Here is a 55,999-nt window from a genome sequence, read left to right as displayed (position 1 = left end):
GGGTGCCAGCCTCGTGCTGGCGCAGCGGATCGAACGCGATGGCGCATTGCTGGTCGAAGCGAAAGTGAAGATCGCCGCGCTGCGCGCATCGAGCTTCCGTCCGCGTCCGCTGCCGGATTCCCTGCTGTCGCAACTCAAGCCCCTGTTGGAGACCCCTTGATGCCCGTTTCGACCATGCTGCAATCGCTGCCGCAGGCGCTGCCCGACACCGCCGCCGCCGGCACCGTGGAACTGGCCGACGCCGGCGCGAAGGCCGCCGCCGTGCACGGCGACCAGGGCATCAACATCCTGCAGCTGGTGCTGCACGCCAGCCTGCCGGTGCAGCTGGTGATGGCGCTGCTGCTGCTGGCCTCGCTGGCCTCGTGGGTGATCATCCTGCGCAAGAAGCGGGTGCTGGACCGCGCCGAGCGCGAGGCCGACCGCTTCGAGGAAAGCTTCTGGTCCGGCACCGAGCTGACCAAGCTCTACGCGTCCGCCACCGAGCGTCACCGCAACGTGGAAGGGCTGGAGGCGATCTTCGAGGCCGGCATGCGCGAGTTCAACCGCATCCGCCAGCGCCGCGGCGTCGATGCGCGCATGCAGCTGGAAGGCGCGCAGCGCGGCATGCGCGCCGCGTCCTCGCGCGAGCTCGACGGGCTGGAGCGCAACCTGGAGTTCCTCGCCAACGTCGGCTCGATCAGCCCCTACGTCGGCCTGTTCGGCACCGTCTGGGGCATCATGATTTCGTTCCAGGGCCTGGCGAGCATGAAGGAAGCGACCATCGCCACCGTTGCGCCGGGCATCTCCGAGGCGCTGGTCGCCACCGCGATGGGCCTGTTCGCGGCGATCCCGGCGGTGTGGGCGTACAACCGCTTCGCCACCCGCGCCGAGCGCATGGCGGTGCGCTACGACACCTTCAGCGAGGAGTTCTCCTCGATCCTGCAGCGCCAGACCCACGGCGACGACTGAGGCGCGCATGGCACTCGCAACCGCAAGCCGCCGGCACCGCAAGCGCAAGCTCAAGGCCGAGATCAACGTCGTTCCCTACATCGACGTGATGCTGGTGCTGCTGATCATTTTCATGGTGACCGCGCCGCTGCTCAACGTCGGCGTGGACGTGAACCTGCCGCAGGCCGACGCCAAGTCGCTGGAGCAAAAGAAGAAGCAGCCGGTGGTGGTGCAGGTCGGCAAGGACGGCGCGCTGGCGCTGACCTACGAAGGCGTGGATCGCCCGCAGGCGGTGGATGCGGAGCAGCTGGTCGCCAAGGTGCGCGCGTTCGTCGAAGCCGATCCGGAGCTGGCGGTGTACGTGGCCGGCGACCGCGACGTCAGCTACCAGTCCGTGTACGAGGTGCTGTCGCTGCTGCAGCGCGACGCCAAGGTGTCGCGCGCCGGGCTGATGGGCGAACCGAAGAAGTGATGGGCCGCGGGTGAAGCAGACGCGCACCGATACGTGGGTGGCCTTGCTGCAGGCGCTGGCCCTGCACGTGCTGCTGTTCGCGCTGATGTTCGCCGGGTTGTTCTGGTCGCAGCGCAACATCGTCGAAGCCGCGCAGGGCGATCCGATCGAGGCCGACCTGGTGGCGGTGTCGGACCTCAGCGCGTCGATGCAGCGCGCGCTGCGGCGCGAGCCCAGGGAACAGCCCGCGCCGCCGCCCGAACCGGCGAAGCCGGAACCGCTTCCCGAGCCGGTGCCTGACGAAGTGCCGCCCCCGCCGCAGCCGAAGGAACTGCCGCCGCCGGTGCCCGAGCCCGCGCCGGTCGAGCAGGAGAAGGTGCAGCGCGACGCGCCGTTGCCGCAGGTCGCCAAGGTGCCGCGCGAGCAGGAGCAGAAGCGCAAACAGCCCGATCAGACTGAGCTGGATGCCAAGAAGCAGGCCGAGCTGGAACGCCAGAAGCAGCAGCAGATCGCCGAACTTCGCAAACTGCGCGAACAGGCCGCGCGCGAACGCACGATGGCCGAGCAGAAGGCGCAGCAACTGGCGGATGCGCGCACGCCCGGCACGTCCACCGCGCCGCCGCCGCCCGGCAACCACGGCACCGATCCGGGCCTGCAGGCCAAGTACGCCGCCGCCCTCCAGCAGGCGATCCTGCGCCAGTGGGTGCGCCCGGAAACGGTGCCGCTGGGCCAGCGCTGCCGCATCTCGATCCGCCAGCTGCCCGGCGGCGAAGTGGTGGACGTGACCATCTCGCCGTCCTGTCCCTACGACACGCTCGGCAAGCAGTCGGTGGAGCGCGCGGTGCTGAAGGCCTCGCCGCTGCCCTACGCGGGGTTCGAGACGGTGTTCAACCGCAACCTCGACCTCAACTTCGTGCCGGAAGACCGCTGATCCTCGCGCGTTCGGCGCCGTTCCTCGCCAGTCCGCTGGCGTTCATCCTGCCGCCATCGGTATCGTCCACCCTGTTCATCTTGATCCCGTTCAGAGAGGCCGCATGAAGCGCATCGTCCGCCGCCTGCTCGTCCCGCTGCTGTTGCTGCCCGCCTGCGCGGCGCTGGCGCAGTCGCGGGGCAGTCTCGAAATCGACATCGTCGGCGGCAACGCCGCGGCCCTGCCGATCGCGGTGGTGCCGTTCGGCGGCAGCTGCGGCGACACCGACGTGGACGGCGTGGTGCGCGCCGACCTGACCCGCTCCGGCCAGTTCCGCAGCCCCGATCCGGCCGGCCTGCCCGAGCGCCCGACCCAGGGCAGCGAGGTCGCCTATCCGACCTGGCGCATGCTCAAGCAGGACTACCTGCTGATCGGCCGCTGCGTGGCCGGCGGCGACGGCTACCGCACCGAGTACGAACTGTTCGACGTCGCCAAGCAGGAGCGCCTGCTCGGCTTCGCCCTGACCGCGCCGGCCGGCGCGATGCGCGACGTGGCGCACCAGATCGCCGACGCGGTGTACGAGAAGATCCTCGGCGTGCCCGGCGCGTTCTGGACCCGCATCGCCTACGTCACTTCCAGCGGCTTGGGCCGCGGCACCCGCTACGCGCTGGTGGTGGCCGATTCCGACGGCTACAACCCGCGCACCGTGGTCAATTCCACCGAGCCGCTGCTGTCGCCGTCGTGGAGCCCGGACGGGCGCAAGCTGGCCTACGTCAGCTTCGAGGGCGGCAACTCCGGCATCTGGATCCAGGACATCGCCAGCGGCGGGCGCGAGAAGCTCACCAGCTTCCGCGGCATCAACGGCGCGCCCAGCTTCTCCCCGGACGGCGGCCGGCTGGCGCTGACCCTGTCCAAGGGCGGCAATCCGGACATCTACGTGATGGATCTGGGCAGCAAGCACCTGACCCAGCTCACCAACCACTTCGGCATCGACACCGAGCCGACCTGGAGCCACGACGGCGCCAGCATCTACTTCACCTCTGATCGCGGCGGCCGGCCGCAGATCTACCAGATGCCGGCCAGCGGCGGCAGCGCCAGCCGGGTCAGCTTCGACGGCAGCTACAACGCCAGCCCGTCGCTGTCGTTCGACGGCAAGAAGCTGGCGACCGCGCAGGGTGCCGGCAACACCTACCGCATCGCGCTGATGGACCGCAGCACCGGCGGCGCGCGCTGGAGCATGCTCTCGCCGGGCTCGCTGGACGAGTCGCCGAGCTTCGCGCCGAACGGGGCGATGCTGCTGTACGCCGCGCGCGAAGGCCGCCGCGGCGTGCTGTACGCCGTTTCCGCCGACGGCCGTGTGCGCCAGCGGCTGGTGCTGGCCGAAGGCGACGTGCGCGAGCCGGCGTGGTCGCCGTACCGCAAGCGCTGATCACAATTCGCTCACGCCGGAACCGGCTAGACTGACCGGCGCGAACTTCCCGCTGTATCGACCCTTCGACGAGGATTCCATGATGACCGTCTCGCTCCCACGCGCCGCCCAATTCCTGACCATCGCCGTGCTGGCCTCCGCCGTGGCGGTGGGCTGCTCCAAGAAGGTGAAGGAAACCCCGCCGGCCGAAACCCCGGTCGACAACAGCGGCGCCACCACCGCGCCGGTCACCAGCACCACGCCGGGCGCCTACACCCCCGCCGATCTCGACAGCGACGCCTGCCTGCGCCAGCGCGTGGTGTACTTCGATCTCGACCAGGACGCGCTGAAGCCGGAGTTCCAGGCCGCGATGTCCTGCCACGCCAAGTACCTGCGCGACCGCCCGAGCGCGCGCCTGCGCCTGGAAGGCAACGCCGACGAGCGCGGCAGCCGCGAATACAACATGGGCTTGGGCGAGCGCCGCGGCAACGCCGTGTCGTCCGCGCTGCAGGCCAACGGCGGCGGCGCCAGCCAGCTGACCGTGATCAGCTACGGCGAGGAGCGCCCGGTCTGCAACGAGTCCGGCGAAGACTGCTGGTCCAAGAACCGCCGCGTCGAACTGGTCTACACCGACAAGTGATGCGCCTGCGCATCTCCCTGCTGGCGGCGGCGATGCTGATGGCATCGCCGCTGGCCATGGCCCAGCGCGCCAGCCTGGCCGACCGCGTGGCCGCGCTCGAAGCGCGGCCCGTCGGCGACCAGAACGGCACCGAGCTGGTCAACCAGATCGGCCAGCTGCGCGCGGAAGTGCAGGAGCTGCGCGGCCAGCTCGAACAGCTGCAGCAGCAGCTCGAGCAGGCGAAGCAGAGCCAGCGCGCGCAGTATCTGGATCTGAGCGGCCGGCTGGACCGGCTGGAAGGCGGCGGCACCGCGGCGCCTGCGCAGGCCGTCGCGCCGGCCACGCCGGACGTGACGCTGCCCGCAGCCCCGTCGTCGTCCGCGCCGTCCTCGGCGATGGCGGGCAAGGACGAGCAGGGCGCCTACGGCTACGCCTTCGAGGCGCTCAAGAGCGGCGACTACGCGGAATCCGCGCGCCGTCTGCGCGACTTCCTCGCCGCCTTCCCCGGCGGCCAGCTCGCGCCCAACGCGCTGTATTGGCTGGGCGAGAGCTACTACGTCACCCAGAACTACGCGCTCGCCGGCGAGCAGTTCCGCGCCCTGCTGGACCGCTATCCGGGCAACGACAAGGCCCCGGGCGCGCTGCTCAAGCTGGGCCTGGCCCAGTACGGCCAGCGCCAGACCGATGCCGCCGCGGAGACGCTGCGGCAGGTGGTCCAGCGTTATCCGGGCACCGACGTCGCCCGCATCGCCGACGACCGGCTGCGCTCGATGCAGATGGCGGCCACCCGGTAAAATGCCCGCATGAACGACGTCGCCGATGCGGCCGCCGCATCGGCGGCCCGCCAGACCGAGCGCCTCAAGCTCACCGAAATCTTCTTCTCGCTGCAGGGCGAAGCCCGCGACGCGGGCTGGCCCACCGTGTTCGTGCGCCTGACAGGCTGCCCGCTGCGCTGCACCTATTGCGACACCACCTATTCCTTCTACGGCGGGCAGTGGTGGGAGATCGACGCGATCCTCACCGAAGTCGCCCGCCATGGCGCGCGCCACGTCTGCGTGACCGGCGGCGAGCCGCTGGCGCAGAAGCGTTGCCTGCAATTGCTGGAAAAGCTGTGCGACGCCGGCTACGCGGTGTCGCTGGAAACCTCCGGCGCGCTCGACATCGCCGGCGTCGACCCGCGCGTCTCGCGCGTGCTGGACGTCAAGACGCCCGGCTCCGGCGAGGAAGCGCGCAACCTCTGGAGCAACCTGCCGCTGCTGACCGCGCACGACCAGGTCAAGTTCGTGATCTGCTCGCGCGAGGACTTCGACTGGGCCAAGCAAATACTGGCGCAGCATCGCCTGCACGAGGTCTGCGACGTGCTGTTCTCGCCCAGCGCCGGCCAGGTGGAGGCGCGCGCGCTGGCGGACTGGATCATCGAAGAAAAACTGCCGGTGCGCTTCCAGATGCAATTGCACAAGATCCTGTGGGGCGAGGAGCCGGGACGATGACCGATACACGCAAACCCGCCGTCGTCCTCGTGTCGGGCGGCATGGATTCCGCCGTCGTGCTCGCCATCGCGCGCGAGCAGGGCTTCGCCGCGCATGCGCTGAGCGTGCGCTACGGCCAGCGCCACACCTCCGAGCTGGACGCGGCCGCGCGGGTGGCGACGGCGCTGGGCGCGGTCGCGCACAAGACCGTGCACGTCGACTTGCGCAGCATCGGCGGTTCGGCGCTGACCGACGACATTGACGTGCCGACCGACACCGACGGCCACGTCATCGGCGAAGGCATCCCGTCCACCTACGTGCCGGCGCGCAACACCATCATGCTGTCGGTGGCGCTGGGCTGGGCCGAGGTGCTGGGCAGCACCGACCTGTTCTGCGGCGTCAACGCGGTGGACTACTCGGGCTATCCCGACTGCCGCCCTGAGTTCATCGCCGGCTTCGAGGCGTTGGCGAACCTCGCCACCAAGGCCGGCGTGGAAGGCAGCCGCTTCCGCGCGCACGCACCACTGATGCGGATGTCCAAGGCCGACATCGCCCGCGAGGGCATGCGCCTGGGCGTGGACTTCGCCCAGACCGTGAGCTGCTACCAGGCCGACGCCGACGGCCGCGCCTGCGGCCGTTGCGACGCTTGTCGTTTGCGAGCGCAGGGCTTCGCCGAAGCCGGCGTGGCCGATCCGACGCGCTACGTCGACGCCCGCATCGGTTAGAATGCGCGCCCCGGCGCAATGCCGGGTGTTTCAGCAACGGGTTGGTAGCTCAGTCGGTAGAGCATCGGACTTTTAATCCGCTGGTCCTGGGTTCGATTCCCAGCCAACCCACCATTTCTTGCGAAGCAGTCGGTTTCCGAATCGGACTCAACCCGCTGGTCCTGGGTTCGATTCCCAGCCAACCCACCATTTCTTGCGAAGCAGCCGGTCTCCGAATCGGGCTCAACCCGCTGGCCCTGGGTTCGATTCCCAGCCCACACGCTATTTCTTGCGAAGCAGTCGGTTTCCGAATCGGACTCAACCCGCTGGCCCTGGGTTCGATTCCCAGCCCACACGCTATTTCTTGCGAAGCAGTCGGTCTCCGAATCGGACTCAACCCGCTGGAACTGGGTTCGATTGCCAGCCAAACACCATTTTCGCGAAGCAACCGGTCTCCGAATCGGACGCGATTCGTTGATGCCGATCGACAACGCCGGCCGCCTCTTCCGAAGCGGCCGGATCGTGGCTATTCGACCACCAGATGCGGCATCGCCAGCGCCGCGCCGGCTTGTTCGGTCGAGCGTGCGGCGAAGCGGCCGGCGAAGCGGACGTGCTCGATGAAGGCGCGCTCCGGACGCTGCGCGAGCGAGGCGGCAAGAGCGCCGTTGAAGGCGTCGCCGGCGCCGGTGGTGTCGATGGCCTGCGCGGGCTCGGCCGCGACGCGGTAGAAAGTGGCGGTGTCGCCTCTCGGCTCGGCGTCGGCATGCGAGACGAAGCAGCCGCTGGCGCCGAGGGTGACGACCACGCTGCCGTGCGGAAGCAGTTCGCGGCAGAGCGCGTGCAGGCGCTGCTGGTCGAGATTGCCCACCGCATCGGCGTCGATGCGCTCGCCGACGTGGCGCAGCAGCAACGCGGCGAATTCGGTTTCGTTCGGGGTCAGCACGTCGGCGCGGACCAGCATGGTCTCGTCGATGGCGACGTTGGCGGGCGCGGGGTTGAGCAGCACGGTCGCGCCGGCCGCGCGGCCGGCGTCCAGCGCGCGCGCCACAGCGTCCAGTGGCGATTCCAGCTGCGCCAGCACCACGTCGCCGGCGGCGACGCCGGCCAGCGCATGCGCGACGAACTCGGCGTCGAGCGCGGCGTTCGCGCCGGGCCCGATCACGATGCAGTTGCGGCCCTGCGCATCGACGTAGATGCCGGCGGTGCCGGTGGGCGCGTCGGCGGTGGCGGCGTGCAGGTCGATGCCGTCGGCATCGCACAGCGCGCGCGCCAGCTGCGCGCCGGCATCAAGGCCCAGCGCGCAGACGAAGCGCGTGTCCGCGCCGGCGCGGCGCGCGGCCACGGCCTGGTTGAAGCCCTTGCCGCCGGGGCCGGTGGCGTAGCTGCCGCTCAGGGTCGCGCCCGGCGACGGCAGCGTGGCTACCCGCCAGACGTGGTCGACGTTGAACGAGCCGGCGACGAAGACGCGCGGCATGCTCAGGGATTGCCCACGTCGGCGGCGCCGTGCGCGGGCACGGCCTTGTGCGGGTCGTGGCGGTGGCGGAACAGCGGCACGAAGGCCACCGCCATCGCCAGCGAGTACAGCGCGAAGGTGGTCCAGATGCCGTGCCAGTCCTTGGCGCCGGCGGCGTCGGTGAACCAGCGGTCGATCATCCAGCCGCTGATCGCGCTGCCCAGCACCGCGCCGATGCCGTTGGTCATCAGCATGAACAGGCCCTGCGCGCTGGCGCGGATGCGCGGGTCGGCCTGCTGTTCGACGAACAGCGAGCCGGAGATGTTGAAGAAGTCGAACGCCATGCCGTACACGATGCAGGACAGCACGATCATCCACAGGCCGGAGCCGGGGTTGCCGTAGGCGAACAGGCCGAAGCGCAGGAACCAGGCCAGCATGCTGATGGTCATCACCGTCTTGATCCCGAAGCGCTTCAGGAAGAACGGGATGGTCAGGATGAACAGCGTTTCGCTGATCTGCGAGATCGACATGATGATGGCGGGGTACTTCACCGCCAGCGTGTCCTTGTAGGCGTCGACGCCGGCGAAGTCGTGCAGGAAGGTGTCGCCGTAGGCGTTGGTGAGCTGCAGCGCCGCGCCCAGCAGCATCGCGAACACGAAGAACACCGCCATGTTGCGGTCGCGGAACAGGCGGAACGAGGACAGCCCCAGCACGTCCACCAGCGAGCGCGCCTGCGCCTTGCCCAGGGTCGGCGGGCAGGGCGGCAGGGTGAAGGCGTACAGGCCCAGCGCCAGCGAGGCGATGGAGGCGATGTAGAACTGGCCGGGCGAGGTCTCCAGCTTCAGCAGGCTGGTCGTCCACAGCGCGGCGATGAAGCCCACCGTGCCCCAGACGCGGATCGGCGGATAGTCGCGCACGACGTCCAGGCCGTCGCGCTTGATCGCGTTGTAGGCTACCGCGATCGCCAGCGAGATGGTCGGCATGTAGCAGATCATCGTCGCCAGCATCACCCAGAACATGGTGTGCGGGTCGTTCACCGTCGGCACGAAGAACAGCATGACCGCGCCGGCCAGGTGCAGCAGGCCGTAGAGCTTCTCGGCGTTGATCCACTTGTCGGCCACCACGCCCATCAGCGCCGGCATGAACAGCGCGCTGATGCCCATGGTCGAGAAGATCGCGCCGAAGCTGGTGCCCGACCACTGCTTGTGCTGGAACCAGTAGGCGCCGATGGTGATCAGCCACGCCCCCCAGATGAAGAACTGGAGGAAGTTCATGATGGTCAGGCGCAGCTTCAGGCTCACGTAGGCTCCCATGCGAGGCGGCACGGCGCGCCTGCTCGGCGCAGGTTAGTCATGGCCGGCACCGCGGGCAAGCGGAACCGCGCGGTTCAGCGCGCCACCACGCGGTTGCGGCCTTCCAGCTTGGCCTGCGACAGGCGCAGGTCGGCGCGCCGCATCAGCTGCGACAGGTCGGCGCCGTCCTGCGGCCAGCTGGCCAACCCGGCGCTGAAGGTGAGCCGCAGCGGCGAGGCGTCCTGGCCGGGCACGAACGGCCGGGTGGCGAGATCGCGGCGCATCGTTTCCAGCCGCTCCCAGGCGCGCCCGGCCGGCAGCGGCATCAGCAGTGCGAATTCCTCGCCGCCCAGCCGCACCAGCAGGTCGCCGCCTTCCAGGCTCTCGCGCAGCACGCCGACGGCGTGGCGCAGCGCATGGTCGCCAATTGCGGGACCGGCTTCGTCGTTGATGCGGCGGAAGTAGTCGAGGTTGACCAAGCCGAGTGTCAGCGAACCGCCGTTCTCGCGCGCGCCGTCGAGCACGCCGGGAAAGTGGTGCACCAGCAGGGTGCGGTTGGGCAGCCCGGTCAGGCCATCGGTGCCGGACAGCTCCACCAGCCGCTGCATGCGGTAGACCACGGTGGCGGTGATCGCGGTCATCACCCCGATCAGCAGCAGTCGCTGCAGCACGGTCGACACCCGCGCGGTGCCGTAGTCCGCCGACGCCAGCTGCTCCGGCGCGCGCGCGAGCGCGAACACCACCGCCGCCAGCGCCGCGTACTGCAGGATCGCCAATGCGCCGGTGTAGAGCGTGAGCCGGCCGTCGTTGCGCAGCGCGGTCATGCAGATCGCGATCAGATAGAACGCCCACACCACCATGCTGTTGAGGCTGGCGGCCAGCGAGCCGGGTGCCAGCAGCGCCAGCACGAAGGTGGTCAGCGAGACGTCGTAGCTGGTGGTCAGCCACGGCAGCCAGCGGAAGCGGCGCTGCTGGTGGGCCAGCACCAGCAGCGCCTGCGAGGCCGCCACCGCCAGGATCACCCCGAACATCCCGGCGATGCCTTCCGACGGCGTGTATTCGCCGGTCGCGATGTTGACCAGCGGCAGCAGCAGCAATGCCAGCGACAGGCCGGCGCGCAGCTTCGCCACCAGCAGTTCGCCGCCGACGCCGATCTCCAGCATCAGCGCGTCCGGCGGCGCGCGCAGCCGCTGCCAGAACTCACGCAGTCCGAGTCCGATGATGTTCACGCCTTCCCCCGTTCCAGGTGCAGGATAGGCCGACGCCGGGAACGGCTCAATGGCGGGCGGTCAGGCGCCGATTCCGGCCAGCGCCGCCCACAGCCCCAGCGCCAGGAACACGCAGGCGGCGGCGATGCGCGCGGCCTTCAGCGGCAGCTTCGCCGCGAAGCGGCTGCCCAGCGCGACCACCGGCACGTTCGCCAGCAGCATGCCGACGGTGGTGCCGGCGACCACCTGCCACAGCGGCGAATATTTCGCGGCCAGCAGGATCGTCGCCACCTGCGTCTTGTCGCCGATCTCGGCGATGAAGAAGGCGATGGTGGTGGCGATGAAGGCGCCGTGCGCGGGCAGTTTCTCGTCCTCGTCGAGCTTGTCCGGCTTCAGCGTCCACAGCGCGATGGCGATGAAGCTGATCGCCACGATCCAGCGCAGCACGTCGGGCGTCAGCCAGTGCGCCACCAGCGTGCCGACCCAGCCGGCCAGCGCGTGGTTGAGCAGGGTGGCGACCAGGATGCCGGCCACGATCGGCCACGGGCGGCGGAAGCGCGCGGCCAGCAGCAGGGCGAGCAGTTGCGTCTTGTCGCCGATCTCGGCCAGCGCCACGGTGCCGGCGGAAACGAGCAGTGCGTCGAACATGGGGAACTCCGGGCCGGGCGCATTCGCGAAGGACGCGAAGGCAAACGCCGCGTCGCCCGGCCGGGTGCGCGTCGTCTGCCTTCGGTCTTGCCCGCGCCGCCTCGGAATCGAAGCGCCGCTGCGCGCCATGGCCTGCCGGCCAAGTGTGTTGACGCGCGGGCCGCGGCATCGCGCCGCGGCGGGCTACTCCCCGGAGGAAGAGGGCGCGTATTCAAGCACGCGGCGATCGCTTGACTAGATAATGAGAATCATTATCATCAATTGCGCCACCACCTTTCGAGTCCCGACCATGTCCGCGACCACGATCTTCGAGCCGTCCTTCCGCCTTGCCCCGCGCGCCATCGCCAAGCCCGCGGCGCCGTTGCACGGCCAGCCGACGCAGCTGGAAAGCCGGCAGCTGCTGCAAGGGCGATGCGAGGTGCTGATCCGCCACGGCGACGAGGTCTACCGCCTGCGCCACACCCGCAACGACAAGCTGATCCTCACCAAGTAAACCGCTCCGCCGGCGCGTGTCGCGCCGGTTTTCCCGCCAGCCAGCGCATGCGAGCGCGAGCCAGCAGACGACCCCGACCCTTTGGAAGTCCCATGCGTTCGCACCCGCTGTCTCTCGCGCTGCTCGCCGCGCTCTCCGTTTCCGCCGTTCCGCTCCACGCCCAGACCCGATCCGGCCCCGCCGCCGTGTCCGCCGATGCCGATGCCGACGTCAAGGTGTTCGACCGCGTGGTCGTCACCGCCACCCGCACCGAGCGCGCGCTGGTCGACGTGCCGAACACGGTGGACGAGATCGACCGCAAGCGCATGGACGAGCTGCTGGTCGGCGACCTGAAGGACCTGTTCCGCTACGAGCCGGGCATCAGCGTCGGCACCAGCTTCGGCCGCTTCGGCATCGGCGACATCCGCATCCGCGGCCTCGGCGGCAACCGCGTGCGCATCCAGACCGACGGCATCGCGGTGCCGGACGCGTTCTCCATCGGCAGCTTCTCCAACGCCAACCGCAATTTCGTCGACCTCGACACGCTCAAGCGGGTCGAAGTCGTGCGCGGCCCGACCAGTTCGCTGTACGGCTCGGACGCGCTGGGCGGCACCGTGTCGTTCGTGACGAAGGATCCTTCGGACTACCTGAAGGCGGGCAGGGATGCCTACTTCGGTTTCAAGCTCGGCTTCGACGGCGAGTGGAGCGGGCTGTCGGCCGGCGCCACTGCGGCGTTCGGCGGCGAGCGCTGGTCCGGCCTGCTGGCGGTGAGCCACCGGCAGGGGCAGGAGACGCGCAACCAGGGCGAGAACGACGGCACGGGTTCCGCGCGCACCAAGCCCAATCCGCAGGATCGCGACGGCCGCAGCGTGCTCGGCAAGCTGGTGTTCGCGCCCAGCGCCGCCCAGCGCTTCACCTTGGCCGTGGAAGGCAACGAGGACAACGCCGACACCGACATGCTCACTTCGCAGGGCGTGCAGGCGCTGACCGGCGCGAACAACACGCGGGTGGCCGCGCGCGACGAGCAACGCCGCACGCGCGTTTCGCTGGGCCATCAGATCCAGTTGGACGGCGGCTTCGCCGACGCCATCGACTGGCAGATATACACGCAAAAAAGCACCACCACCCAGTACACCGTCGAGGAGCGCACGCAGCTGCCGCCGCCGACGTTGCAGGACGTCCGCGAGCGCTGGTTCCATTTCGACCAGCGCGTGGAAGGCGTGCAGGCCAACTTCCGCAAGACGCTGGATAGCGGCGCGGTGAGCCACGATCTGGCCTGGGGCCTGGACGTGGCCCGCACCAGGACCGAGCAGCGCCGCGACGGCCTGCGCAGCTACCCGCTGACCGGCGCGAGCACGCCGAACATGCCGCCCGACAATTTCCCGGTGCGCGACTTCCCGCTCAGCACCACCACCAACGCGGCCGCGTATTTCCAGGACGAGATCGCGCTGGTCGGCGGCGCGCTGCGGCTGGTGCCGGCGGTGCGGGTGGACCGCTACGAACTGAAGCCGCACATGGACGCGATCTTCGCCGGCGACAATCCCGGCGTGACTCTCAGCGGCCTGACCAAGACCAGCGTGTCGCCCAAGCTCGGCGCGGTCTGGCATTTCAACGAGGACTGGTCGCTGTTCGGCGGCTACGCGCGCGGCTTCCGCTCGCCGCCGTATGCCGACGTCAACATCGGCTTCACCAACGTGCAGTTCGGTTACACCGCCATCGCCAACCCCGATCTGAAGCCGGAAACCAGCAACGGCGTCGAGCTGGGCCTGCGCTATTCCGGCCCGGCGGCCTACGCCAGCCTGAGCGGCTACGACAACCGCTACCGCGACTTCATCGAATCGTTCGTGTTCACCGGCTTCAACCAGCAGGGGTTGATGGTCTACCAGTCGCAGAACGTGGCCGACGCGCGCATCCACGGCGTCGAGCTGAAGGCCGGGCTGGAGCTGGGCGCGCTGGCGGATGCGCTGGCGGGCTGGTCGCTGCGCGGCGCGGCGTCGTGGTCGCGCGGCGAGGACCGCAGCGCCGACGAGCCGCTGGAATCGGTCGATCCACGCACCGCCACGCTGGGCCTGGCCTACGACGCCGAAGCCTGGGCGTGGAGCTGGCCGGCCGTTTCGCCGGCCGCCGCGACCGCATGCCGACGCCTCCGCCGGGCGCCACGTATTTCGCCTCGCCCGGCTACGGCGTGCTCGATCTGTTCGCGCACTGGCAGCTGGGCCCGCAGATGAAGTTCAACGTGGGCATCGCCAACCTCGGCGACCGCAAGTACTGGGCGGCGGGCGACGTGCCGCTGGCCGGTTCGACCAGCGCCGTGCTGGATCGCTACACCGCGCCCGGCCGCACGATCTCCGCCTCCGTGCAGGTGGAGTGGTAGCGCGCCATGCCGTCCGTCGCGCCGCCCGGCCTGCCGCGTCTGCCGCATCCGCAGCAACTGGCGGCGCTGGGCGCCGTGTTGTGCCTGTATCGCAGCGGCGCCGGCAGCGAACTGGAAGGCTGGTCGCAGGCGGCGCGGGTGGCCTGCGAGCGCGCGCTGGACAACGACGGCCTGCGCGAGAGCCTGCAGTTCTTCGACGGCGAAGGCCGCTGCTGCTGGCGCCTGCATCTGCTGCCGGACACCGACTTCCTGGCCTGGGAACAGGCGGTGGCCGGCCTGCCGGAAAGCCGCACGACGGAGCCGGAGCTGGGCATCGGCGAACGCCTGTGGCGGCGCGTGGCGCGGCGGCTAAGCGGGCCGGGCTGGCGTGCCAGCGTGCTGCGCCTGCACGCCGTGTCGGGCGGACCGGGCTTCGCCGACCTGCCGCTGCTGGCGGCCAGCTTGCCGAGGCTGTCGGCCTGCGGCCTGGACGTGGCGGGCCGGATCGTCCGCCGCGAAGGCATCGCCGGCGACGCGCTGTTCGACAATCCCCGTGGCCGCGATGCGGCATCCACCATGAAAACCCCCGAAGATATCCACTTGTTCGACACGAGGATGTGCGCATGACCGTCAAGCCGTTCGTTTCCCTGCTGCTGGCGCTGTGCGCCTGCGGGCCCGCCTTCGCGGGCGATCCGCCGGACGCGGACCGCAAGGCGATCCTGGCGATGCAGGGCGGGTACGAAGTCGATTTCGCCTTCGACGAAACCACCCTGCTCAAGCCCGGCTACGAGCGCGCCGCCGCCGAGCGCGCGGCCGGCGACGAAGCGGTGATCGTGGTCGAGGACACGCCGGCGAAGATCGTGCTGCAGCACGTGCTGGTCGATCCCAAGAGCGGCCACGTCACCAAGCACTGGCGGCAGGACTGGACGTTCGAGGCGGCCAAGCGCTTCGAGTTCGACGGCGGCCGCACCTGGGCGGTGCGCGGCATCCCGGCCGACCTTACCCGCGGCGCGTGGACGCAGTGCGTCTTCGAGGTCGACGACGCGCCGCGCTACTGCGGCACCGGCAAGTGGACGCACGAGCGCGGCGTCTCCACCTGGACCAGCGACACCACCTGGCGCCCGCTGCCGCGCCGCGAATACACCCGCCGCAGCGACTACAACGCGCTGGAGGTGATCAACCGCCACACCATCGTCGCCGGCGGCTGGACCCACGAGCAGCTCAACACCAAGGTGCTGCGCAAGGCCGACGGCAGCCGCGAGGACATCGTCCGCGAGTTCGGCTTCAACGACTACCGCAAGGTCGAGGACACCGACTTCAAGCCCGCCTACGCGTACTGGGACGCCACCAAGGACTACTGGGCGAAGGTGCGCGCGCGCTGGTCGGCGCTGCTGGACGTGTCGCCGGGCCTGCACCTGAAGACCAAGATCGACGGCATGCAGCTGATCATGGCGCTGTTCACCCAGGCCGACGACGTGCAGCAGGACAAGGCGGTGGCCGACGCCGACATCGACAAGGCGTTCGCGGATTGGGTCGAGCCGGCGGCGGTGACCGGTGCGGCGGCCAACCGCTGACGGCGCCGTGCATGGAACGCGAGCAATCCGGCGAGGTGCGAATGCCTGCGGACGATGCGGCCCGGCTGGCGGAGATCAACCATAAGATCGTTTCCGAGGGCGAGATGCTGCCGTCCGTGCTGCTCAAGGACGGCAGCCGGGTTCAGACCGGCACCGTCGCCGCCATGCTGCACAACATCGGCCTGTACAACGCCGGCGAGCGCGGCGAGGTGGAGCGGGAGCTCGCGCTATCGATCCCGACCCTGTTCAAGGTCGGTCTGTTCGAGCTGTTCGCGCCCGACGACTGGATCCGGGGCTCCAATCCCGGCCGCCGCTTCGTGCGCGAGCAGGCGAAGGTGCACCTGGCGAACCGGACAGGCGATTGACCCTGCCCGGTGCGATGCGAAACGAAGCCCCGCATGGCGGGGCTTCGTCGTTTCCGGTCAGTCGCCTTGTTCCGCCGGTGGCGCGTCGGCGCCGGCGGCGTCCCTGCGGATGATCTGCACGCGCTTTTCCGCGTGCGGGCCGTCCTTGGGCAGCGCCTGCACCCAGGCCGGCGGCGCGTCGTCCTTGCCGCCTTCCCAGGCCTGGGTCTTGCCGTCCTTGTCGATCACCATGACGCGGCGCACGTTCGTGCCTTCGCCCGCCACCGGCGCGCTTACATGGAACGCCGGGAACGGCAGCGCCTTCGGCACGGCGACCTGCGCGGCGCCGGCCTTGCGGTCGCGCAGGTAGTCCACCGCCACCTTGCCGTCGGCCGGCTGCGCGCGCAGCAGCTCCATCGCCTCGCGCGGGCTGGCGACCGGCTTGCCGGCGATCTTCAGGATCACGTCGCCGCCCTGCAGCGCGTCCAGGTCCTTGCCTGCGCTGAGCACCAGCACGCCGGTGTCGGTGCCGAAGTAGCGGCCCAGCTGCGCATCGACCGCGGCGAGGTTGAGGCCGTTCCAGCGCAGCGCCTCGGCCAGCGCCGGCAGCTTGCAGTCCTTGCCTTCGCAGTCGCTGCCGAGACGGATGATCTCGCGGCGCACGTCGGGCGCGATCGCGAAGGCCAGTTCGCCGGCGCGCCGCGCGCCGCCCGTGGACGACAGCGCCTTCGCCATCGCGATGCGCGCGGGCGCCGCCAATTCGCCGTCCACGCGGTCGGCCTCGATGTCGAATACGCCATCGCCGCCGACGAAGACCTTGGTGTCGCCGTCGAACCGCGCGCCGCGCGGCACCACCAGCACGCGCTCGCCGACCTTCGGCGTCACCGACACCGTGCCGGGCTTGCCCGCGCGCTCGTAGCCCAGCTTCACCGCGGTCTTCGCGTCCAGCGCGGACAGCAGCTCGCGCGCTTGGTCGACCCGCGCGGCGGCACCGGCCGCGTCGACCCGCTTGCCGTCGATGCTGACCAGCCGGTCGCCGCTCTTCAGGCCCACCGCGGCCGCCGCGCTGTCCGGCGTCACCCCGGCGATGCGCACGCCGGCCTGCTCGTCTGCCGCCAGCACCACCCCGATCACCGGCTTGCGCAGTGCGCTGCGTTCGATCCGCACGATCTTGTCCGCGCCGCCGTAGCGGGCGGCGAGGTCGGCATAGCGCTCCGCCGCCTTGTCGAGCGCGCTGCGGGCGGCGTCCAGTTCCTGTTTCTGCTGCGGCGTCGGCGGCGCCTTGGGCGCGTCCTGCGCGGCGGCGGCGGCGCCGGCGGTCAGTCCCAGGGCCAAGGTCAGGGCGTTGCAAAGGGGGGCGAGCTTCATGGGCGTCCTCGTTGTGGTGCTTGGGAAAAGGCGGGCGATCAATCGATGCTGACCAGCGCCGCGTCGTAGGTTTCGCCGCGCGCGGACAGCAGGCGGCGGGTGGTTTCGACGCCGGCCAGCTGGCGCAGCGTGTCCACGCGCTGGCGCCACAGGCCGGCGCGGCGCGGCGCGTCCAGGCCGGGCTGGATCAGGGTCGCGTCGATCGCCGCAAGCTCGGCGTCGAGGCTGTCGGTCAGCGCGGCAGCGCCGCTGCTGGCGATGCGGTCGTCGCGCGCCACGGCGAGCAGCGCTTCCAGCTGCGCGGATTCGGCGTAGAGGGGTTCGAGGTTGGATTCGGGGCGCGCGCGACGGGAAGGGGCGATGCGCCGGGGGCTGGTTGCCGTTGCCGCGATGGCCTCTTCGCGCGGGCGTTCGCGGGCGGCGGCCGTCGATGCCGAGCGCGATGCGCTGTTACCTTGCGATCGGGAGTCCTGCGCCGTTCGCTCCGGTGTGACCAGCGCAATCGGGTTCGCGCCGACGGGCGAGTTCGGGCTTGCGGCCACGGGTGGTACGGCAGCCGAGGTCGCGGGAGTCGCGCTTGTATAAGAGTGGCTGCCGACGTTTCCCGATGGTCCCCACATCGGCATCGACAGCATCCCGACCGCCGCCAGTGAAGCCGCGGCCGCCAGCCACAGCGGCCAGCGCCCGCGAACGCGCACGGGTTTCGCCGGCAGCCGCGCGCGCAACCGCTCCCACGCCTGCGGCGGCGCGGCGTCCAGGGGCAACGCCGCGAACGCGTCGCTCCAGCGCGGCGGCAGGGAATGGCGTTCGTGGCCGCTGGCGTCAGGCATGGGCGTGCTCCTTGTCCGGTGCGGGCGTGTCGACTTGCAGCAGCGTGCGCAGGCGGCGGGTGCCGCGGGCCAGCTGCGATTTCGAAAAACTCACGCTGCGCTGCATCGCCTCGGCGATCTCCTGATGGGTATAGCCCTCGGCGTGGTACAGCCACAGCACGCTGCGGGTGGCGTCGGGCAGCTGCGCCAGCGCGCGCTGCAGCAGGGCGGCATCGGCGGCCGCGGGCGGCGGCGGGACCAGGTCTTCGGCCAGCGCGTCCACCGCGTCGTCGTCCACGTCCAGCCGGCGGCTGCGGCGCAGCCGCATCAGCGCCTCGTTCACCGCCACCTGCCGCAGCCAGCCCCAGAACGGGCTGCCGCCGTCGCCGCGGAAACGGTCGAGCGAGGAGAACACCTTCAGCATGGTGTCCTGCAGCACGTCGTCCGCTTCGCTGCGGTCGCCGCAGATGCGCAGCGCCAGCGTGAACACCGGCCGCTCGAACCAGCGGAACAGCTGCTCCAGCGCCGCCGCCTCGCCGCCGCGCGCGCGGGCGAGCAGGGCGGCGGGGACGTCGATCGCGAAGCTGGAAGTCGGGCCGGTCATTCCTGTCTGTGGATGCGCCGGGGCGCGAAAGGGTCGCAGCCCGCATCGGCGCCCCGGCGCGGGGCGCGCGTCCCTATACTGGACGCATCATCCAGGGAGGACATCCGAATGGCACCCGTACTTGCGCTGATCCTGCTGCTCGCCGGCATCATCCTGCTGTCCAAGACCGTGCGCATGGTGCCGCAGGGCTACGAGTGGACGGTGGAGCGGTTCGGCCGCTACACCCACACGATGGAGCCCGGCCTGCACTTCCTGATGCCGGTGGTCTACGGCGTGGGCCGCAAGATCAACATGATGGAACAGGTGATGGACGTGCCCAGCCAGGATGTCATCACCAAGGACAACGCCGTGGTGAAGGTGGACGGCGTGGTCTATTTCCAGGTGCTGGATGCGGCCAAGGCGGCCTACGAGGTGGCCCAGCTCGAAGTGGCCATCCTCAACCTGGTGATGACCAACATCCGCACCGCGATCGGTTCGATGGACCTGGACGAGTCGCTGTCCAAGCGCGACGAGATCAATACCAAGGTGCTGCACGCCGTCGATGAAGCGACCCATCCCTGGGGCATCAAGGTCAACCGCATCGAGCTGAAGGACATCCAGCCGCCGCGCGATCTGGTCGATTCGATGGCCCGGCAGATGAAGGCCGAGCGCGAGAAGCGCGCCAACATCCTCGAGGCCGAGGGTCTGCGGCAGTCGGCGATCCTCAAGGCCGAGGGCGAGAAGCAGTCGGCCATCCTCTCGGCCGAAGGCGACAAGGAGGCCGCGTTCCGTCAGGCCGAAGCGCGCGAACGCCTGGCCGAGGCCGAGGCCAACGCCACCCGGATGGTGTCGGAGGCGATCGCCGGCGGCAACGTGCAGGCGATCAACTACTTCGTCGCGCAGAAGTACATCGAGGCGTTCCGGGATCTGGCGCAGGCCCCGAACCAGAAGTTCGTGATGATGCCGATGGAGTCGTCCGGGATCATCGGCTCGCTCGGCGGCATCGCCGAGCTGGCGAAGGAAGCCATGGGCAAGGCGTCGGCGAAGGGGAACTGACGATGCGCTGGGACGTGTTTGCATGGGCGGCGTTCGCGCTGCTGCTGTTCGCCGCCGAGGCGATGGCGCCCGGCGCCTTCATGCTGTGGCTGGGCTTCGCCGCGGCGGCGGTGTTCCTGGGCGTGCTGCTGGTGCCGGGCATCCCGCTGCTGGTGCAGGTGGCGGCGTTCGTCGCGCTGAGCTTCGTGTCGATCCAGGTCTACCGGCGCTGGTTCCGCAACCGCGAGCGTCCCAGCGACCAGCCCGCGCTGAACCGGCGCACGGCGGCGCTGGTCGGGCGGGTGGTGCCGCTGGAGCGCGCCATCGTCGAAGGCCGCGGACGCGTGCAGATCGCCGACGCCTACTGGGACGTCGCCGGCCCCGACCTGCCGGCCGGTACGCCGGTGCGGATCGTCGGCGGCGACGCCATGACCCTGCAGGTCGAAGCGGCCGCGCATACCGGCGCGTAGGGGCGCGCCGGTCTGGGATAATGCCGGTCCCCACGCAGGCAGGCTTCCCATGACGCACAAGACCATCCTCAACGACACCCATCGCGCGCTCGGCGCCAAGATGGTCGACTTCGGCGGCTGGGACATGCCGATCCACTACGGCTCGCAGATCGACGAGCACCACCAGGTGCGCCGCGATGCCGGCATGTTCGACGTCAGCCACATGACCGTGGTGGACCTCAACGGCGCGCGCACCCGCGAGTTCCTGCGCCATCTGGTCGCCAACAACGTCGACAAGCTGCAGAAGCCGGGCAAGGCGCTGTACACCGCGATGCTCAATGAGCGCGGTGGCGTGATCGACGACCTGATCGTCTACTTCATGTCCGAGGACTGGTTCCGGCTGGTGGTCAACGCGTCCACCCGCGACAAGGACCTGGCGTGGATCGGCGAGCAGGCCAGGGCGTTCGGCGTCGAGGTGAAGGAGCGTCCCGAGTTCGGCATGGTCGCCGTGCAGGGCCCGACCGCGCGCGACAAGGTGATCGGCCTGCTGCGCGAGGACGACCGCGCGCCGGTGTCGAAGCTGGCGCGCTTCTCCGCCCGCGCCGCGCAGACCACGGACGGCGTGGACGTGTTCGTCGCCCGCACCGGCTACACCGGCGAGGACGGCTTCGAGGTGATCGTGCCGGAAGCGCAGACCGTCGCGTTCTGGAACGCGCTGCTGGCGGCGGGCGTGAAGCCGGCCGGCCTCGGCGCGCGCGACACCCTGCGGCTGGAAGCCGGCATGAATCTGTACGGCCAGGACATGGACGAGGACGTGTCGCCGTTCGAGGCCGCGCTGGCCTGGACCGTTTCGCTCGACGAGGGCCGCGACTTCATCGGCCGCGCCGCGCTGGAAGCCCGGCAGGCATCCGGCAGCGCGCGCCAGATGGTCGGCCTGGTGATGGACGAGAAGGGCGTGCTGCGCCACGGCCAGAAAGTGCTGACCGCGGGTGGCGAGGGTGAAATTCTTTCCGGCACGTTCTCGCCGACCATCGGCAAGGCGATCGCCTTCGCCCGCATCCCCGCCGGCGAGCCCGGCGACGTCCGCGTCGACATCCGCGGCAAGGAAGTCCCGGTGCGCGTGGTGAAGTTCCCCTTCGTCCGCGACAACACCGTCCAGCCCGGCATCTGACCTTTCCGCTTCCGCTTCGCTAGACTTTCCCAACCCCCCACGCACTGCGCGACAGGAGTCATCCCGATGAGCGAGATCCCCGGCGACCTCAAGTTCCTCAAATCCCACGAATGGGTCCGTGCCGAAGGCAACGGCCGCGCCACCGTCGGCATCTCCGACCACGCCCAGGGCCTGCTCGGCGACCTGGTGTACGTGGAGCTGCCGAACGTCGGCGACACGGTCGAGGCCGGCAACGCCTGCGCGGTGGTGGAATCGGTGAAGGCGGCGTCCGACGTGTACGCGCCCGTCAGCGGTAAGGTGATCGAGGTCAACGCCGCGCTGGCCGACAAGCCGGAGACCATCAACGAGGACGCCTACGGCGACGGCTGGCTGTTCGTGGTGGAGATCGCCGACGCCGACCAGCTCAACGAACTGCTCGAGCCCGACGCCTACGCCGAACTGCTGGAAGACGAAGAGCACTGACGCTTCGTTCTTTCGCCGGAACACCCGGAACCCGCGGCGGAAACGCCGCGGGTTTTTTCGTCGTCGACATCGGCGACGACGCGCGCGGACGGCGAGCGCGCGCGGAAAAGTTCGCGCAGTTTTCGCGCAAACGCGCTTGTGCGACGCGAAATCCGGCGGCCTTCGACAAACGAATGCACAACGGCGATGCGCGTCGCGCGCATGCGTTGTCGATGCGGAGTGAAGATCATCGATGCATCGCGCGCGCGCATCGACGGAATGCTGCAAGCCGCGCCAATGCTTGCGCGCAGGCGATGCGCGTCGCGCACGCATGCGCGTGTCGCATGCGTGCGGTGCGTCGATGGATGCCGCGATCGGTACGTCGCGCGCGCGCGTCGGCGGAGCGCCGCAAAAAAACTTCGCGAAAGATTGTTGACACCCGAAAAAAGCGTGATTAGGTTTCGCCCAGCAGACATTCCCTGCAGAAGCAAGTGAGCGAGCAGAGCGCAAGAGCCGACGGCAAGACACGCAATTCCACCCGAGGCAACGAACGGTGGAGGCAGGCAATCCGTCCCTCAGGCGAAAGCGAACTTCCCGGCTTCCGGCGGTGTCCACTGCGAAGCCTGCCGCGTATCGCGCCGCAGGTTTTTTCGTGGGAAGGGAAGGTCCCGGCCGATGCGGCGCCCGTCGCGCGCATCGGTGAAGCATCCGTTCCGGCGCGCCTGGCGCGCCGGCGGTCGATCGCAGGTCCGATACCTGCGGCGTCTTTCGTAACTGGGCTTTACCGATTTACCCATTGACGAGGAGCCATCCCATGGCTGTGAAGAAAGCTGCGAAGAAAGCCGCTGCCAAGAAACCGGCGGCGAAGAAGGCCGCCAAGAAGGCGGTGAAGAAGGTTGCCGCCAAGAAGCCGGCAGCGAAGAAGGTTGCGAAGAAGGCTGTCGCCAAGAAGCCGGCCGCCAAGAAGGCGGTGAAGAAGGTTGCGAAGAAGGCTGTCGCCAAGAAGCCGGCCGCCAAGAAGGCGGTGAAGAAGGTTGCGAAGAAGGCTGTTGCCAAGAAGCCGGCCGCCAAGAAGGCGGTGAAGAAGGCTGCCGCCAAGAAGCCGGCCGCCAAGAAGGCGGTGAAGAAGGCTGCCGCCAAGAAGCCGGCCGCCAAGAAGGCCGCTGCGAAGAAGCCGGCTGCCAAGAAGCCTGCCGCGAAGAAGGCCAAGCCGGCCGCTGCGCCGCAGATGCCTTCGGCACCGGTGTCGTCCCTGTAATACGCGACCGGCGCGGGCGTTGCCCGCTCCGGCGTTTGCAAGACCCTGAAGGCCCTTCCCGTTGCCCAGGCGGGAAGGGTTTCTTTTTGCCGGCGTCAGGTGCCGGCGATCATCGCGATCGAAGCGATCCGATCAGGGTGGTGGCGGCGAGGCCTTGGCGGCCGAGGCGCTGGCGCCGACGGGCAGCGCGTCGCGGCCGGCGTAGAGCAGGTCGTCCGACCCGTCCACGGTGTCGTCGTCCAACCACTGGCCGCCGACCAGGCCCAGCGCGTTGTCGAGGATGGTCGGCAGCAGGCCGCTGGGGAGCGGGCTTTCGCTGTTCCACAGGATCGCCACGCCCAGGTCCTGTTCCGGCAGTAGCGCCATCGCGCCGCGATAGCCCTGCACCGCGCCGCCGTGGAACACCACGTCGTGGCCGGAATAGTTGTAGGCGCGCCAGCCCAGCGCGTAGCCGGCGGTGGTCAGGCGCGTGCGCCGCCACGACGAGCCGCGCGTTTCGGTGGGCGTGTCCACCAGCGGCGCGTGCAGCGTCGCCAGCAGCGGCGCCGGCAGCACGTCGGGCCGGTGGCCGGTGTGCGCGAGCAGCCACTGCGCCATGTCGCTGATGCTGGCGTTGACGCCGGCGGCGGGCGCGACGCGGTAATAGGTCGGCTTCGGCACCAGCGACACCCAGCCGCCGCGGCCGCGCACGTGCGGCCGGGCCCAGCGCGCGCTGGCCTCGATGCCTTCCAGCCCGTAGCTGGCGTCGTTCATGCCCAGCGGCTTGAAGATGCGGCGCGCCACTTCCTCGCTGTAGAACCGGCCGGTGGTGGCGAACACGACGTCGCCGATCAAGCTGAAGGCCACGTTCTGGTAGGCATAGCACTGGCCGGGCGCGCAGGCCATCGGCGCGTTGGCCATCCGCAGGGTCAGGTCGTGGTAGTTCGCGTTGCCTTCTAGGTCGCGGTCGAAGGCGTTGTGGGTCAGGCCGGTGCGGTGGCTGAGGATGTCGGCCACCGTCATCCGCGACGCCGCTTCCGGCATCGACAGCTGGAACGAGGGCACGTAGTCGGTCAGGCGGCTGTCCCAGCGCAGCACGCCGTCGTTGACCAGGATGCCGGTCATCGCGCCGGCGAACGACTTCGACAGCGAGGCGAGGCGGAACACCGTGTGCGCATCCACCGGCAGCGGGGCGCGCACGTCGGTGATGCCGTAGCCGCGCACGCTGAGGATGCGGCCGTCCTTGACGATGGCCATCGCCATGCCGGGAATGCGGCCCTTGGCGACCAGCGCCTCGGCGATCGCCTCGAAGCGCGGGATGTCCAGCGTGGCGGCGTGCGCGGCAGCGATGGCGCCGGCATCGGGCAATGGCTGCGGCAGCGGCGCGGGTTGCAGGCGGGTGACGGTGCCGTTCGACGGCGCGGTGCCCTGGTTGGCGGAACCCGCGGCCAGCGGCAGCAGGGCCGCCACCAGACCGGCCTTCCAGGCGTGCCGGAAAATGCGCTCTTTCATCGGCTATGCCCCCTGCGTATGCTGCAACGACCGGTCGATTCTAGCGCCTGTTTCCACGATTGCATGAACAAGGGGAGGTTGGATGTCTAGTCTTTTGATTTTCATCGTGATTGTGGCGGTGATCGCGTTCTGGGCGATGGGCATCTACAACGGTCTCGTGACCGCGCGCAACGCCTACAAGAACGCGTTCGCGCAGATCGACGTGCAGCTGCAGCGCCGCTTCGACCTGATCCCGAACCTGGTCGAGGTCGCCAAGAAGTACATGGCGCACGAGCGCGAGACGCTGGAAGCGGTGATCGCCGCGCGTTCGGCCGCGCAGTCCGGCCTGGCCGCGGCCAAGGCCAGCCCCGGCGATCCCGAGGCGATGGCGCAGCTCGCCGCCGCGCAGGGCCAGCTCAACGCAGGACTGGGCCGCCTGCTGGCGGTGGCCGAGGCCTACCCGGACCTCAAGGCCAACCAGAACATGATGCAGCTCACCGAGGAGCTGACCAGCACCGAGAACAAGGTCGCCTTCTCGCGGCAGGCCTTCAACGACGCGGTGATGGCTTACAACAACAAGCGCGAAGTGTTCCCGAACAGCGTGTTCGCCGGCATGTTCGGCTTCCAGCCGGCCACCCTGCTGGAAATCCCGGCCGACAAGCAGGCGCAGGTGCGCGAAGCGCCGAAGGTGCAGTTCTGAGGAGTGAGTGAAGAGATTACGAGGAGTGAGCGAAAGCGCTTTCCTCACTTCTCACTTCTCACTCCTCCACGCTCACTTCTCGCTCCTCGCCCCATGAACTTCTTCGAACACCAGGTCAACGCCCGCCGCGCCTCGGCGCGGCTGGTCTTCCTGTTCGTGCTGGCGGTGATCGGCATCGTCGCGGCGGTCGATCTGGCCGCGTGGCTGGTGGCGCCGTCGTGGCGGATGCTGGCCTTCACCACCGGCGTCACTGTGGCGACGATCCTGCTCGGCTCGCTGTACCGCATCGCCAGCCTCGGCGGCGGCGGCGAATCGGTGGCGCAGCAGATGGGCGGCACGCTGGTGCCGGCGGACACCAGCGATCTCTCGCTGCGCCGGCTGCGCAACGTGGTCGAGGAGATCGCCATCGCCTCCGGCGTGCCGGTGCCCAAGCTCTACGTGCTGGAAGAGGAAGCCGGCATCAACGCCTTCGCCGCCGGCTTCAGCCCGTCCGACGCGGTGGTGGCGGTGACCCGCGGCGCGCTGGACAGGCTCAACCGCGACGAGCTGCAGGGCGTGATCGCGCACGAGTTCAGCCACGTCCTCAACGGCGACATGCGGCTCAACGTGCGCCTGATCGGCGTGCTGTTCGGCATCCTGATGATCGGGCTGATCGGCCGCAAGGTGCTGCAGTACGGGCGCTTCGGCGGCGGCCGCAACAAGAACGGCGGCGCGATCCTGATCGCCGCGCTGGTGGCGATGGTGGTCGGCTACATCGGCCTGTTCTTCGGGCGGATGATCAAGGCCGGCGTCAGCCGCTCGCGCGAGCGGCTGGCCGACGCCAGCGCGGTGCAGTTCACCCGCCAGACCGCCGGCCTGGCCGGCGCGTTGAAGAAGATCGCCGGCGTGGAGGAGGGCTCGCGCCTGAACCAGCGCGGTGACGCCGAGGAAGTCAGCCACATGCTGTTCGGCGACGGCATCGGCTTCTCCGGCCTGTTCGCCACCCATCCGCCGCTGCTGGAACGCATTCGCGCGCTGGAGCCGGGCTTCCGCGGCGAACAGCTGGAGCGGCTCAAGGCCGAATGGCTGGCGTCGCCGCCGGACGGCATGCGGGAAGACATGGCGCTGGGTCTGGCCGAAGGCGCCGGCGGTCCGCTGCCGGGCGCGCGCCAGCAGGTGCGGGTATCGCCGCCGCAGGTGGCCGCGCAGGTGGCGACGCCGGCCTCCGACGACTACCGGCGCGCGGACGCCATCTTCGGTTCGCTCCCCGACGCCCTGCGCGATCTGGCGCGCGACCGCGAGGCGGTGATGCCGCTGCTGCTGGCGCTGCTGCTCGCGGAAGACGAGGACATGCTGGACCGGCAGCGGCAGGACATCGCCGCGCGCCTGGGCGAGGCCGTGGCCGACCACGCCGTGCGCATCCACCAGCAGCTCGTCGCCGACCTGCACCCGATGCTGCGCCTGCCGCTGGCGGCGCTGGCCTTCCCGGTGCTTCGGCTGCGCCCGCGCCCGCAGCTGGACGCCTTCCTCGACACCGTGCAGGCGGTGGCGAACGCCGACGGCGAAATCTCGCTGTTCGAATACTGCCTGGCACAGCTGCTGACCGTGCAGGTGCGCGAGTCGCTGGACCCGGCGCGCTACGCCCGCTTCGGCCGCCGCAAGCCCGGCAACGTGCGCGAGGAGTTCGCCACCCTGCTGGCGGTGGTCGCGCGCTACGGCAACGAGGACGAGGCTTCCGCGCGTCGCGCCTACCTCGCCGGTCTGCAACGCGTGCTGCCGCGCGACCACCTGCCGTATGCGCCGCCCGCCACGGGCGTGCAGGCGCTGGATGCGGTGTGGGAACCGCTGGACGCGCTCGACCCGCTGGCCAAGCAGGCGATGGTGGAAGCGGTGACCGACGCGATCAGCAGCGACGGCCGGATCAGCGTCGCCGAAGCGGAGCTGCTGCGCACCATCTGCGGCGTGCTGCATTGCCCGCTGCCGCCGATGCTGGAGCAGGGGTGACGGCTGCTTTTCCTGCGGAAGTCTTATGGAAGACGGAAAGAGGAAGACGCGTGCCTGGCGATCAAGCCGCGCGCAATACCTGCTCGATGACAGGCTCGGGCAGCGTCACGGCGACGAAGAACGAAGCCGGGAACAGATAGTCCTCGCCGGACTCGTCGATGACGCGCAACTGGCCATGCCTGGCCGCATCCGCATCCGGCAGCGACTCGTAGAGTTTGCGCAGTTCCAGCGAAGCCTCGTACCCCTCGTTGGCGACGCAATCCGCCGCTCACCAGGAAGCGCACCCCCGACCCGCCACCCGGTGGTGCCAATGCCCATGGTCCCGCGGCCCCATTTGGCGTTGATGCGGTCCATGACATCCATGTTCCGCTCGCGCTTCACGTCGGGGCCGAAGAACAGATCGGCTTGCCGCTGGTTGGCCCTCACCAGATCCGTCAAACCGACGCCGCCGCGCAACGCAAAGGAACGCTTGGAACGCGCCCTGGGATCCGATGATGGCGCACGGCGCCGTGGTGGCAGTCCCGTAGTTCAGGGTGGCAGTCCAGGCCTGGGAAAGCGGCGGCAGTGCCTCACGTGGCAAACTGACCCCGAGGAGACAGGGGAGCGCGGGGCAGGGGCTAGATGGAGTTTTTGATCTTCATTGGGCTGGTATGGCTCATCGGGACGATTTTCGGCAACAAGAAGCCCAAGATCGCGCCGCCACCTCCGGTCGATCCCGTTCTTGAGGCAGAACGGCGGGCCAACCAGAAGCGGGAAGACGACCGGTTCAAAGGCGCGTTCGACCAATGGGTGGCGCATCTGTCGGCCGTGGTGAGCAGTGGGCGCTGGATTCCCAAGGGAACCGTAAGGCGGTTCCTGGCCCAGCACCCCGCGCCCACGCACCCGCGCAAGACCTGGCAGCAGGCGGTCGGCCAAACGTCGCCCGAAGAGACCTTGCGGCACCAGTTCGATAAGGTCAATGCCACCCACCTGGCACGCCAAAAGGTGGTGCGAAGGGACTTCTTCAACTCGGTGGAGAAGAACCCGCTGACCGACGAGCAGATCCATGCCTGCATCTGCATGGACGACAGCGTCATGGTCGTGGCCGCCGCAGGCTCTGGCAAAACCTCCACCATGGTGGCCAAGACCGGCTACGCCCTGCACGAAAAACTGGCCACGCCCGAACAGATCCTGTTGCTGGCGTTCAACAAGGCTACGGCTGAAGAGGTGGGGCAGCGGATTGCCGAGCGGCTACGCGACGTGCCCCAAGTGGACAAGGTGCGCTCCAACACCTTCCATGCCTTCGGCATCGAAGTAATCGGCAAGGCCACAGGTAAGCGACCGTCGCTTGCGCCTTGGGTGGATCCTTCCAACCCTGGGGCGGACATTCGGGAAGTGTCCGACATCATCAAGACCTTGTCGAACCAGGATGCCACGTTCAAGCGTGACTGGGACCTGTTCCGCACCGTCTATGCGCGCGACGTGGGCAAGTGGGGGCAACCCCAAACGCCTGACGCCTATGCCGATGGCCAGCGGGGGTTCCTTACCGCCCATGGCGAAATCGTCAAGAGCAAGGAAGAGCGAATCATCGCCGACTGGTTGTTCTACAACGGCGTGGACTACGCCTACGAGCGCGCCTACGAACACGACACGGCTGACGAGCACCATCGCCAATACTTCCCCGATTTCTATTACCCGGGTGCCAACCTCTATCACGAACACTTTGCCCTCAACGAAGTCGGCGAGGCACCCTCGCATTTCAAGGACTACCTTGAGGGCGTGGAGTGGAAGCGCCAACTCCACGTGGACAAAGGCACAGTGCTGGTCGAGACCACCTCGCACGGCTTGTTGGTCGGACAGGCCATTCCCGATCTGGAAAAAGCGTTGTTAGCGCGTGGCGTCAAACCAGTGTTCGATCCCACACGGGAAAGCATCGGGTTGCCCCCGGTCGACGAGGCGGATCTGGCCCGGTCGTTCCGTGTATTCCAACAGCACGTCAAGAACAATGGGCTGACCCATGCCCAACTGCAGGCAGCGTTGAAGGAGCAGTCCGAGGACGGCTACGGCGCACGTTTGCGCATGTATCTGGCCATCTACGAACGCATCGCCGCCGAGTGGGAGCGTCGCTTGCGGGCGGGGCAGTTCATCGACTTCGAGGACATGCTGATCCAGGCAGCCACGCACGTGGAATCCAGGGCCTACCAAAGCCCCTATATCCTCATCTTGGCCGACGAGTTCCAGGATAGTTCCCGCGCCCGCATCCGGCTATTGAAAGCCCTGGCCGGCAACCCGGGCGTGCCCACCCACCTGTGCGTGGTCGGCGACGACTGGCAGGGGATCAATCGGTTCGCCGGCTCCGATATCTCTGTCATGACGGAGTTCGAGAAGACCTTCGACTTCGCCACGCGACTGACGCTCAACACGACATTCCGCTGTCCGCAGCACTTGTGCGACGTGTCGAGTACCTTCATCCAGGCAAACCCCGCTCAGATCAAAAAGAAGGTCAAGACCACCAATCCACTAACCAAGACCCCCATGCTGGCCTACGGCTTCTCCCAGGAAGACGCGATCCCCGGCTACATCGAGCAGCAACTGGCCGACATGCACCGCTATGCCGCAGCGGGCAAGCTCCTACCGGCCAAGGGCAAGCACATCACCATCTTGCTGTTGGGCCGCTATCGGCGCGATATCCCGGACGCGTTAGCGCAGTGGCAGAAGCAGTTCGGCGACCGTTTGAAGATCGACTTCAAGACCGCCCACGGCTCCAAGGGGTTGGAGGCCGAGTACGTCTTCGTTCTCAATGTCCTCCAGGGCACCCATGGCTTCCCCAGCCAGATCCAGGACGACCCCGCGCTGCAGTTGGCCATGCCCGCACCCGATCCTTATCCCTTCGCCGAAGAGCGCCGCTTGTTCTACGTGGCCATGACCCGGGCCAGCAAGCAGGTGCGCTTCTACACCACCCTGGCCCAGCCCTCGCAGTTCTTGGTGGAACTCGTCAAGCGCAAGTACCTGACCATTGAACCTCTGGACGGGGAGGGCTTGGAACCCTGCGCCCGTCCAGGATGCGGGGGCGTCATGGTGCCGCGTGGCGATGGCTCATTCCTGGGCTGTTCGCAGTTTCCGTCCTGCAACCAGACACGCAAGGTGGCCGATCCGGCCGCTGTGCGCAGATCCCAGCGCATCACCGTGCCGGTGGTGGCTGGGCAAACCTGTCCGGTGTGCGAACAAGGCGTGATCCAGGAGAAGAAGAGCAAGAATGGCCCTTTTTATGGATGCTCGCGTTTCCGCGACGGCTGCAAGGCCACGGCTAACATCCCAAGGACAAAGGCATGATCCGCGACCACAACCTCACTCCACCCCGCAAGAAGTTGGCCCCCTTAGTCAAGGTCAAGCTAGCGGCGTCCGCGCTTGCCGCGGTCCTGGCCGAACGCATGAGCGAGGAAGAGGTGGGGCGGATGTTGCGCGAAGCCACCGGCACGCAGTGGTCAATCTTGACCTCCATACAGTACCTGCCGGGCAAGGAGGCGTTGGGCGTTATTGCCCAACTACCTGATGACTGGGCCGAAGACGGCATGACCAAGGAGGGCCTGGAAAGCATTACCAAGGCGGCTGCATTTCTCGTGGCCAATGGCCATCCCAAGGGTACGCCCCTGTGCGCCAGTGACATGGCCAAGCAGTACAAGGGCCAGAAGACAGTCTAGCGGCGACTAATCCTGTTCGCCGTCCACCAAGCTGCCGCCGGTTGCAATTTCTGCTAGGTCGCTCGGGATGTACTTCGAGTGGGCGCGTTTCAAATACTCCAGCTCACTGTCGGAGTCCGCTTGATAATCGAGTTGCTGGCTGAAGAAGTTCAGACGTGCCCGAGCATCGCTCAGGATCTCTGACCATGTCTTGGCCCATACCGTGATGTTCAGTTCGTCGCTATCAAAGACGAGTCCGTCGGGGCGGTTCTTCTGGCGGGCCTTGAGCCGAGCGTACTCGTCCATGTCGTTTGCAACGATCATGAAGGTCCACTTAGTGCGGCTCTGATGGAATCTATTGTCCTTTGCGACAGCGATGGCATAGCTCTCAATCTGAGCCAAGAACTCTGGGTTGATCTTTTCGCTGGCTCGCTTCAACTCAACCACCAGGTATTCGCGCGTGTCTTGTGTGGGCTGGATGGAACGGGCGAGCATGAGATCGATGCGGCCCCCTTTGTCTCCTTCTCGCACCATGGAGTATGTGAGCGAGAAGGCGGAACTGAAAATCTGCGGCCTGAAGTAGCGGTTACACGTGATCTGTGATCTGGGCCTTTGGTCTCATGCGACCTGTCGGCTGCGGCTCCGCCCTGGATACATCGTGTCTGTCCACTGCGCGTGGCTAGTAAGCATTTCCTGACCCGACGCCGCGCTGTTCACTGATGGTTTCGGACAGCAGCATCTAAGACACTAGCTGTGCCGCCTGCGAAGCCAGATCGGAACAACCGCTAACCGACGAATAGTCAGGTGCGGCCGTGAAGCTCGCCGTCCAGGATGGACAGGGCGGTTTCCACCGACGCAGTGCTCCAGCCCTGGCGGCGAAAAGTGCGCGCAAGTCGTCCTAGACCATCCCGCCCTGCAGCAGCTTCCAGGTCCGGGAGATGAAGCCTGACGTGTAAGTCGGATCGCTCTTGTTGTTGATGCATACTTGTCCGCAACTAGGGGGGCATGCATGACAACAAAGTCGAAACCGGCCAATCGGAACGTAACGCCCGGCGACATAAAGAGGTACTTGGATGACGCTCTACATACGGTAGATATCTACAAGCGATGGATAGCGAGCGCGCCATATCTACTAGCCGACACCAAGCCATACTTGATGTGCGTTCTTATGCATGCATCGTTGGATTACAGCCGCGCCATGCTGAAGCTCCTCAGAGATGATCCTGTCGGGTTCTGTGCAGTAGGTCCTGCCTTGCTCCGCCCCCAGATTGAGACCTTCATACGTGCTGGATGGATCTACTTCAACGCCGAAGAAGCTCAAGTCACAGAGTTTTTGCGAAACGATAAACTTCGGCGTCGGAAGCACAAGGACGGGCAGAGGGCCTCATCGAGTAATCCCTTCAACGGTGAAAATTTAGATGATTTTCTGGATCGCAAGAACACGATGAGTATTTCTGCCATCGCTCAAGCCTTAGAGGGGAAGCTTAGAGAAAAAGGCCTAGAAATAGACCTCGCAGCTTATGTTGAAAGGGAAGATAAGATGCCCAACGGATTGTGGGCTGGACTCAATGGATTGCTGCACGGTGGGAACATACTACTCAAATTTTACATGGCAGACGATTCACCGCTCCCGACGATTGGGACGGGGCCGCAGTTCACCAATACTGTTGTAACGACGATCATAAGTGTAGACTTGGCATTCAAGTCGGCGGGGTTGGTGGGCCACGCCGTTCGCGATAGCAGCCCCACCCGAAAAGAAGCACTGGTGAATGCAATGATCACTTTCCGAAGTCGCCACGACACATTGATGGCACGACTGACCCAAAATCTGCATTGACCTGACCAGGTCGCATGGAGCCTCTCGGTTCCCCTGGTCGGGGCTAAGAGAGAATTTCCATGACGACATTGAAGAATTGCGGCGATGACGTTCGCCCGCCGAAATCTAATAATAACAAGCAAGGTGCCGCAGATAAGCGCTCGGGCGCCAATCCACTTGGTGCCTTGTATTCTCGCCTAGGCGATCCTGGGTTGGGTAAGGGCTATGCCGCCTTGTCCGATTTCGCCACCGCTGAAGAAGGGGTTGCAAAGGCACAGGCCGAGGCAACGGGCCGCGTCTACTCAGAGTTGGCCGGCAAGGCTGAGACCGAAACTGAGCGCGATAAGCGCCAAGCGGGGTTTGAGGGGGAGTTGCGTCGTCAGCGTCAAGAGCAATGGCGGCGCGGCGAACGGCGGAAAATCCTCTTCAAGAATCTGTCGGCCTCCTGCGGCGCGTTGGCCTTGGCATTCCTCGGCGCTGCGGTCTTTCGCGGTCGATGAGTAGGTGAGTCTGGCATTGGTCACTCACAGGCGCCTTCCGCCGTTTCGCTTACGGCGGAAGGTTTCTCCGAAATACGGCACACTTCCCCCGAAGGGGAATCATGGCTGACTCCAAGAACCTGCGGCAGCGCGCCAATGATGCGTTGAAAGTCTTGCACCAGACACGCAATACGCTGTCTGACATGGGCCATATCGGCTCTGAGCGAACGGCTACGGTCCTGCCGCTTGTGCTGGCCTCGATGGATACGGCCGAGGCCATCTACGCCTTGCTTATCAACCAGCCGGAGAAGTCCTGGGTGGCCGCGCTCATCATGCAGCGGGCGCAGATGGAGTACGTGCTGCGGGCAGCGTTCTTTGCCAAGGCGGCCAGCGAACGAGAAGTCGCAACCTTCCGCCGCACCGGCAGGATCGCCAACCGCGGCAAGAACAAGCGCTATCTGGCCGATGTAGCCAAGGAAGCCGCCGAACACCTAGGTTGGGACGAAGACAAGCTGCTGCGAACGGTCAAGAGCCATTACAAGGATCTGTCGGGTCTGGTCCATGGTGGCAAGGAAGTGTTGGCGATCTACACCCAACACGATGCCTGGGGCGACATCACCATTGAGTGGGACGAGCTGATCGAGGCCGTGGATAACATCCTGGTGTTCGTGCAGCTCGGGCTTGGGGTGGCCATGTCGCTGTCACCGCTGGACCCCGAGTCCATGGACCGACTGGTGCGGCCACCCTACGAGGCGGCGCACGCCTACTTCGGGAAGGGTGGGCCAGCGAACTAAAACACCCGTCTCACGTCCGATCGCTATCGCATGTACGGAGCCGAGATCGAGCTAGATCAAGTCCGCACTCGGCTGGGTGCAGACCGCTTGAAGCAGAACGCTACCCAAGAAGGCCTTTGGAAGCCCAGGACTCCAGCGCCGACGATGGAACAGGAGTACGACCAGGTGTTGCGACGGCAGCAGGGAATGCAGCGTTAGTCTTAGCGGGTCTGGTGGTCGAACGAGTCCAGCAGATACAAGGCCAATGTGCCTGCAAGGTTTACGCTCAGCATGGCTTCGCCCGGACTCGGCGTTCGGGCTGTGGAGGTGGATCCGTGCGCATCGCCGATCTTGCTCCGAAGTGATCCGATCTCCCGCATGATCGTATCGAAGTGCCCAAGGATGGCCGAGTGTTGGCCGTCGAAGGAGTCATCACTCAGTTGTTGAACCGCAAGCTCGAATAGCTTTTTCCGGTTCTCAGGCGCGGCTTGGCCATCTTGTTCGACAATCCATTTCAGAACGGACTCAAGGAAGCTGTTGGCCGCAGTGATCGCCCCCATGGGGTCATGCTTGCTTCGCTGGATGGCGCGATCCCAGTTGTCTCGCAGCACAGTTCTGTTATCGCTTGCGGCAAGTTCATCGACGAGTTGCTCGACGACCTCTGCTGGGCCGATCTCCTCAGCTAGCGCTTCTTCGCCGGCGTAAGTGAGACCGCCCCTCGTAACCACGGTTTTGCAGTACATCTGACCACCGTAGCTCTCCATAATGGATATCGCATCACGCACATAGCCAATATCCTTGGCATGCATGACAGCGTTGGCAATAGGTTGAAACCGCTTCAACTCTTCCAATGTGCTGTCATTCGGCTTGAAAGTTTCGTTCCCAGATCGAACTTGCCTGAGTACATGCAGGAGCCTGACTTCCATGGGCGAGGGATGCTGTTAGTGAAAGCAGCAGTGTAGGCCAGCATCTGAATCTAAGCAGTGGGGCTTAGATCGGCCATCCCAATACAAGCCGGGTTCGCCACGCTTCCAGCCGGCGCCACCACGGCATACGCCGCCCAAGGTTCACTACCAAGTTGGGCGGCCGGACGTAGACGGTCCAGCCAGCGGTATGCGCCACCCAGCGCCACACGTACTCCCGTTCTTCGGCCGGGGCAAAAGTACCCTCCATTGCCTCGAGCAACACCATTCTGTGTGGCCTTAGCCACCCTGCGGCACTGGTGTATCAGCGCCGGCGATCATGAAGCCCAGGGAGCGTGGGCCTCGGGTCTGCGTAATGACAGGCGGTTTGGCCACCGATGCATCGTTCTGGCCCATGACCCAATCGGCTTCCTCGCCTTGGGGATCGATCATCATCGACGCCAGGCTGGCGGCGAGGGCGGGCAGGGGGACGGATAGCATTCGGCCTCCCTTGCCGACCTGGATCTTGCCGTGATGGCCATCGTGGATGACCCCTTGGGCGATCAGCGGCGGGCGGCTTCGGCCGGGTCCTGTCGCTGGGGCGTGGGCGTGCCCTTGTCGTCGTAGGCCGGCCCCATCATTGAGTCCAAGACCTGACCAATCTCCTGCGTGTTCAGGCCCAGACGGTCTTCTCCAAACCGCTTCTCCAGCTTTTTCAGGATCCACGCCCCATTGGCATCCAGGGCGGCCTGCTTGTCGGTGCAATACGCCATAAGTAGCTGTCTGCCGGGTTGCCGCGATCATGCCACGCGCCGAGCCGAGCCTGTGTTGGAAGATTGGTTGGAAGAATATTGGAAGAAATGTGTCGGTTTGGCGGGGTTTTTGGCGGGTTGGCAGGGTGCGTCGCGTGGCGTTCTTCAATATGAAAACAGGCAAAAAATGCGGGTCAACTTGCTTTTATGAGGTCCGCAGCGCGCTCGGCAATCATGATCGTCGGCGCGTTGGTGTTGCCGCCCGGAAGATCCGGCATCACCGAGGCGTCGACCACGCGTAATCCTTCGACGCCGCGCACGCGCAACTCCGGATCGACCACCGCTGCGTCGTCGCCGCCCATGCGGCAGGTGCCGATGGGGTGGTAGACGGTTTCGGCGCGGTTGCGCACGAATTCGATGAAGTCGGCTTCGCTGCGCGGCGTTTCCCTCGGGAAGATCGGCGCGCCGCGGTACGGATCGAACGCCTTCTGCGACAGCAGTTCCAGCGACAGCTTCGCGCATTCGACCATCATCTTCATGTCGAAGCCTTCGGCGTCGCCGAGGTAGTTCGGGTCGATCAGCGGCTTGTCGCCGGCGCGGTCGCTGGCCAGCCGCAGCGTGCCGCGGCTGCGCGGGCGCAGGAAGCAGGCGTGCAGGGTGTAGCCGTCGCCGGGCAGGCGGTTGCGGCCGTGGTCGTCGATCATCGCCGGGATGAAGTGCAGCTGGATGTCGGCGCGTGCGTCCGGCGCCAGCGCCGAGCGCACGAAGCCCGCGCCCTCGGCCACGTTGCTGGTGCCGGGACCCTGGTGGCCGCCGAGGAAATACTGCAGCGCCGTCTTCACCTCGCTGATGCGGTCGTAGCTGACCGGCTGCGTGCAGTGCTGCAGGGTGGTGACGTCGAGATGGTCCTGCAGGTTGGCGCCGACGCCGGGCGCGTCGTGCAGCACGTCGATGCCGAGCCGGCGCAGTTCGTCGGCCGGGCCGATGCCGGACAGCATCAGCAGCTGCGGCGAATTGATGGCGCCGCCGCTGAGGATCACTTCGCGCGCGGCCTCGAAATGGAAGCCTTGGCCCTTGATCGAGCAGACCACGCCGTTGGCGCGGCCCCTGTCGAAGGTGATGCGGTTGACGGCGGCATGGGTGCGGACGGTGAGGTTCGGGCGTGTCTTCGCCGGATCGAGATAGGCCACCGCCGCAGAGCAGCGCGCGCCGTCGCGCTGGGTCACCTGGTACAGGCCGACGCCTTGCTGGCGCGCGCCGTTGAAATCGTCGTTGACGTCCAGTCCGCGTTGCTTGCCGGCATCGATGAAGGCGTGGGTGAGCGGGTTGACGTGGCGCAGGTCGGACACGGTGAGCGGGCCGTCCGCGCCGTGCCAGGCGTCGCCGCCGCGTGCGTTGCCTTCGGCGCGCTTGAAGTAGGGCAGCACGCTGTCCCAATCCCAGCCCGGGGCGGTCTGCGCCCACGCGTCGTAGTCGCCGGCGACGCCGCGGATGTAGCACATCGCGTTGATCGAGCTGGAGCCGCCCAGCAGCTTGCCGCGCGGGCACCACAGCACGCGTCCGCCGAGCTGCGGCTGCGGAACGGTGGCGTAGTCCCAGTTGATCGATTTCAGCCCGGCGATCTTGGCGAGGCCGGCCGGCATGTGCACGAACGGGTGCCAGTCGCGGCCGCCGGCTTCCAGCAGCAGCACCTTGACCGAGGGGTCTTCGCTCAGGCGGTTGGCGAGCACGCAGCCGGCCGAGCCGGCGCCGATGATGATGTAGTCGAACACGCGCTGTCCCGCTGCGATGACCGGTCGAACCTATGCGGCGCGGCTAGAGCAATTGCTCTTACGCGGGCTGGCGCCGGAGGCCTGCCAGCGGTTACCGTTGCGCATCGCTGACCGCCTCCGGCAACCATGTCTCAACGCCCCGCCGCCACCGGCAGTCTCGGTCGCTTCAAAACCGCGCTGGGCGAATCGCCGCCGCTGCTGTGGTCGTTCCTGTACTTCTTCTGCCTGCTCTGCGGCTACTACGTGCTGCGCCCGGTGCGCGAGGCGATGGGCGCCTCGTCCGACGTGTCCGCGCTGTTCCCGCCGGCGATGATCGGCTTCTTCGCGGAGCGCGGCATCGCGCTGAAGGAACTGCAATTGCAGGTGCTGTTCACCTGCACCTTCCTGATCATGCTGGCGCTGCAGCCGGTGTACGGCTGGCTGGTCAGCCGCTGGCCGCGGCGGGTGTTCCTGCCGGCGGTGTACGGCTTCTTCATCGTCACCCTGCTGGGCTTCTACGCGCTGTTCGACAGCGGCGTGCCGGGCCGCGGGATGGCGTTCTTCCTGTGGATCACCGTGTTCAACCTGTTCGCGGTGGCGGTGTTCTGGAGCTTCATGGCCGACGTCTGGTCGGACGTCGAGGCGCGCCGCTACTACGGCTACATCGGTGCGGCCGGCACGGTCGGTGCGATCCTCGGGCCGATGCTGACCCGCGCGCTGGTGGAGCGCATCGGCATCGCCCACCTGATGCTGGTGTCGGCCGGTTTCCTGATGCTGTGCATCGTCTGCCTGCTGCGGCTGCGCCGCTACGCGGTGCAGCGTGAGGCGCAGCGCAAGCTGGCCAGCGGCGAAGTGCCGATGGGCGGCACCGTGCTGGCGGGGCTGCGGCTGATCGCCAGGGAGCCGCTGCTGCGCTGGCTGGCGGTGCTGTGCGTGTTCGGGGTGGGCGTGGGGACGCTGCTTTACAACGAGCAGGCGGCGATCGTGCGCCAGTTCTATCCCGACCCGAAGGCCGCCACCGCGTATTACGCCGGCATCGACCTGGCGGTGAACGTGCTGACCCTGCTGATCCAGCTGCGGATCACTCGCGCCCTGCTGTCGCGCTACGGCATCGCCCCGGCGCTGCTGATCCCGGCGTTCGCCATTCTGCTGGGCTACGCGATGCTGGCGGCGGCGCCGTTGCCGCTGCTGGTGGCGGTGGTGCAGGTGGTGACCCGCAGCAGCGAGTTCTCGTTGAACAAGCCCGCGCGCGAGACCATCTACACGCGGGTGGCGCGCGAATGGCGCTACAAGGCCGGCGCCGCCATCGACACCGTGATCTACCGCGGCGGCGACCTGACCTTCGTGTGGACGCACAAGCTGCTGTCTGGCTTCGGTTCCACCGCGGTGTTCGGCGTCGGCACGCTGGTCGCGGCGGCGTTCGCCTTCGGGGCCTGGCGGGTGGTCGGCGAGGCGAAGAAGCTGCCGGACGCGCGCGGCGGCGAAAGAGAGGGCGAACGGGCGGGTTGATTCCGCCCGGTCAACCTTTCGGCGACACCCACATCGCGATGGTCGCCTTGAACACGGTCTCACCGGCCGGATTCTCCACCACGACCTCGAACGGCAATTCGTAGCCTTCCGCCGCCTCGCGCGGCGCGAACGCGGGCGTGGCGGTGGCGCGCATGGTGCCGACCGCCTTCTTGAGGTAGGCCACGGTCATGCCTTTCGGGATCCAGCGCATCGACGCCGGGATGCTGACGTCGCAGCCCAGCCCGCCGGTGAACTCGGCGAGGTTGCACAGCGCGATGGCGTGCACCGTGCCGATGTGGTTGGTCACCGCGCGCCGATGCCTGATGGTGGCGACGCAGCGGCCCGGCTCCAGCGCTTCGATGCGCGGCGCGATGCTGGAGAAGTAAGGCGCCTTCCAGCAGACCAGCTTCGAGAACAGCCACTTGCCGCCGGGCTTGCCGGACAGCGTGCGGTAGGTCGACAGGATCCGGTGGCTCATGGCGTGTTCCGATCGTTTCCTGGATGCGGAAACGGCGGGCCGAGGCCCGCCGTCCGGTTGCGATGCGCGGATCAGGCCGCTTCGCGCGGATGCCGCCCGTGCTGCGGCAGGTCGTAGTAGCTGGCCGCGCGCAGTTCGTGCGGATCGAAGTCGTCCACGGTGATCGTGTCCAGCGTGATCGCGTGCAGTTCTTCCAGCTGCCGGCGCTCGTCGGCGGTGATCCAGCCTTCGCGCACGCCTTCGTCGAGCTGCGAGGCGAAGTCCAGCGCTTCGATGTCCTTGGTCTTCAGCGCCTTCAGGAACTTGCGCTCCACCGGCTCGGCCAGGATTGCTTTCGCCAGATAGCTGTTGATGCGGCCGCCGGGGTTGTGTTCGCCCGGGGTCAGGAAGGCGCCGTTGCCGAGGCGGTCGCGCGCGTCGTTCGGCGTCATCAGCAGGGTGGCGACGCGGTGGCTGAGGCGGTCGCCCGGCGCCACCGCGCGGCGGCCCCACGGGAACACCAGCGGCCACAGCAGCCAGCCCAGCGGCTTGATCGGGAAGTTGCGCAGCGCCTGCGACAGCGCCAGTTCGATTTCGTAGGCGCTGTTGTGGAAGGCCCAGGCCAGCAACGGCTTGTCGGCGTCCGGGCAGCCCTCGTCGTGATGGCGCTTCAGCACCGCGCCCATCATGTAGAGATGGCTGAGCACGTCGCCGAGGCGGCCCGACAGCGATTCCTTGAACTTCAGCCGGCCGCCCAGCGCGCCCAGCGACACGTCGGTCAGCAGCGCCAGGTTGGCGGCGTAGCGGTTGAGCTTGCGGAAGAACTTCTTCGTGTACGCATCGCCCGCCGTGGCCTGCAGGCGCGAGCCGGTCAGGCCGAACCAGAACGAGCGCACCGCGTTGGAGATCGCGCCGCCGATGTGCGGGTACAGCGCGGCGTCGAGCGCGTCGAGGCCGGCCTTCGCGTCCGGATCCTGCGCCGCCCGCATTTCCTTGAGGATGTACGGATGGCAGAGGATAGAGCCCTGCCCGAAGATCAGCAGGCTGCGGGTCATGATGTTGGCGCCTTCCACCGTGATCGCGATCGGCGCGGCCTGCCAGGCGCGTCCGGCGAAGTTGCGCGGGCCCAGAATGATTCCCTTGCCGCCGATGACATCCATGATGTCCTTGGCGACGTCGCGGCCGGCGCTGGTGCAGTGGTACTTGGCGATGGCGGACGGCACCGACGGTACGTCGCCGCGGTCGACCGCGGCGGCGGTGGCCTGCGACAGCGCGCTGATCGCGTAGGCCTTGCCGCCGATGCGGGCCAGCGCTTCCTCGACGCCCTCGAAGCGGCCCACCGACAGCCCGAACTGCTTGCGGATGCGCGCGTACGCGCCGGTCACCAGCGCGCCGGCCTTGGCGCCGCCGCTGGCGGTGGAGGGCAGGGTGATCGAGCGGCCCACCGCCAGGCATTCGTTGAGCATGTTCCAGCCCTTGCCGGCCATCTCCACGCCGCCGATCAGCTGGCTGAGCGGGATGAACACGTCCTTGCCGTGGATCGGCCCGTTCTGGAACGGCGAATTGAGCGGGAAGTGGCGGCGGCCGATGTCCACGCCGGGCGTCTCGCGCGGCAGCAGCGCCAGGGTGATGCCGATGTCGCGGGTGTCGCCGATCAGGCCGTCCGGGTCGTACATGCGGAACGCCAGGCCGATCAGCGTCGAAACCGGCGCCAGCGTGATGTAGCGCTTGTCGAAGGTCAGGCGGATGCCGAGCACGTTGGCGCCATTCCACTCGCCCTTGCAGACGATGCCGAAGTCGGGAATGGAGGTCGCGTCGGATCCGGCGAACGGGCCGGTCAGGCCGAAGCAGGGCACTTCCTGGCCGATCGCCAGGCGCGGCAGGTAGTAGTCCTTCTGCTCGCGGGTGCCGTAGTGGTTGATCAGCTCGCCCGGGCCCAGCGAGTTCGGCACGCCGACGGTGGCGCTGACCACGCTGGAGATCGAGGCGATCTTCTGGATCACCTTGTGGTGCGCCAGCGCGGAGAAGCCCAGGCCGCCGTACTGCTTCGGGATGATCATCCCGAAGAACTTGTTCTGCTTGATGAAGTCCCACAGCTCCGGCGGCAGGTCGGCGTGGACGTGGGTGATCTCCCAGTCGTTGATGCGCTTGCACAGCTCTTCCACCGGACCGTCGAGGAAGGCCTGTTCCTCGGCGCTGAGCTGCGGCTTCGGATAGGCCAGCAGCTTGTTCCAGTCGGGCTTGCCGGTGAACAGGTCGCCCTCGAAGCCGACCGAGCCGGTTTCCAGCGCGATCCGCTCGGTCTGCGACAGCGGCGGCAGCGCCTTGCGCAGGAAGCCCAGCGCCGGCGCGGTCAGCAGCGGTTTGCGGATCGCCGGCACCAGCAGCAGCGCGGCGACCAAGGCGGTCAGCGCGGCGGCGATGGCGGTGGCGACGGGATCGGCGCCCAGCAGCCAGCAGGCGACCAGCAGCGAGGCGGTGATCGCGGCCCAGACGGCGAGGCGCAGGCGGTGGTAGGCGGCGAAGGCGCCGGCGGCGAGGATGGCGAGAAACGGCAGGGCGAAGCTCATGTCGGGGCTCCCGGTGGCGCGTCGGTCTTGGGAGGCGGGCATTGCGCGCACGTGGCGCCATTGCCTACCATACGGCTGAGTATGGCATTTGCGCTGCGACTGTCAACGCGCAAAAAAGAGTGAAAACTCAGCATACTGCCACCCACCGACACCGTATGGAACGATTGCCGCGATGACCGCAACCGCACCACGCAGCGGGCGCCTGAGCGCCGACGACTGGGCCCGCGAGGCGCTCGACCAGATCGCCGAACAGGGCGTGGCCTCGGTGGCGGTGGAACCGCTGGCGCGCCGGCTGGGCGTCACCAAGGGCAGCTTCTACTGGCATTTCCCGTCGCGCGACGCGCTGCTGCAGGCCGCGTTGGAACGCTGGGAGCGCGACGAGCAGACCGCCTACGTCGCGCTGGAGTCGATCGACGACGCCACCGAGCGCCTGCGCACGCTGTTCCGCCTGATCGCCCATCACAACAAGACCCACATCATCTATTCCGAACTGCTGAAGGCCGCCGGCCACCCGGCGGTGGACGTCGTGCTGGGCCACGTGCTGGAGCGGCGCACCGGCTTCCTGTTCAAGTCGTTCCGGCAGGCCGGCCTGACCCAGAAGGACGCGCTCAACCGCGCGCGCATGACCTACGCGATGTACGTCGGCGTCCTGCAGCTGGAGCTGCCGAAGTTCCAGAACCGCCAGCCCATCGAAGGCTTCGATGGTTACATCGAACACATGATGACGACGTTGATCCCGAAGGTCTGACGCCGCCGCCACGTTCCAGCTTCACGACACGAAAGCAACAAAGAACAAAAAGAACAACAAGAACGGAAAACGCAACGAGGTTCCAGCTTCATACAACAACGATTCGCCCGCATGGGCCTGGGGAGACGCCAATGAATGCAGAAGTACCTTCCGCGGCCGGCAGCCGGCTTGCCGCATTGAACCGGTGGGTGGCCGACGTCGCCGCCCTGACCAAGCCCGACGCCATCCACTGGTGCGACGGCAGCGACGCCGAGAACGCCGCGCTGATCGCGAAGATGCAGGCCGACGGCACGCTGCTGCCGCTCAATCCGGAGACGCATCCGAACAGCTGGCTGCACCGCTCGCATCCGGACGACGTGGCCCGCGTCGAGCACCTCACCTTCGTGTGCACGCCCGAGCGCGAGGACGCCGGCCCCAACAACCACTGGATGCCGCCCGCCGAGGCGCACGCGAAGATGGACGCGCTGTTCGACGGCTGCATGCGCGGTCGGACGATGTACGTCATCCCGTATTGCATGGGGCCGATCGACTCGCCGCTGTCGCGCTGCGGCGTCGAGATCACCGACTCGCCCTACGTCGTCGCCAACATGCGGCTCATGACCCGCATGGGCGCGCCGGCGCTGGCGCGCATCGAGCGCGAGGGTTCGTTCGTGAAGGGCCTGCACTCCACCGGCGAACTCGACCCCGAGCGCCGCTTCATCGTCCACTTCCCCGAGGAGCTGACGATCAAGTCCTACGGCTCCGGCTACGGCGGCAACGCCCTGCTGGGCAAGAAGTGCCACGCCCTGCGCATCGCCTCGCACCAGGCGCGCAAGGAAGGCTGGCTGGCCGAGCACATGCTGATCCTCGGCATCGAGAACCCGCAGGGCGATACGCACTACATCGCCGCCGCGTTTCCGTCCGCCTGCGGCAAGACCAACCTCGCCATGCTGATCCCGCCGGAAGGCTACCGCCGCGACGGCTGGAAGGTGTGGACGGTGGGCGACGACATCTGCTGGATGCGCCCCGGCGCCGACGGCCGCCTGTACGCCATCAACCCGGAGGCGGGCTTCTTCGGCGTCGCGCCCGGCACGTCGGCGAAGTCCAACCCGAACGCGCTGGCGTCGATCCAGTCCAACACCATCTTCACCAACGTCGGCGTCACCGCCGACAACCAGCCGTGGTGGGAAGGCATCGACAACGGCCAGGTGCCGGTCACCGACTGGCGCGGCGAGCCCTTTGATCCGGCCAAGCGTCCGGCCGCGCATCCCAACTCTCGCTTCACCGTCAGCGCGAAGCAGTGCCCGTCGTACTCGCCGATGGCCGAAGACCCGCACGGCGTGCCGATCTCCGCCATCGTCTTCGGCGGCCGCCGCGCCTCGCTGGTGCCGCTGGTGTTCGAGGCGCGCGACTGGACCCACGGCGTGCTGGTCGGCGCGGCGATGGGCTCGGAGACGACGGCCGCCGCCACCGGCGCGGTCGGCGTCATGCGCCGCGACCCCATGGCGATGAAGCCCTTCTGCGGCTACAACTTCGCCGACTACTTCGCCCACTGGCTGTCGTTCGACACCCCGGGCGCGAAGCTGCCCAAGGTCTTCCACGTCAACTGGTTCCGCAAGGGCGACGATGGCAAGTTCCTGTGGCCCGGCTTCGGCGACAACCTGCGCGTGCTGGAGTGGATGATCGGTCGCGTGGAAGGCAAGGCGGATGCGGTGGAGACGCCGATCGGTTTGCTGCCGGGCGAAGCGGGGCTCAACCTCGAAGGTGTGGCCTTGTCCGACGAGGCGCGCGACAAGCTGTTCGGCCTTGATCGCGCAGGTTGGCAGGCCGAGTTCGCGAGCATTGGCGAGTACCTGGCCGAGTACGGCCCGCGGTTGCCGCGGGCGCTGCTGGATGAGCAAGAGCGCATTGCGAAAGCGCTGGGTTGACCGCCGGTGGGCTGCGTGGGGGCAAGATGAATGGGTGGTGAACTTGTTAAGAAGTCATTGCCTACTTATAGTCGGGATACCGGGCCGATCTGGCCGGATGCGTTCTGCATGGCCTAACGCATGGTCATGGGTGTTTTCAATCAGAAAAGAACTAAAGAAGGGGTCACACATGAAATCCAATTCCCTTGCCAAAGGGCTGAAGCGCAGTGCGCTCACCGTCGCCTTGGGCATGTGCTTCGTGGGCGGCGTGCAGGCGCAGAGCTCGGTAGGCTCGATCTTTGGCGACACGGGCGCAAGCGCTCCTGTTTCCATCGAGAACTTGGATACGGGCGCTTCCCGTCAGATCAACTCGGATGCATCCGGCCACTTCACCTTCTCGCAACTTGCTCCGGGTCGCTATCGTGTGACTTCGGGAGGTGTGACGCGCGAGGTGCAGGTCAAGGTCGGTACGGGTACCCAAGTCAGCCTTGCGTCAGTTGGTGACAGTGGCGCCACGACTCTGGATGCAGTGACGGTCGTGGGCGTTTCGGCGATCAATCCCATCGACGTCTCCTCGGTGGAGTCGTCCACCGTATTCACGCAACAGCAGATCCAGGCGCTTCCCGTGGGTCGTGACATCACCAATGTCGCCCTGCTTGCGCCGGGCACCGTCAAGGGCGATGCCGGTTTCGGCAATCTTGCGTCGTTCGGTGGCTCCTCGGTTGCGGAAAACGGTTACTACATCAACGGTTTCGACGTCACCAACATTTTCAATTTCCTGTCCTATGCCGGTTTGCCGTTTGATGCGATTGCGGAACAGCAGGTCAAGACTGGCGGTTACGGTGCTGAGTACGGTCGCTCGCTTGGCGGCGTGATCAGCCTGGTCACCAAGCGAGGCACCAACGAGTGGAAAGGCGGAGCCAGCGTTTACTGGGATCCTGAATTCCTCCGCAAGCACAGTGCCAATGTGCTCACGCGCGACACCAGCCTGTCTTCGATTGGAAAGAAGTACTACCAATACAATCACGACGACGATTCCAACAGCATCGCCTATAACATCTATGGTGGTGGTCCCATCATCAAGGACAAGCTTTTCGTATTCGGCCTGATCGAAGGTCGGAAAGACACGGATAACACCTTTGGCGAGAACACCAGCAGCCATACCTCGAATACGCAGCCACATGGCTTGGTCAAGCTGGACTGGAACATCACCGACAGTCACGTCGTTGAGTTGACTGCCATTTCAAATCGCGACAAGGTCAGAACGACTACCTACCGTAATCCCACCGGCCAGTACTACACTGGCGAGCACGGTGCCGAGGAGTTCAATTACTCCACCCTGACCGGTGGTGAAACCTACATTGGCAAGTACACCGGCTACTTCGGCGACAATTTCATTCTGTCCGCCCAAGTGGGCCAACTCAAGTCGCTGGTAGGCGATCGCGATCCTGCACTATTGGGTGCCGACATGTGTTCGCGTGCCTACGATAGCCGTGCGAACCCGGGCGATACCGTTTATATCGGTTGCTACAACGAGGCCAATCCGTTCGTTCGTGATCAAACCCGTTCGGCGGACTTCGACAAGCGCAATGCTTGGCGTATTGATGGCGAGTGGATCCTAGGCAGCCACAAGCTCCGTTTTGGCTATGACGCCGAAAAGTTCGTGTCACGCCGCGCTGGCACGTCGTATTCCGGTGATGGGTTGTATTACCGCTACTTCAAGCGTACCGACGATTTCGACACCGGCATGGGGGTAGTGATTCCCGCGGGGACGGATTACGTTCGCACATGGGACTTCCGCAATACCTCGGGTGACTTCGAGGTGCTCAATGATGCGGTCTACCTCGAGGATTCCTGGCAGGTCACCGACAACGTGCTGCTGTATCTGGGCGCACGCGGTGAAAGCTTCGAGAACAGGAACGCCGATGGCATTGCGTTCGCCAAGTCCGATACCTTGTGGGCGCCGCGGTTAGGCTTCTCGTGGGATGTCAAGGGCGATTCCAGCGTGAAGGTGTTCGGCAACGCCGGCCGTTACTACATACCGATTGCAGGCAACACCAGCGTGCGCATGGCTGGCGGCGAATCGACGGCGACCAATTACTATCTCTACAGCGGTCAGATTGATCCGGCAACCGGCTTGCCGGTAGGCGGTCTTGGTGCCCGCATCAATCCGGTGTTCAACGCGCCGAACCCGGTCGCGCCGAACCCGCATTCTGTGGCGGCAACCAATCTTAGCCCGATGTACCAAGACGAGTTCATCTTGGGCGCGCAGTTCCAGGTCAACAAAAACTGGATGGTGGGCGCGCGCGCGATCTACCGCGACGTCAAGGCGGGCATGGACGACATCTGCATGCACCAGCCTATCCAGCGATGGCTGGAGGAAAACGGCTATCCCGATGCGTGGTGGGCTGATTCCGCGTATGTGGGTGGCCCTGCGCCGACCTGTTACATGATCAATCCGGGTGAGGATGTCAGCCTGATGGTTGACCCCTATGGCGACGGCAACCTCATCGAAGCGACCGTCCCGGCATCGTACTTCAACTTGCCTGCGTTCGGCCGCAAGTACCAGGCGCTGGAGATCTTATTCGAGCGATTCAAGTCGGATAATTGGTATCTGCAGGGCTCCTACACTTACGCTAGGAGCAAGGGTACGTCCGAAGGTTACGTGAACTCGACCTTGGTGCAGACTGATGCCGGCATCACCCAGGATTTCGACTTCAAGCCCTTCACCGATGGAACGTACGGCTATCTGCCGAATGATCGCCGCCATACGCTGAAGGTGTTCGGCGTCTACGAGTTCTCCGATGAATGGAGTGCGAGCGGTAATCTTTTGATTCAGTCCGGCGGCCCGAAAAGCTGCTACGGCTTCATCCCGTTGGATGATCCCTCGATCAACGATTCCGACGTGAACACCCCGGTGTACGACTACTACGTGGCCAATCACTGGGCGGGCAACAGCTTCTACTGCAAGGACAGCAGTGGCAACCCAGTGCTCGGCCATCGCGGTGATCGCGGTCGTACCTCGTGGATCACCACGCTGGACGCAGGGATTGCCTACAAGCCGAACTGGGGCAACAAGAAGCTGACCTTCGAGGTCAAATTGTTCAACATGTTGAACGCACAGCGCGTCACCAAATACAACGAGTTCTCTGAACTTGGCAGTACGAACGTGGAGCAGTACGCGGACCCCGATTACGGCAACATTGTCAATTATCAGGCGCCGCGTTCCGGGCAGTTCACGGTACGCTACGAGTTCTGATCGGTTTCGTTTCAAGTTAGAGATTCAGAGATGAAGGCCGCCGGCTTGCCGGCGGCCTTTGTTCTTGTCGGGGATTGACGTAAATTTCGGGTGATATGACCCAGTTGACAGCAAGAAGCCAATGAACGCATCAACTCCGATGGCCGGGGTAAATGCCGCGCTCGCCAATGTCGCCAGGTTACTTGACGAGCAGCCGGCGCTCGCCGCCCGGCAAGCCCGCGAATTGCTGAAGGTGGTTCCCGGACATCCTGGGGTTGTGCTGCTGCTTGGGGTGGCTGCGAACGTGGAGCGGGATTTTGGGCACGCCTTGGCAGTGTTGGAACCACTCGTGCAGGCGCACCCCGCGATGGCGAAAGGTTGGCTCGAGCTGGCCGTTGCCAGGATCGGTCTAGGGCAGAGCGAGCTCGCGCTCGAGGCTCTAATACGGGCGGTGGCCCTGCAGCCCCATCTTCCATGTGCATGGCTCACGCTAGCGGAATTGCGTGCAGTGGACGGCGACGCTAGTGGCGCCAACGAAGCGTACCTCGAACACTTGCGGCAGAGTCCGCATGACCCAGAGTTGATGGCCGCCGCTTCGGCGCTGGACCGGAACGCGATGGCGGAGGCCGAGATACGGCTGCAGAAGCGCCTCCGGCGCCAACCGGGCGATGTCGCGGTGATGCGCATGCTTGCAGAGTTGCGCATGCGCCAGGCGCGTAACGATGAAGCGTTGCGTCTGCTTGACCAAGTCCTTGAGCGGGTGCCGGATTTCGACATCGCGCGGCAGAACCGGGCGGTTGCACTGAATCGTCTGAATCGGCACGGCGAGGCTTTGGCGGAGATCGAGTTCCTGCTCGAACGCGATCCAGACAACCAAGTTCTAAAGAACATGGCGGCAGTGATCCTTGGAAAGCTGGGCGAGTTCAACCGCGCAATTGCGACCTACGAAGCGGTGCTTTCTCGCGAACCTGGGCAGGCGGATGTCTGGATCAATTACGGCAATGCGCTGAAAACAGCGGGACGTACCGCTGATGCGGTTGCGGCTTATCGTCGATGTGTCGAGTTGAGGCCGGGATTCGGAGAGGCGTGGTGGAGTCTGTCCAACCTGAAGACGGTTCGATTCGATCATTACGATGTCGCAGAAATGCGCAAGCAGTTGGCTGGGAACGATCTGGAAGAGAGTGAGCGCTTCCACCTGGAGTTCGCACTAGGCAAGGCGCTGGAGGACGCCGGACACTACGAGGCTGCGTTTGAGCACTATCTGCGGGGCAATGCGATCCGTCGCAGTCGTGTGCAATACGACGCCAATCGGAACACGCGGCAGCGCCAGTCGGCGCAGATCGCATACACGCGTGATTTCTTTGCTTCACGCAACGGGACCGGTAGCCAGGCGGACGCTCCGATCTTCGTGGTGGGTATGCCGCGCTCAGGATCTACACTTGTCGAACAGATTCTTGCCAGCCACCCTCTGGTTGAAGGGACGATGGAGCTGCCAGCGGTCATTGCGATTGCGCAAGAGTTGGAGAGGAGGTGCGGCGATCCAGACAAGACGTACCATCATGTGCTGGCAAACTTGGATCGCGATGAGCTCGCAGCGTTGGGAGTGCGCTATCTTCAGCGCACTCGGGTGCAACGCAAGCTCGGACGTCCGTTCTTCATCGACAAGATGCCGAACAATTTTGCCCACGTGGGGTTGATCCATCTGATCCTTCCGAACGCGAAGATCGTGGATGTCCGGCGACACCCAATGGCCTGTTGCTTCTCCAACTTCAAGCAACACTTCGCACGCGGTCAGACTTTCAGCTACGACCTCGACGATCTGGGGCGCTACTACACGGACTATGTGGCACTGATGGCACACTTTGATGATGTGCTGCCAGGGCGTGTGCATCGGATCATCTATGAGGAGCTGGTAAACGACACCGAGCAGCAGGTACGCGCGTTGCTGACCTATTGCGGCCTCGAGTTTGATCCGCGCTGCCTCCGTTTCTTCGAGAACGATCGAGCTGTGCGGACGGCGAGCTCGGAACAGGTAAGGAAGCCGATCTACCGAGAGGGACTTGATCATTGGCGGCATTTCGAGCCATGGCTGTCACCGCTCGAGGAGGTGCTGAGGCCGGTGCTCGACTGCTATCAACAGGTGCCGGCTACGCTGCGATGAATGGCGGTTGCCCCTGAAACTGAATGCGCCTTATCAACGTGAATGGGGCCTGAGGGGCTTGTTAAAGAAATGTTGACTGCTCTATAGTCGGAAGGTCAGGCCGCTTCAGGCCGGGCGTCTAAGTACACCTTTAGTCACCACTTCGTCCCACATGGGGGTTACACACAATGGCTTCTAATTACATTGCCAAGAGCCTGAAGCGGAGCGCGCTCACCGTCGCTCTGGGTCTGTGCTTCGCTGGCGGCGTCAATGCGCAGAGCACCAGCGGCTCGATCTTCGGCAAAGCCGAGGCTGGCCAAACTGTCACCATCGTCAGCGAAACGGGCCTGACCCGCAACCTGACAGTGGATGCCAGCGGTACTTATAACGTCACGACGCTGCCCGCAGGCAACTACAAGGTCACGTCCGGTGGTACCACTCGTGACGTGGTCGTCAGGGTCGGTAGCGGTGCGCAGGTCGACTTCAGCGCAGCCACCACTCTGGATGCCGTTCTCGTGCAGGGCACTGCCCATCTGGACGTCGACGTCTCCCAAACCGATACACGTACCGTCTTCACCGCTGAAGATCTGAAGACTTTCGCGCTGCCCCGTGATGTCAACTCCGTTGCATTGCTGGCCCCGGGCGTCATCAATAGCACGAGCTACAACTTCGCCCAGTCCAACATCGGCAGCTTCGGTGGCTCGGCGGCTTCCGAGAATGCGTACTACATCAACGGCTACCCGGTCACCAATCCGCTGACCAATCTCGGTGCGACTACCTTGGGCTTTGACTCCATTGCACAGCAGCAGGTGCTGACTGGTGGTTATGGTGCCGAGTACGGTCGTTCCACTGGTGGCGTGGTTAGCCTCATCACCAAGAGGGGCACCAACGAATGGCATGGCGGCGTTTATGCCATTTACGCCCCGAATTCGCTGAGGTCGTCGGCGAAGGACATTTACTATCCGGATACCGGTCATTACAGCGAGGCAAACCATTATCCGTCGCAGAACGGTCAGCCGCAGTTCTACACTGACGGTAAGCTGTTCGATTACAACCGTGGCAACACACAAACTACCCTGACCTATGGTCTGTGGGCGGCTGGTCCGATTTGGAAGGATCGCCTGTTTATCTACGCCAACGCCGAGCGCACCGAGATCGATCAGGAAACGTCGCGCGTCACTGGTAACCTGCAAGGCAAGAACGCATCGGGTGGGTCGGCAATCTCGGCGACCAACCTCGTGCAGGCGTGGGGCGTGAACACCTTCACCTATCCGCGCTGGACCGTGAAGACCGATTGGAACATCACCGACGATCACATCCTGGAGTTGACCGCTGTCCAGGACAACGCCACAACCGATTACGAGTACTACGGTTTCAACTACGACACCATGACTCGTGACAATGTGAGTTACAACGGTCCCCACCAGACCAAGGATAATTCGCGTCTCTACATCGGCAAGTACACGGGTTACCTGACGGACAATCTGACCATCTCCGCTCAGTACGGCGAGCAGAAGGTGGATCATGTTCCGGATGCACTGACCGGCTATGACCCGAGCAAGACGTACATCAGCGCGCTCAGTGCCACCACGGTGCCGGCTCAGTACGCTTCCATCACGAATCCGCAGCCGTACCTGACCATCACCGACCCGAGCACGGATAAGACCAAGGGTTATCGTTTCGACGTCAACTATCTGCTTGGTAACCACGAAATCCGCGTGGGTCTTGACCACTTCGAAGCCACGTCCTACATCGGCGACCGCTATACCGGTCCGGGCTACATCTGGGTTTATGGCAAGATGGACACGCCGACGGAAGCCATCAGTGCCAGCGACGGCGTGGGCAGTCCGGCGAGTGGCGGTGGTTTGGGGTCGCAGGGTTACTATGTCTCGAAGCGTTATTCGTCGCATGGCGGCTCGGTGTCCACTGAACAGCAGGCTTGGTTCATCGAAGACCGTTGGCAGGTGACCGATAATTTGCTGCTGTCGCTCGGCCTGCGTAACGACAGCTTCACCAACTACAACGGCGATGGTCTGGCCTACGTTGAGCAGAAGAACAACTGGGCCCCGCGGCTGGGCTTCAGTTGGGATGTGAACGGCGATTCCTCATTCAAGGTGTTCGGTAATGTGGGCCGTTACCATTTGGCCCTGCCCAACAACGTGGCCATTCGTGGCGCCAACGCGTCGTTGAGCACCCAGCAGTACTTCACCTACACCGGAATCGCGGCCGATGGCACTCCGACCGGGACGAATGCGATTCCGTTGATCCACCAGGATCGCCTGTGCCCCAACGGTGGCATTTCGACCAACTTGGAATGCGGTACCGCGCCGGACCCGGCTACCGTTGCCATCAAGGACCTGAAGGCGCACTACCAGGATGAATTCATCCTTGGCATGCAGCGTGTTGAAAATGAGATGTTCTCCTGGGGCGCGAAGATGACCTATCGCGACCTCAAGAGCGCGATCGACGATACCTGCCCGAGCGAATGCCGCATCTTCAACCCGGGTGAAGCAGCAACCTTCCTGATCCCGAACGGTGACGGTACCTACACCGAGCAAAGCTACACGGTTGAAGAATTGGGCTTCCCGAAGCTGAAGCGCAAGTACTGGGCTCTGGATCTGTATGGGCAGTACGTCAACGACGGGTTGTTCGCCAAGGTGGAATACACCCTGTCCAAGAACTGGGGTAACGCCGAAGGTCAGTTGAACTCCTCGCTGGACACCGGTACCGGTGGACAGGCTGACGTGTCCGTGACTTCCGATTGGGACTTGCCTGAACTGCTGGAAGGTGCCAACGGTCTGCTGCCGAATCACCGCAAGCACCAAGTCAAGGCGTTTGGTTCGGTGAAGCTGAGCGATCAATTCCGTGTGGGCGGCTCGGTGATCATCCAGAGCGGACGTCCGAAGGACTGCAAGAGCTACTACCCGTATGCGAAGCCCGGTCTGTACAACAACGGCTTCTATTACTTCTATTGCGGTGTGCCGGGTGCCCAGACTGCGGTGAACAATCCGAACGTCGTTCCGAATGATGGGTACGTGTTCTCTCCGCGTGGTAGCGCCGGTGAGACTCCGTGGGTCGCCACCTTCAACATGAACTTCACCTACACCCCTAGCTGGCTCGAAGGTTTGACGGCTTCGGTGGACGTGCTCAACCTGTTCAACACGCAAACGGCTACCGCGTACAACCCGCGTTCGGCCAACTCGCGCAGCACGGTTGATCCGACCTTCAACAAGGTGTCGTATTACACCAGTCCGCGTAGTGTGCGCTTCACTGTTCGGTACGATTTCTAATCGCTAAGTGTCAATTGCAAAAATCAGCCGGCCCCAGCAATGGGGCCGGCTTTTTTGTTCTTCGCCCATATGAGTGGAGAAAGGCGCACAACCGGTCTGGCAGACTTGCTGGTGTTGAAGCAACAAGCTCGGGCCGGTCGTAGCCGAGCAGGATTTATGGATTGGCCCGTCTGCCGCAGACACCTGAGAATGGGGGCAAGCGCGGAGGCGTGGATGGCGATGCAGCGGGTCATCGTGGAACTCAAGCGTGAGGCGGTTAGGTTGCCGGAACATGGCGACAAGCCGGTCACGCAGTTGGCGCTCAAACTTGGCGTGCCGCGCAACCGGCTCTATAAGTGGAGAGAAACTCTGCGCGCGCAAGGCGATCATGCGTTCCTTGGCTATGGTCGTCGTTCACTCGAATAACTCGAACTCACGCACCTGCACCGCGGGCTGGCTCGGGTGTAGGAAGAGAACGCGATCCTAAAAAAGCCACGGTGCGCTTCGCCAGCGCGTCCAAGCGCGATACGCCTGGATTGAGGGTGGCGAGTGAACCATTGGCTCGTCGGCCTGTGTCGGACATTGCGCTTCTCGACCGACGGCTACCACGCAAGGAAAGCGTGTGCTTCGAGCGCCCGCACCATCGCCGAGGTCGCCTTCGCCGCCATGATCGCAGCCACGCATCGCGAGTTCCGCTAGCGCTACGGCAGCCGTCGCTTGTGGTGTACGTTGCGTAACGATGGCGTCGAGTGTGGTTGCCATCGCATGGATCGGTTGCGTCGCGAGTACGGCCTTTGGACACGCCGTCGCCGCCGATTCCTGCGCGCATGCGCCGCCTCGCAGCGTATGCCTGCCGCAGCGCGGTTATGCACATGGTCATTCGCCAGCGATGCACCAGACCGGCTGTGGGTTGGCGACATCACCGTGCTGCCTACGCGTCAGGGCCGCTGTACATCGCCGCGCTCGTCGATGCCTGTAGCCGTCGCGTCGTCGGCTGGGCGATGGACGATCAACTAGACCTGACCGAGCGGGTGCTCGACATGCTGCTTCAGCCCCCGTCCGAAGCAGGCCTGGTCCTTCACCACGGCCGCGGCAGCCAGTACCCCGGCGCGCGTTACCGGGCGAAAGCGGAGGCAGCGAAAATCCAGCTCGGCATAAATCGGCCGGGCGTACCAGGCTGATTATTGCTGAGTGCGCGATTCAGAAGACCTCGCTATGCCTCGTCGTGGTCGACGCGCGGAACGCAAGCGGATGCTGGCTGGGCCTTTCCCGCGCTGATATACGTTCTTTCTTCGAGCTGCTCGGCCCGAGCGTTGTGTCCGAGTGCAAGCCATGGCGACGGTGTGAATACCGCCTATGGCTTGGAGGCCCGCAATGCCCGAACGTCAACTGGTCTATGGCCTGTTCCGCGTAATCGCTAGTAGGGTTGGGGGTGAGCCAGGATGGCCTAAGGATTCCGCAATGGCGCCTACTTCTTCCTCAAGGTCCTCGCTGCTTTTCCGGAGTTAGACGAAGAAAGCCTTCTTTTGGGCCCACTTAAACCCTTTGCCGCCGCAAGGCATCAGGATCAACATGCTGATGCAGATCATGCCGATGCCACAGAGCCACGCCACCGCCACCGCCGACGCTGCGGATGAAGATGCGACCCTGGCTCGGTGTGCAGCCACCGCCGATGTTGCGGCCTTCGAGCAGCTTTATCGCCGCCATCACCGCCGCGTGCATGGCGTGATCGTGCGGCTGGTGGGCCAAGCGAGTGGGCGTGCGGAAGACTTGACTCAGGAAGCATTCGTTCGTGCTTGGCAGGCATTGCCCAGTTTCCGTTTCGAGAGCGCGGTCTCGACTTGGTTGCATCGGCTCGCGGTGAACACAGCGCTGATGGAGCTGCGCGCGCGGCGCAGCCGGCCGTGGCAGGAAGACGATGGCGATGCGCTGGAGTCGGTGGCCACGCCGGACACCGCCGGTCGGGCGGTGCTTGGCCGCGATCTTGAGCGTGCGGTTGCCAGCCTGCCGCCGCGGGCGCGCGCTGTGCTGGTGTTGCACGACGTGGAAGGTTGGAAACACGAGGAAATTGCCGGGGAACTCGGTATGGCGGTAGGCAGTTCCAAGGCACAGTTGCATCGCGCGCGCGGGTTGCTGCGCGCGCGGATCGGAGAGATGGCATGAACGGGAAACACGAGATCGGCGAAGCCGAACTGCGGATGGCGTTGCATGCGCTTCGCCGCGACATCGAGCCGGAACACGACCTGTGGCCGGGCATCGCGGCGCGCCTGCCGCTGCAGCGACAGGCGCCGCGACCGCGCCGCGTCTGGCCGGTGGCGTTGGCGGCGTCGATGCTGCTGGCGCTGGGATTGGCGTGGCAGGGCAGCGGCCCGCAAGACGTGCGTCCGGTGGCGGTGGGCGAGCAGGTGGCGGCCAAGCCTTTGCCGAAGGAGGCCGAAGCCATGTCCACCCATTACCAGGCCGCGTTGCGCGAGCTGGACGTGCGCGCCGCGCCTGCCAGCTGGCAGCCGGGTCTGGAAGCGCTGGATCGCAGCGCCGATCAGATCCTGGCGGCCCTGCGCCAGAGTCCCGAGTCGGCGCAACTGCTGGAGCAGTTGCGCCAGATCTACACACGCCGGCTCGCCCTGTCGCGCCGCGCGATTTTTGCCTGAGGAAACGCTATGCAAATTTTTGCCAAATTGCTGTTGACGACGCTGGCCGGAGCCGTCGCGCTCCCCGCCCTCGCGGGTACTCCGATCAACCAGACGAAGCCGTTGGACGCGCGCGGGCGGGTGGAGATCGACAACGTGAAGGGCCGCGTCGAAGTGGTCGCCTGGGATCGGCCGGAGGTGAAGCTGGCCGGCACGCTGGGCGACGGCGTGGAGAAGCTGTCGGTGGAAGGCGACGGCCGTGTGCTGCGGATCAAGGTCCAGTATCCCGCGCGTAGCCGCAACGTCGAGCCGAGCAATCTC

General features: G+C 65.9%; 54 protein-coding genes, 1 tRNA gene and 3 pseudogenes (2 of these 58 only partly in view). 40 read left to right on the top strand and 18 right to left on the bottom strand.

The window, feature by feature from the left end:
* From ybgC to ybgF, 7 genes are all read left to right on the top strand, one after another.
* Positions 1–160 carry the final stretch of a tol-pal system-associated acyl-CoA thioesterase gene (gene ybgC / locus H9L17_RS05575; RefSeq protein ID WP_187571349.1) on the top strand. Its footprint begins 257 nt before the window's first position, so only the last 160 of its 417 coding nucleotides appear in the window; its start codon lies off the left edge, out of view; it ends in the stop codon at positions 158–160.
* Positions 160–948: a protein TolQ gene (tolQ, locus tag H9L17_RS05570; protein WP_425507399.1), complete on the top strand. Its 789-nt coding sequence runs from the start codon at positions 160–162 to the stop codon at positions 946–948. Before ybgC ends, tolQ begins: the two co-directional genes overlap by 1 nt.
* Before the next feature lie 7 nt (positions 949–955).
* A complete protein-coding gene (gene tolR, locus H9L17_RS05565) occupies positions 956–1,399 on the top strand; it encodes a protein TolR (RefSeq protein ID WP_187571348.1) in 444 nt (147 codons plus the stop codon).
* Between the two features lie 10 nt (positions 1,400–1,409).
* Complete coding sequence (locus tag H9L17_RS05560; RefSeq protein ID WP_425507398.1) at positions 1,410–2,309, top strand: cell envelope integrity TolA family protein; 900 nt, start codon at positions 1,410–1,412, stop codon at positions 2,307–2,309.
* 103 nt (positions 2,310–2,412) lie between these two features.
* Positions 2,413–3,717 (top strand): Tol-Pal system beta propeller repeat protein TolB, encoded by a 1,305-nt coding sequence (gene tolB, locus H9L17_RS05555; protein WP_187571347.1) that lies wholly within the window; start codon positions 2,413–2,415, stop codon positions 3,715–3,717.
* A gap of 79 nt (positions 3,718–3,796) precedes the next feature.
* Positions 3,797–4,336, top strand: coding sequence for a peptidoglycan-associated lipoprotein Pal (pal, locus tag H9L17_RS05550; protein WP_425507397.1), 540 nt, complete (start codon positions 3,797–3,799; stop codon positions 4,334–4,336).
* Positions 4,336–5,109: a tol-pal system protein YbgF gene (gene ybgF / locus H9L17_RS05545; protein WP_187571345.1), complete on the top strand. Its 774-nt coding sequence runs from the start codon at positions 4,336–4,338 to the stop codon at positions 5,107–5,109. The genes pal and ybgF overlap by 1 nt, the downstream gene beginning before the upstream one ends.
* Here the strand turns inward: ybgF and H9L17_RS16310 are convergent.
* On the bottom strand, positions 5,037–5,189 hold the full coding sequence (locus tag H9L17_RS16310; protein WP_425507417.1) for a hypothetical protein: 153 nt from the start codon (positions 5,187–5,189) through the stop codon (positions 5,037–5,039). The genes ybgF and H9L17_RS16310 overlap by 73 nt on opposite strands.
* Here H9L17_RS16310 and queE point away from each other — a divergent pair.
* The 3 genes from queE (at position 5,119) to H9L17_RS05530 (ending at position 6,623) form a co-directional block, all read left to right on the top strand.
* Complete coding sequence (gene queE, locus H9L17_RS05540; protein ID WP_187571344.1) at positions 5,119–5,805, top strand: 7-carboxy-7-deazaguanine synthase QueE; 687 nt, start codon at positions 5,119–5,121, stop codon at positions 5,803–5,805. The genes H9L17_RS16310 and queE overlap by 71 nt on opposite strands.
* On the top strand, positions 5,802–6,509 hold the full coding sequence (gene queC / locus H9L17_RS05535; RefSeq protein ID WP_187571343.1) for a 7-cyano-7-deazaguanine synthase QueC: 708 nt from the start codon (positions 5,802–5,804) through the stop codon (positions 6,507–6,509). The genes queE and queC overlap by 4 nt, the downstream gene beginning before the upstream one ends.
* A gap of 38 nt (positions 6,510–6,547) precedes the next feature.
* Positions 6,548–6,623: transfer RNA gene (locus H9L17_RS05530), tRNA-Lys, on the top strand.
* Positions 6,624–7,014: 391 nt separating this feature from the next.
* Here H9L17_RS05530 and H9L17_RS05525 read toward each other — a convergent pair.
* The 4 genes from H9L17_RS05525 to H9L17_RS05510 form a co-directional block, all read right to left on the bottom strand.
* A complete protein-coding gene (locus tag H9L17_RS05525) occupies positions 7,015–7,962 on the bottom strand; it encodes a ribokinase (RefSeq protein ID WP_187571342.1) in 948 nt (315 codons plus the stop codon).
* A 2-nt stretch (positions 7,963–7,964) separates the two neighbouring features.
* On the bottom strand, positions 7,965–9,242 hold the full coding sequence (locus H9L17_RS05520) for a nucleoside permease (protein ID WP_187571341.1): 1,278 nt from the start codon (positions 9,240–9,242) through the stop codon (positions 7,965–7,967).
* Between the two features lie 86 nt (positions 9,243–9,328).
* Entirely contained in the window at positions 9,329–10,462 is a 1,134-nt protein-coding gene (locus tag H9L17_RS05515) for a GGDEF domain-containing protein (RefSeq protein WP_187571340.1), read from the bottom strand.
* A 60-nt stretch (positions 10,463–10,522) separates the two neighbouring features.
* Positions 10,523–11,089: a TMEM165/GDT1 family protein gene (locus tag H9L17_RS05510; protein ID WP_187571339.1), complete on the bottom strand. Its 567-nt coding sequence runs from the start codon at positions 11,087–11,089 to the stop codon at positions 10,523–10,525.
* A 247-nt stretch (positions 11,090–11,336) separates the two neighbouring features.
* Between H9L17_RS05510 and hemP the strand changes: the two genes are divergently transcribed.
* The 5 genes and pseudogenes from hemP (at position 11,337) to H9L17_RS05485 (ending at position 15,853) form a co-directional block, all read left to right on the top strand.
* Entirely contained in the window at positions 11,337–11,582 is a 246-nt protein-coding gene (gene hemP / locus H9L17_RS16305; protein ID WP_425507416.1) for a hemin uptake protein HemP, read from the top strand.
* A 92-nt stretch (positions 11,583–11,674) separates the two neighbouring features.
* A pseudogene (locus tag H9L17_RS05500) lies at positions 11,675–13,935 on the top strand (TonB-dependent hemoglobin/transferrin/lactoferrin family receptor).
* 6 nt (positions 13,936–13,941) lie between these two features.
* Positions 13,942–14,541: a Hemin transport protein gene (locus H9L17_RS05495; protein ID WP_187571337.1), complete on the top strand. Its 600-nt coding sequence runs from the start codon at positions 13,942–13,944 to the stop codon at positions 14,539–14,541.
* Positions 14,538–15,488: a DUF6607 family protein gene (locus H9L17_RS05490; protein ID WP_246455169.1), complete on the top strand. Its 951-nt coding sequence runs from the start codon at positions 14,538–14,540 to the stop codon at positions 15,486–15,488. The genes H9L17_RS05495 and H9L17_RS05490 overlap by 4 nt, the downstream gene beginning before the upstream one ends.
* Positions 15,489–15,499: 11 nt before the next feature.
* A complete protein-coding gene (locus tag H9L17_RS05485; RefSeq protein WP_223158084.1) occupies positions 15,500–15,853 on the top strand; it encodes a DUF7709 family protein in 354 nt (117 codons plus the stop codon).
* A 57-nt stretch (positions 15,854–15,910) separates the two neighbouring features.
* Here the strand turns inward: H9L17_RS05485 and H9L17_RS05480 are convergent, their stop codons facing one another.
* From H9L17_RS05480 to H9L17_RS05470, 3 genes are read right to left on the bottom strand one after another with little or no spacing between them, the layout of a single operon-like run.
* Complete coding sequence (locus H9L17_RS05480; RefSeq protein ID WP_187571336.1) at positions 15,911–17,200, bottom strand: PDZ domain-containing protein; 1,290 nt, start codon at positions 17,198–17,200, stop codon at positions 15,911–15,913.
* 38 nt (positions 17,201–17,238) lie between these two features.
* The gene (locus tag H9L17_RS05475; RefSeq protein WP_187571335.1) at positions 17,239–18,030 is read right to left on the bottom strand and encodes a hypothetical protein; all 792 of its coding nucleotides are present in this window, start codon (positions 18,028–18,030) and stop codon (positions 17,239–17,241) included.
* On the bottom strand, positions 18,023–18,613 hold the full coding sequence (locus H9L17_RS05470; RefSeq protein WP_187571334.1) for an RNA polymerase sigma factor: 591 nt from the start codon (positions 18,611–18,613) through the stop codon (positions 18,023–18,025). The genes H9L17_RS05475 and H9L17_RS05470 overlap by 8 nt, the downstream gene beginning before the upstream one ends.
* A 108-nt stretch (positions 18,614–18,721) precedes the next feature.
* On the opposite strand from H9L17_RS05470, the gene H9L17_RS05465 reads away from it, so the two are divergent.
* The 4 genes from H9L17_RS05465 (at position 18,722) to gcvH (ending at position 21,709) form a co-directional block, all read left to right on the top strand.
* Positions 18,722–19,648: an SPFH domain-containing protein gene (locus tag H9L17_RS05465; RefSeq protein ID WP_187571333.1), complete on the top strand. Its 927-nt coding sequence runs from the start codon at positions 18,722–18,724 to the stop codon at positions 19,646–19,648.
* Positions 19,649–19,650: 2 nt separating this feature from the next.
* The gene (locus H9L17_RS05460; protein ID WP_187571332.1) at positions 19,651–20,097 is read left to right on the top strand and encodes an NfeD family protein; all 447 of its coding nucleotides are present in this window, start codon (positions 19,651–19,653) and stop codon (positions 20,095–20,097) included.
* A 49-nt stretch (positions 20,098–20,146) separates the two neighbouring features.
* On the top strand, positions 20,147–21,247 hold the full coding sequence (gcvT, locus tag H9L17_RS05455; RefSeq protein WP_187571331.1) for a glycine cleavage system aminomethyltransferase GcvT: 1,101 nt from the start codon (positions 20,147–20,149) through the stop codon (positions 21,245–21,247).
* Positions 21,248–21,313: 66 nt separating this feature from the next.
* On the top strand, positions 21,314–21,709 hold the full coding sequence (gene gcvH / locus H9L17_RS05450; RefSeq protein ID WP_187571330.1) for a glycine cleavage system protein GcvH: 396 nt from the start codon (positions 21,314–21,316) through the stop codon (positions 21,707–21,709).
* Here the strand turns inward: gcvH and H9L17_RS05445 are convergent.
* Positions 21,676–22,017, bottom strand: coding sequence for a hypothetical protein (locus H9L17_RS05445; protein ID WP_187571329.1), 342 nt, complete (start codon positions 22,015–22,017; stop codon positions 21,676–21,678). The genes gcvH and H9L17_RS05445 overlap by 34 nt on opposite strands.
* Positions 22,018–22,502: 485 nt before the next feature.
* Between H9L17_RS05445 and H9L17_RS05440 the strand changes: the two genes are divergently transcribed.
* A complete protein-coding gene (locus tag H9L17_RS05440) occupies positions 22,503–22,946 on the top strand; it encodes a histone H1-like repetitive region-containing protein (RefSeq protein ID WP_187571328.1) in 444 nt (147 codons plus the stop codon).
* A 132-nt stretch (positions 22,947–23,078) separates the two neighbouring features.
* Here the strand turns inward: H9L17_RS05440 and H9L17_RS05435 are convergent, their stop codons facing one another.
* Positions 23,079–24,437, bottom strand: a complete 1,359-nt coding sequence (locus H9L17_RS05435; RefSeq protein ID WP_187571327.1) for a serine hydrolase domain-containing protein — start codon at positions 24,435–24,437, stop codon at positions 23,079–23,081.
* Between the two features lie 82 nt (positions 24,438–24,519).
* Here H9L17_RS05435 and H9L17_RS05430 point away from each other — a divergent pair, with 82 nt between their 5' ends.
* Positions 24,520–25,116 (top strand): LemA family protein, encoded by a 597-nt coding sequence (locus tag H9L17_RS05430; protein WP_187571326.1) that lies wholly within the window; start codon positions 24,520–24,522, stop codon positions 25,114–25,116.
* A 93-nt stretch (positions 25,117–25,209) separates the two neighbouring features.
* Positions 25,210–27,099, top strand: a complete 1,890-nt coding sequence (locus tag H9L17_RS05425; protein WP_187571325.1) for a M48 family metallopeptidase — start codon at positions 25,210–25,212, stop codon at positions 27,097–27,099.
* 300 nt (positions 27,100–27,399) lie between these two features.
* Here H9L17_RS05425 and H9L17_RS16300 read toward each other — a convergent pair.
* Positions 27,400–27,462: pseudogene (locus H9L17_RS16300) on the bottom strand (DUF4113 domain-containing protein); the annotation flags it as partial.
* Positions 27,463–27,720: 258 nt separating this feature from the next.
* Between H9L17_RS16300 and H9L17_RS05420 the strand changes: the two are divergent.
* Positions 27,721–30,411 (top strand): UvrD-helicase domain-containing protein, encoded by a 2,691-nt coding sequence (locus tag H9L17_RS05420; RefSeq protein ID WP_187571324.1) that lies wholly within the window; start codon positions 27,721–27,723, stop codon positions 30,409–30,411.
* On the top strand, positions 30,408–30,779 hold the full coding sequence (locus H9L17_RS05415; protein ID WP_187571323.1) for a hypothetical protein: 372 nt from the start codon (positions 30,408–30,410) through the stop codon (positions 30,777–30,779). The genes H9L17_RS05420 and H9L17_RS05415 overlap by 4 nt, the downstream gene beginning before the upstream one ends.
* Positions 30,780–30,785: 6 nt before the next feature.
* On the opposite strand, the gene H9L17_RS05410 is transcribed toward H9L17_RS05415, so the two are convergent.
* Entirely contained in the window at positions 30,786–31,253 is a 468-nt protein-coding gene (locus H9L17_RS05410; protein WP_187571322.1) for a hypothetical protein, read from the bottom strand.
* A gap of 703 nt (positions 31,254–31,956) precedes the next feature.
* Here H9L17_RS05410 and H9L17_RS05405 point away from each other — a divergent pair.
* From H9L17_RS05405 to H9L17_RS05395, 3 genes are all read left to right on the top strand, one after another.
* Positions 31,957–32,595, top strand: a complete 639-nt coding sequence (locus tag H9L17_RS05405) for a hypothetical protein (RefSeq protein WP_187571321.1) — start codon at positions 31,957–31,959, stop codon at positions 32,593–32,595.
* A gap of 59 nt (positions 32,596–32,654) precedes the next feature.
* A complete protein-coding gene (locus tag H9L17_RS05400; protein WP_187571320.1) occupies positions 32,655–33,074 on the top strand; it encodes a hypothetical protein in 420 nt (139 codons plus the stop codon).
* Positions 33,075–33,175: 101 nt separating this feature from the next.
* Positions 33,176–33,847 carry a hypothetical protein gene (locus H9L17_RS05395; protein WP_187571319.1) on the top strand — a complete coding sequence of 224 codons (672 nt, stop codon included), beginning with the start codon at positions 33,176–33,178 and terminating at the stop codon, positions 33,845–33,847.
* Positions 33,848–34,047: 200 nt separating this feature from the next.
* On the opposite strand, the gene H9L17_RS05390 is transcribed toward H9L17_RS05395, so the two are convergent.
* The 4 genes from H9L17_RS05390 to H9L17_RS05375 form a co-directional block, all read right to left on the bottom strand.
* A complete protein-coding gene (locus H9L17_RS05390; RefSeq protein WP_187571318.1) occupies positions 34,048–34,752 on the bottom strand; it encodes an abortive infection family protein in 705 nt (234 codons plus the stop codon).
* 276 nt (positions 34,753–35,028) lie between these two features.
* A complete protein-coding gene (locus H9L17_RS05385; RefSeq protein WP_187571317.1) occupies positions 35,029–35,229 on the bottom strand; it encodes a hypothetical protein in 201 nt (66 codons plus the stop codon).
* Between the two features lie 62 nt (positions 35,230–35,291).
* Positions 35,292–35,501 (bottom strand): hypothetical protein, encoded by a 210-nt coding sequence (locus H9L17_RS05380; RefSeq protein WP_187571316.1) that lies wholly within the window; start codon positions 35,499–35,501, stop codon positions 35,292–35,294.
* 173 nt (positions 35,502–35,674) lie between these two features.
* Positions 35,675–37,252 carry a GMC family oxidoreductase gene (locus H9L17_RS05375; RefSeq protein ID WP_187571315.1) on the bottom strand — a complete coding sequence of 526 codons (1,578 nt, stop codon included), beginning with the start codon at positions 37,250–37,252 and terminating at the stop codon, positions 35,675–35,677.
* A 126-nt stretch (positions 37,253–37,378) separates the two neighbouring features.
* Here H9L17_RS05375 and H9L17_RS05370 point away from each other — a divergent pair, with 126 nt between their 5' ends.
* Positions 37,379–38,740 carry an NTP/NDP exchange transporter gene (locus H9L17_RS05370; RefSeq protein WP_187571314.1) on the top strand — a complete coding sequence of 454 codons (1,362 nt, stop codon included), beginning with the start codon at positions 37,379–37,381 and terminating at the stop codon, positions 38,738–38,740.
* Between the two features lie 10 nt (positions 38,741–38,750).
* Here the strand turns inward: H9L17_RS05370 and H9L17_RS05365 are convergent, their stop codons facing one another.
* Together H9L17_RS05365 and H9L17_RS05360 are read right to left on the bottom strand one after the other, a co-directional pair.
* Positions 38,751–39,218, bottom strand: coding sequence for a hotdog fold domain-containing protein (locus H9L17_RS05365; protein WP_187571313.1), 468 nt, complete (start codon positions 39,216–39,218; stop codon positions 38,751–38,753).
* Between the two features lie 71 nt (positions 39,219–39,289).
* On the bottom strand, positions 39,290–41,767 hold the full coding sequence (locus tag H9L17_RS05360; RefSeq protein WP_187571312.1) for an acyl-CoA dehydrogenase: 2,478 nt from the start codon (positions 41,765–41,767) through the stop codon (positions 39,290–39,292).
* A 172-nt stretch (positions 41,768–41,939) separates the two neighbouring features.
* Between H9L17_RS05360 and H9L17_RS05355 the strand changes: the two genes are divergently transcribed.
* From H9L17_RS05355 to H9L17_RS05305, 12 genes and pseudogenes are all read left to right on the top strand, one after another.
* Positions 41,940–42,515, top strand: coding sequence for a TetR/AcrR family transcriptional regulator (locus H9L17_RS05355; protein ID WP_187571311.1), 576 nt, complete (start codon positions 41,940–41,942; stop codon positions 42,513–42,515).
* Positions 42,516–42,646: 131 nt separating this feature from the next.
* A complete protein-coding gene (locus tag H9L17_RS05350; RefSeq protein ID WP_187571310.1) occupies positions 42,647–44,422 on the top strand; it encodes a phosphoenolpyruvate carboxykinase (GTP) in 1,776 nt (591 codons plus the stop codon).
* 169 nt (positions 44,423–44,591) lie between these two features.
* Positions 44,592–47,660 carry a TonB-dependent receptor gene (locus H9L17_RS05345; protein ID WP_187571309.1) on the top strand — a complete coding sequence of 1,023 codons (3,069 nt, stop codon included), beginning with the start codon at positions 44,592–44,594 and terminating at the stop codon, positions 47,658–47,660.
* Positions 47,661–47,781: 121 nt separating this feature from the next.
* Positions 47,782–49,800 (top strand): tetratricopeptide repeat-containing sulfotransferase family protein, encoded by a 2,019-nt coding sequence (locus tag H9L17_RS05340; RefSeq protein WP_187571308.1) that lies wholly within the window; start codon positions 47,782–47,784, stop codon positions 49,798–49,800.
* Positions 49,801–49,967: 167 nt separating this feature from the next.
* The gene (locus tag H9L17_RS05335) at positions 49,968–53,069 is read left to right on the top strand and encodes a TonB-dependent receptor (protein ID WP_187571307.1); all 3,102 of its coding nucleotides are present in this window, start codon (positions 49,968–49,970) and stop codon (positions 53,067–53,069) included.
* A gap of 213 nt (positions 53,070–53,282) precedes the next feature.
* Positions 53,283–53,474: a transposase gene (locus H9L17_RS05330; protein WP_187571306.1), complete on the top strand. Its 192-nt coding sequence runs from the start codon at positions 53,283–53,285 to the stop codon at positions 53,472–53,474.
* A 123-nt stretch (positions 53,475–53,597) separates the two neighbouring features.
* Positions 53,598–53,747, top strand: a complete 150-nt coding sequence (locus H9L17_RS05325) for a hypothetical protein (RefSeq protein WP_187571305.1) — start codon at positions 53,598–53,600, stop codon at positions 53,745–53,747.
* Between the two features lie 18 nt (positions 53,748–53,765).
* Positions 53,766–53,810, top strand: a pseudogene (locus H9L17_RS16295) (hypothetical protein); the annotation flags it as partial.
* 65 nt (positions 53,811–53,875) lie between these two features.
* Entirely contained in the window at positions 53,876–54,229 is a 354-nt protein-coding gene (locus H9L17_RS05320; protein ID WP_187571304.1) for a DDE-type integrase/transposase/recombinase, read from the top strand.
* 391 nt (positions 54,230–54,620) lie between these two features.
* Positions 54,621–55,211, top strand: a complete 591-nt coding sequence (locus H9L17_RS05315) for an RNA polymerase sigma factor (protein WP_187571303.1) — start codon at positions 54,621–54,623, stop codon at positions 55,209–55,211.
* Entirely contained in the window at positions 55,208–55,699 is a 492-nt protein-coding gene (locus H9L17_RS05310; RefSeq protein WP_187571302.1) for a hypothetical protein, read from the top strand. The genes H9L17_RS05315 and H9L17_RS05310 overlap by 4 nt, the downstream gene beginning before the upstream one ends.
* Positions 55,700–55,708: 9 nt before the next feature.
* A protein-coding gene (locus H9L17_RS05305; RefSeq protein WP_187571301.1) for a DUF4097 family beta strand repeat-containing protein crosses the window boundary here: on the top strand, positions 55,709–55,999 show its 5' portion. Its footprint extends 600 nt past the window's final position; only the first 291 of its 891 coding nucleotides appear in the window; the start codon lies at positions 55,709–55,711; the stop codon falls past the right edge of the window.

This window comes from Thermomonas brevis (genome assembly GCF_014395425.1).
GTDB lineage: Bacteria > Pseudomonadota > Gammaproteobacteria > Xanthomonadales > Xanthomonadaceae > Thermomonas > Thermomonas brevis.
Note: the sequence above shows the minus strand (reverse complement) of the source record. Positions and strands in the feature narration are given on the sequence as shown.

Coding starts and splice junctions, on each gene's coding strand:
- tolQ (WP_425507399.1), top strand. CDS start 160: ATGCCCGTTTCGACCATGCTGCAATCGCTGCCGCAGGCGCTGCCCGAC.
- tolR (WP_187571348.1), top strand. CDS start 956: ATGGCACTCGCAACCGCAAGCCGCCGGCACCGCAAGCGCAAGCTCAAG.
- tolB (WP_187571347.1), top strand. CDS start 2,413: ATGAAGCGCATCGTCCGCCGCCTGCTCGTCCCGCTGCTGTTGCTGCCC.
- pal (WP_425507397.1), top strand. CDS start 3,797: ATGATGACCGTCTCGCTCCCACGCGCCGCCCAATTCCTGACCATCGCC.
- ybgF (WP_187571345.1), top strand. CDS start 4,336: ATGCGCCTGCGCATCTCCCTGCTGGCGGCGGCGATGCTGATGGCATCG.
- queE (WP_187571344.1), top strand. CDS start 5,119: ATGAACGACGTCGCCGATGCGGCCGCCGCATCGGCGGCCCGCCAGACC.
- queC (WP_187571343.1), top strand. CDS start 5,802: ATGACCGATACACGCAAACCCGCCGTCGTCCTCGTGTCGGGCGGCATG.
- H9L17_RS05525 (WP_187571342.1), bottom strand. CDS start 7,962: ATGCCGCGCGTCTTCGTCGCCGGCTCGTTCAACGTCGACCACGTCTGG.
- H9L17_RS05510 (WP_187571339.1), bottom strand. CDS start 11,089: ATGTTCGACGCACTGCTCGTTTCCGCCGGCACCGTGGCGCTGGCCGAG.
- H9L17_RS05495 (WP_187571337.1), top strand. CDS start 13,942: ATGCCGTCCGTCGCGCCGCCCGGCCTGCCGCGTCTGCCGCATCCGCAG.
- H9L17_RS05490 (WP_246455169.1), top strand. CDS start 14,538: ATGACCGTCAAGCCGTTCGTTTCCCTGCTGCTGGCGCTGTGCGCCTGC.
- H9L17_RS05485 (WP_223158084.1), top strand. CDS start 15,500: ATGGAACGCGAGCAATCCGGCGAGGTGCGAATGCCTGCGGACGATGCG.
- H9L17_RS05480 (WP_187571336.1), bottom strand. CDS start 17,200: ATGAAGCTCGCCCCCCTTTGCAACGCCCTGACCTTGGCCCTGGGACTG.
- H9L17_RS05475 (WP_187571335.1), bottom strand. CDS start 18,030: ATGCCTGACGCCAGCGGCCACGAACGCCATTCCCTGCCGCCGCGCTGG.
- H9L17_RS05470 (WP_187571334.1), bottom strand. CDS start 18,613: ATGACCGGCCCGACTTCCAGCTTCGCGATCGACGTCCCCGCCGCCCTG.
- H9L17_RS05465 (WP_187571333.1), top strand. CDS start 18,722: ATGGCACCCGTACTTGCGCTGATCCTGCTGCTCGCCGGCATCATCCTG.
- H9L17_RS05460 (WP_187571332.1), top strand. CDS start 19,651: ATGCGCTGGGACGTGTTTGCATGGGCGGCGTTCGCGCTGCTGCTGTTC.
- gcvT (WP_187571331.1), top strand. CDS start 20,147: ATGACGCACAAGACCATCCTCAACGACACCCATCGCGCGCTCGGCGCC.
- gcvH (WP_187571330.1), top strand. CDS start 21,314: ATGAGCGAGATCCCCGGCGACCTCAAGTTCCTCAAATCCCACGAATGG.
- H9L17_RS05440 (WP_187571328.1), top strand. CDS start 22,503: ATGGCTGTGAAGAAAGCTGCGAAGAAAGCCGCTGCCAAGAAACCGGCG.
- H9L17_RS05435 (WP_187571327.1), bottom strand. CDS start 24,437: ATGAAAGAGCGCATTTTCCGGCACGCCTGGAAGGCCGGTCTGGTGGCG.
- H9L17_RS05430 (WP_187571326.1), top strand. CDS start 24,520: ATGTCTAGTCTTTTGATTTTCATCGTGATTGTGGCGGTGATCGCGTTC.
- H9L17_RS05425 (WP_187571325.1), top strand. CDS start 25,210: ATGAACTTCTTCGAACACCAGGTCAACGCCCGCCGCGCCTCGGCGCGG.
- H9L17_RS05420 (WP_187571324.1), top strand. CDS start 27,721: ATGGAGTTTTTGATCTTCATTGGGCTGGTATGGCTCATCGGGACGATT.
- H9L17_RS05415 (WP_187571323.1), top strand. CDS start 30,408: ATGATCCGCGACCACAACCTCACTCCACCCCGCAAGAAGTTGGCCCCC.
- H9L17_RS05410 (WP_187571322.1), bottom strand. CDS start 31,253: ATGCTCGCCCGTTCCATCCAGCCCACACAAGACACGCGCGAATACCTG.
- H9L17_RS05405 (WP_187571321.1), top strand. CDS start 31,957: ATGCTGAAGCTCCTCAGAGATGATCCTGTCGGGTTCTGTGCAGTAGGT.
- H9L17_RS05400 (WP_187571320.1), top strand. CDS start 32,655: ATGACGACATTGAAGAATTGCGGCGATGACGTTCGCCCGCCGAAATCT.
- H9L17_RS05395 (WP_187571319.1), top strand. CDS start 33,176: ATGGCTGACTCCAAGAACCTGCGGCAGCGCGCCAATGATGCGTTGAAA.
- H9L17_RS05390 (WP_187571318.1), bottom strand. CDS start 34,752: ATGGAAGTCAGGCTCCTGCATGTACTCAGGCAAGTTCGATCTGGGAAC.
- H9L17_RS05385 (WP_187571317.1), bottom strand. CDS start 35,229: ATGCTATCCGTCCCCCTGCCCGCCCTCGCCGCCAGCCTGGCGTCGATG.
- H9L17_RS05380 (WP_187571316.1), bottom strand. CDS start 35,501: ATGGCGTATTGCACCGACAAGCAGGCCGCCCTGGATGCCAATGGGGCG.
- H9L17_RS05370 (WP_187571314.1), top strand. CDS start 37,379: ATGTCTCAACGCCCCGCCGCCACCGGCAGTCTCGGTCGCTTCAAAACC.
- H9L17_RS05365 (WP_187571313.1), bottom strand. CDS start 39,218: ATGAGCCACCGGATCCTGTCGACCTACCGCACGCTGTCCGGCAAGCCC.
- H9L17_RS05360 (WP_187571312.1), bottom strand. CDS start 41,767: ATGAGCTTCGCCCTGCCGTTTCTCGCCATCCTCGCCGCCGGCGCCTTC.
- H9L17_RS05355 (WP_187571311.1), top strand. CDS start 41,940: ATGACCGCAACCGCACCACGCAGCGGGCGCCTGAGCGCCGACGACTGG.
- H9L17_RS05350 (WP_187571310.1), top strand. CDS start 42,647: ATGAATGCAGAAGTACCTTCCGCGGCCGGCAGCCGGCTTGCCGCATTG.
- H9L17_RS05345 (WP_187571309.1), top strand. CDS start 44,592: ATGAAATCCAATTCCCTTGCCAAAGGGCTGAAGCGCAGTGCGCTCACC.
- H9L17_RS05340 (WP_187571308.1), top strand. CDS start 47,782: ATGAACGCATCAACTCCGATGGCCGGGGTAAATGCCGCGCTCGCCAAT.
- H9L17_RS05335 (WP_187571307.1), top strand. CDS start 49,968: ATGGCTTCTAATTACATTGCCAAGAGCCTGAAGCGGAGCGCGCTCACC.
- H9L17_RS05330 (WP_187571306.1), top strand. CDS start 53,283: ATGGCGATGCAGCGGGTCATCGTGGAACTCAAGCGTGAGGCGGTTAGG.
- H9L17_RS05320 (WP_187571304.1), top strand. CDS start 53,876: ATGCGCCGCCTCGCAGCGTATGCCTGCCGCAGCGCGGTTATGCACATG.
- H9L17_RS05315 (WP_187571303.1), top strand. CDS start 54,621: ATGCTGATGCAGATCATGCCGATGCCACAGAGCCACGCCACCGCCACC.
- H9L17_RS05310 (WP_187571302.1), top strand. CDS start 55,208: ATGAACGGGAAACACGAGATCGGCGAAGCCGAACTGCGGATGGCGTTG.